Origin of the sequence: [Zimmermannella] bifida NBRC 103089, assembly GCF_001570925.1 — a bacterium.
GTDB lineage: Bacteria > Actinomycetota > Actinomycetes > Actinomycetales > Microbacteriaceae > Gulosibacter > Gulosibacter bifidus.
This window is the reverse complement of sequence record NZ_BCSP01000002.1, coordinates 173,015-229,231: the sequence shown is the minus strand read 5'-3', so window position 1 is coordinate 229,231 and position 56,217 is coordinate 173,015. Positions and strand designations below refer to the sequence as shown.

56 protein-coding genes, 5 tRNA genes, 1 pseudogene and 1 riboswitch (2 of these 63 only partly in view) are annotated in these 56,217 nt (G+C 60.8%); of the genes and pseudogenes, 17 read left to right on the top strand and 45 right to left on the bottom strand.

The features are described from left to right. From ZBI01S_RS03175 to ZBI01S_RS03165, 3 genes are all read right to left on the bottom strand, one after another. On the bottom strand, positions 1-1,014 hold the 5' portion of the coding sequence (locus ZBI01S_RS03175) for a FecCD family ABC transporter permease (RefSeq protein ID WP_066056225.1). Its footprint begins 117 nt before the window's first position; 1,014 of the gene's 1,131 nt are visible here — the first part of the coding sequence; it begins with the start codon at positions 1,012-1,014; the stop codon falls past the left edge of the window. Then, a complete protein-coding gene (locus ZBI01S_RS03170) occupies positions 1,011-2,135 on the bottom strand; it encodes a heme/hemin ABC transporter substrate-binding protein (protein WP_066056223.1) in 1,125 nt (374 codons plus the stop codon). Before ZBI01S_RS03170 ends, ZBI01S_RS03175 begins: the two co-directional genes overlap by 4 nt. 176 nt (positions 2,136-2,311) lie before the next feature. Then, a complete protein-coding gene (locus ZBI01S_RS03165; protein ID WP_066056220.1) occupies positions 2,312-3,922 on the bottom strand; it encodes an HtaA domain-containing protein in 1,611 nt (536 codons plus the stop codon). 165 nt (positions 3,923-4,087) lie between these two features. Here ZBI01S_RS03165 and ZBI01S_RS03160 point away from each other — a divergent pair, with 165 nt between their 5' ends. Beyond that, positions 4,088-4,753 carry a biliverdin-producing heme oxygenase gene (locus ZBI01S_RS03160; protein ID WP_066056217.1) on the top strand — a complete coding sequence of 222 codons (666 nt, stop codon included), beginning with the start codon at positions 4,088-4,090 and terminating at the stop codon, positions 4,751-4,753. A gap of 212 nt (positions 4,754-4,965) precedes the next feature. Here the strand turns inward: ZBI01S_RS03160 and ZBI01S_RS03155 are convergent, their stop codons facing one another. The 8 genes from ZBI01S_RS03155 to ZBI01S_RS03120 all read right to left on the bottom strand — a co-directional run bounded on the left by ZBI01S_RS03155 (position 4,966) and on the right by ZBI01S_RS03120 (position 13,064). Then, complete coding sequence (locus ZBI01S_RS03155) at positions 4,966-5,631, bottom strand: ATP-dependent Clp protease proteolytic subunit (protein WP_066056214.1); 666 nt, start codon at positions 5,629-5,631, stop codon at positions 4,966-4,968. A gap of 36 nt (positions 5,632-5,667) precedes the next feature. Next, the gene (locus ZBI01S_RS03150; protein WP_110477032.1) at positions 5,668-6,282 is read right to left on the bottom strand and encodes an ATP-dependent Clp protease proteolytic subunit; all 615 of its coding nucleotides are present in this window, start codon (positions 6,280-6,282) and stop codon (positions 5,668-5,670) included. Between the two features lie 211 nt (positions 6,283-6,493). Next, the gene (gene tig / locus ZBI01S_RS03145; RefSeq protein ID WP_066056206.1) at positions 6,494-7,999 is read right to left on the bottom strand and encodes a trigger factor; all 1,506 of its coding nucleotides are present in this window, start codon (positions 7,997-7,999) and stop codon (positions 6,494-6,496) included. A 304-nt stretch (positions 8,000-8,303) separates the two neighbouring features. Continuing rightward, positions 8,304-9,194, bottom strand: coding sequence for a glycine betaine ABC transporter substrate-binding protein (locus tag ZBI01S_RS03140; protein WP_245610520.1), 891 nt, complete (start codon positions 9,192-9,194; stop codon positions 8,304-8,306). Between the two features lie 99 nt (positions 9,195-9,293). Then, positions 9,294-10,250 (bottom strand): ABC transporter permease, encoded by a 957-nt coding sequence (locus tag ZBI01S_RS03135; protein WP_066056200.1) that lies wholly within the window; start codon positions 10,248-10,250, stop codon positions 9,294-9,296. Next, positions 10,250-11,557: a quaternary amine ABC transporter ATP-binding protein gene (locus tag ZBI01S_RS03130; RefSeq protein ID WP_066056416.1), complete on the bottom strand. Its 1,308-nt coding sequence runs from the start codon at positions 11,555-11,557 to the stop codon at positions 10,250-10,252. Before ZBI01S_RS03130 ends, ZBI01S_RS03135 begins: the two co-directional genes overlap by 1 nt. 903 nt (positions 11,558-12,460) lie before the next feature. Further along, positions 12,461-12,534: transfer RNA gene (locus ZBI01S_RS03125), tRNA-Pro, on the bottom strand. A gap of 456 nt (positions 12,535-12,990) precedes the next feature. Then, a tRNA-Gly gene (locus ZBI01S_RS03120) sits at positions 12,991-13,064 on the bottom strand. 181 nt (positions 13,065-13,245) lie between these two features. Here ZBI01S_RS03120 and ZBI01S_RS03115 point away from each other — a divergent pair. Beyond that, positions 13,246-18,594: an SCO7613 C-terminal domain-containing membrane protein gene (locus ZBI01S_RS03115; RefSeq protein ID WP_159421367.1), complete on the top strand. Its 5,349-nt coding sequence runs from the start codon at positions 13,246-13,248 to the stop codon at positions 18,592-18,594. Positions 18,595-18,673: 79 nt separating this feature from the next. On the opposite strand, the gene ZBI01S_RS03110 is transcribed toward ZBI01S_RS03115, so the two are convergent. The 3 genes from ZBI01S_RS03110 to ZBI01S_RS03100 are packed head-to-tail and all read right to left on the bottom strand — an operon-like array spanning position 18,674 to position 20,823. After that, the gene (locus ZBI01S_RS03110; protein WP_066056195.1) at positions 18,674-19,678 is read right to left on the bottom strand and encodes an Fpg/Nei family DNA glycosylase; all 1,005 of its coding nucleotides are present in this window, start codon (positions 19,676-19,678) and stop codon (positions 18,674-18,676) included. Next, positions 19,679-20,215: a ribose-5-phosphate isomerase gene (locus ZBI01S_RS03105; RefSeq protein ID WP_066056192.1), complete on the bottom strand. Its 537-nt coding sequence runs from the start codon at positions 20,213-20,215 to the stop codon at positions 19,679-19,681. Beyond that, complete coding sequence (locus ZBI01S_RS03100; protein ID WP_066056189.1) at positions 20,215-20,823, bottom strand: mycothiol-dependent nitroreductase Rv2466c family protein; 609 nt, start codon at positions 20,821-20,823, stop codon at positions 20,215-20,217. The genes ZBI01S_RS03105 and ZBI01S_RS03100 overlap by 1 nt, the downstream gene beginning before the upstream one ends. A gap of 181 nt (positions 20,824-21,004) precedes the next feature. On the opposite strand from ZBI01S_RS03100, the gene pepN reads away from it, so the two are divergent. Further along, positions 21,005-23,557 (top strand): aminopeptidase N, encoded by a 2,553-nt coding sequence (gene pepN / locus ZBI01S_RS03095; protein ID WP_066056187.1) that lies wholly within the window; start codon positions 21,005-21,007, stop codon positions 23,555-23,557. A gap of 207 nt (positions 23,558-23,764) precedes the next feature. On the opposite strand, the gene ZBI01S_RS03090 is transcribed toward pepN, so the two are convergent. The 3 genes from ZBI01S_RS03090 to ZBI01S_RS03080 form a co-directional block, all read right to left on the bottom strand. Next, positions 23,765-24,721, bottom strand: a complete 957-nt coding sequence (locus ZBI01S_RS03090; protein WP_066056184.1) for a S66 peptidase family protein — start codon at positions 24,719-24,721, stop codon at positions 23,765-23,767. Positions 24,722-24,958: 237 nt separating this feature from the next. Next, positions 24,959-26,152, bottom strand: a complete 1,194-nt coding sequence (locus ZBI01S_RS03085; RefSeq protein WP_066056181.1) for a YeiH family protein — start codon at positions 26,150-26,152, stop codon at positions 24,959-24,961. Continuing rightward, positions 26,152-26,334 carry a hypothetical protein gene (locus tag ZBI01S_RS03080; RefSeq protein ID WP_066056178.1) on the bottom strand — a complete coding sequence of 61 codons (183 nt, stop codon included), beginning with the start codon at positions 26,332-26,334 and terminating at the stop codon, positions 26,152-26,154. The genes ZBI01S_RS03085 and ZBI01S_RS03080 overlap by 1 nt, the downstream gene beginning before the upstream one ends. Before the next feature lie 243 nt (positions 26,335-26,577). On the opposite strand from ZBI01S_RS03080, the gene ZBI01S_RS03075 reads away from it, so the two are divergent. Both ZBI01S_RS03075 and ZBI01S_RS03070 read left to right on the top strand, forming a co-directional pair. Then, positions 26,578-27,564 carry a mechanosensitive ion channel family protein gene (locus tag ZBI01S_RS03075; RefSeq protein ID WP_066056175.1) on the top strand — a complete coding sequence of 329 codons (987 nt, stop codon included), beginning with the start codon at positions 26,578-26,580 and terminating at the stop codon, positions 27,562-27,564. A 9-nt stretch (positions 27,565-27,573) separates the two neighbouring features. Continuing rightward, complete coding sequence (locus ZBI01S_RS03070) at positions 27,574-28,029, top strand: globin (RefSeq protein WP_066056172.1); 456 nt, start codon at positions 27,574-27,576, stop codon at positions 28,027-28,029. Between the two features lie 18 nt (positions 28,030-28,047). Here ZBI01S_RS03070 and ZBI01S_RS03065 read toward each other — a convergent pair whose 3' ends face one another. From ZBI01S_RS03065 to msrA, 9 genes are all read right to left on the bottom strand, one after another. Further along, the gene (locus ZBI01S_RS03065) at positions 28,048-28,749 is read right to left on the bottom strand and encodes an ABC transporter ATP-binding protein (protein ID WP_066056169.1); all 702 of its coding nucleotides are present in this window, start codon (positions 28,747-28,749) and stop codon (positions 28,048-28,050) included. After that, positions 28,736-30,556, bottom strand: coding sequence for an ABC transporter permease (locus tag ZBI01S_RS03060; RefSeq protein WP_083524454.1), 1,821 nt, complete (start codon positions 30,554-30,556; stop codon positions 28,736-28,738). Before ZBI01S_RS03060 ends, ZBI01S_RS03065 begins: the two co-directional genes overlap by 14 nt. Before the next feature lie 161 nt (positions 30,557-30,717). Further along, on the bottom strand, positions 30,718-31,770 hold the full coding sequence (locus tag ZBI01S_RS03055; protein WP_066056414.1) for a thiamine ABC transporter substrate-binding protein: 1,053 nt from the start codon (positions 31,768-31,770) through the stop codon (positions 30,718-30,720). 59 nt (positions 31,771-31,829) lie between these two features. Next, positions 31,830-31,933: riboswitch (TPP riboswitch) on the bottom strand. A gap of 92 nt (positions 31,934-32,025) precedes the next feature. Continuing rightward, a complete protein-coding gene (locus tag ZBI01S_RS03050) occupies positions 32,026-32,754 on the bottom strand; it encodes a DUF8185 domain-containing protein (RefSeq protein WP_066056167.1) in 729 nt (242 codons plus the stop codon). Beyond that, a complete protein-coding gene (locus tag ZBI01S_RS03045; protein ID WP_083524453.1) occupies positions 32,754-33,377 on the bottom strand; it encodes an acyl-CoA thioesterase in 624 nt (207 codons plus the stop codon). The genes ZBI01S_RS03050 and ZBI01S_RS03045 overlap by 1 nt, the downstream gene beginning before the upstream one ends. 2 nt (positions 33,378-33,379) lie before the next feature. Next, positions 33,380-35,062, bottom strand: coding sequence for an energy-dependent translational throttle protein EttA (gene ettA / locus ZBI01S_RS03040; protein ID WP_066056164.1), 1,683 nt, complete (start codon positions 35,060-35,062; stop codon positions 33,380-33,382). A 230-nt stretch (positions 35,063-35,292) separates the two neighbouring features. Beyond that, positions 35,293-35,751 (bottom strand): DUF6993 domain-containing protein, encoded by a 459-nt coding sequence (locus ZBI01S_RS03035; protein ID WP_159421366.1) that lies wholly within the window; start codon positions 35,749-35,751, stop codon positions 35,293-35,295. Positions 35,752-35,837: 86 nt separating this feature from the next. After that, positions 35,838-36,350 (bottom strand): single-stranded DNA-binding protein, encoded by a 513-nt coding sequence (locus tag ZBI01S_RS03030; protein WP_066056156.1) that lies wholly within the window; start codon positions 36,348-36,350, stop codon positions 35,838-35,840. A 218-nt stretch (positions 36,351-36,568) separates the two neighbouring features. Beyond that, positions 36,569-37,093 (bottom strand): peptide-methionine (S)-S-oxide reductase MsrA, encoded by a 525-nt coding sequence (gene msrA, locus ZBI01S_RS03025; RefSeq protein WP_066056153.1) that lies wholly within the window; start codon positions 37,091-37,093, stop codon positions 36,569-36,571. Positions 37,094-37,205: 112 nt separating this feature from the next. On the opposite strand from msrA, the gene ZBI01S_RS03020 reads away from it, so the two are divergent. Next, positions 37,206-37,454: a hypothetical protein gene (locus ZBI01S_RS03020; RefSeq protein WP_066056152.1), complete on the top strand. Its 249-nt coding sequence runs from the start codon at positions 37,206-37,208 to the stop codon at positions 37,452-37,454. A 21-nt stretch (positions 37,455-37,475) separates the two neighbouring features. Here the strand turns inward: ZBI01S_RS03020 and nadE are convergent, their stop codons facing one another. Both nadE and ZBI01S_RS09815 read right to left on the bottom strand, forming a co-directional pair. Then, positions 37,476-38,297, bottom strand: a complete 822-nt coding sequence (gene nadE, locus ZBI01S_RS03015; protein WP_066056149.1) for an NAD(+) synthase — start codon at positions 38,295-38,297, stop codon at positions 37,476-37,478. A 1-nt stretch (position 38,298) separates the two neighbouring features. Beyond that, positions 38,299-38,358 (bottom strand) — tRNA-Ser (locus ZBI01S_RS09815). A 586-nt stretch (positions 38,359-38,944) separates the two neighbouring features. Here ZBI01S_RS09815 and ZBI01S_RS03010 point away from each other — a divergent pair. Continuing rightward, positions 38,945-39,604, top strand: a complete 660-nt coding sequence (locus ZBI01S_RS03010; RefSeq protein WP_066056146.1) for a DUF8453 domain-containing protein — start codon at positions 38,945-38,947, stop codon at positions 39,602-39,604. 361 nt (positions 39,605-39,965) lie between these two features. Here the strand turns inward: ZBI01S_RS03010 and ZBI01S_RS03005 are convergent, their stop codons facing one another. The 10 genes from ZBI01S_RS03005 to ZBI01S_RS02970 all read right to left on the bottom strand — a co-directional run bounded on the left by ZBI01S_RS03005 (position 39,966) and on the right by ZBI01S_RS02970 (position 44,782). Beyond that, the gene (locus ZBI01S_RS03005) at positions 39,966-40,298 is read right to left on the bottom strand and encodes a P27 family phage terminase small subunit (protein ID WP_159421365.1); all 333 of its coding nucleotides are present in this window, start codon (positions 40,296-40,298) and stop codon (positions 39,966-39,968) included. 186 nt (positions 40,299-40,484) lie between these two features. Then, positions 40,485-41,312 (bottom strand): hypothetical protein, encoded by an 828-nt coding sequence (locus tag ZBI01S_RS03000; protein ID WP_159421364.1) that lies wholly within the window; start codon positions 41,310-41,312, stop codon positions 40,485-40,487. Between the two features lie 28 nt (positions 41,313-41,340). Further along, on the bottom strand, positions 41,341-41,748 hold the full coding sequence (locus ZBI01S_RS02995) for a hypothetical protein (RefSeq protein ID WP_066056138.1): 408 nt from the start codon (positions 41,746-41,748) through the stop codon (positions 41,341-41,343). After that, positions 41,745-41,939, bottom strand: a complete 195-nt coding sequence (locus ZBI01S_RS10200) for a WhiB family transcriptional regulator (protein ID WP_370664364.1) — start codon at positions 41,937-41,939, stop codon at positions 41,745-41,747. Before ZBI01S_RS10200 ends, ZBI01S_RS02995 begins: the two co-directional genes overlap by 4 nt. A 52-nt stretch (positions 41,940-41,991) precedes the next feature. Further along, positions 41,992-43,095 (bottom strand): AAA family ATPase, encoded by a 1,104-nt coding sequence (locus ZBI01S_RS02990; protein WP_066056135.1) that lies wholly within the window; start codon positions 43,093-43,095, stop codon positions 41,992-41,994. A 20-nt stretch (positions 43,096-43,115) separates the two neighbouring features. Then, the gene (locus tag ZBI01S_RS02985) at positions 43,116-43,448 is read right to left on the bottom strand and encodes a hypothetical protein (protein WP_066056132.1); all 333 of its coding nucleotides are present in this window, start codon (positions 43,446-43,448) and stop codon (positions 43,116-43,118) included. Further along, complete coding sequence (locus ZBI01S_RS09810) at positions 43,448-43,657, bottom strand: hypothetical protein (protein WP_159421363.1); 210 nt, start codon at positions 43,655-43,657, stop codon at positions 43,448-43,450. The genes ZBI01S_RS02985 and ZBI01S_RS09810 overlap by 1 nt, the downstream gene beginning before the upstream one ends. Then, positions 43,654-43,854, bottom strand: a complete 201-nt coding sequence (locus ZBI01S_RS02980) for a hypothetical protein (RefSeq protein WP_066056128.1) — start codon at positions 43,852-43,854, stop codon at positions 43,654-43,656. The genes ZBI01S_RS09810 and ZBI01S_RS02980 overlap by 4 nt, the downstream gene beginning before the upstream one ends. Continuing rightward, positions 43,854-44,510 carry a hypothetical protein gene (locus ZBI01S_RS02975; protein WP_066056125.1) on the bottom strand — a complete coding sequence of 219 codons (657 nt, stop codon included), beginning with the start codon at positions 44,508-44,510 and terminating at the stop codon, positions 43,854-43,856. The genes ZBI01S_RS02980 and ZBI01S_RS02975 overlap by 1 nt, the downstream gene beginning before the upstream one ends. Positions 44,511-44,578: 68 nt before the next feature. Next, positions 44,579-44,782 carry a helix-turn-helix transcriptional regulator gene (locus ZBI01S_RS02970; protein WP_066056122.1) on the bottom strand — a complete coding sequence of 68 codons (204 nt, stop codon included), beginning with the start codon at positions 44,780-44,782 and terminating at the stop codon, positions 44,579-44,581. A gap of 100 nt (positions 44,783-44,882) precedes the next feature. On the opposite strand from ZBI01S_RS02970, the gene ZBI01S_RS02965 reads away from it, so the two are divergent. Next, positions 44,883-45,452 (top strand): helix-turn-helix domain-containing protein, encoded by a 570-nt coding sequence (locus ZBI01S_RS02965; protein ID WP_066056120.1) that lies wholly within the window; start codon positions 44,883-44,885, stop codon positions 45,450-45,452. Positions 45,453-45,516: 64 nt separating this feature from the next. Beyond that, the gene (locus ZBI01S_RS02960; RefSeq protein WP_159421362.1) at positions 45,517-46,575 is read left to right on the top strand and encodes a tyrosine-type recombinase/integrase; all 1,059 of its coding nucleotides are present in this window, start codon (positions 45,517-45,519) and stop codon (positions 46,573-46,575) included. Positions 46,576-46,622: 47 nt separating this feature from the next. Here the strand turns inward: ZBI01S_RS02960 and ZBI01S_RS02955 are convergent. Further along, positions 46,623-46,695, bottom strand: a tRNA-Arg gene (locus ZBI01S_RS02955). Positions 46,696-46,741: 46 nt separating this feature from the next. Here ZBI01S_RS02955 and orn point away from each other — a divergent pair. The 7 genes from orn to ZBI01S_RS02915 all read left to right on the top strand — a co-directional run bounded on the left by orn (position 46,742) and on the right by ZBI01S_RS02915 (position 51,870). Further along, positions 46,742-47,386, top strand: a complete 645-nt coding sequence (gene orn / locus ZBI01S_RS02950; RefSeq protein WP_066056411.1) for an oligoribonuclease — start codon at positions 46,742-46,744, stop codon at positions 47,384-47,386. 166 nt (positions 47,387-47,552) lie between these two features. Continuing rightward, a tRNA-His gene (locus tag ZBI01S_RS02945) sits at positions 47,553-47,628 on the top strand. Between the two features lie 90 nt (positions 47,629-47,718). Then, positions 47,719-48,537, top strand: coding sequence for an alpha/beta hydrolase family protein (locus ZBI01S_RS09675; protein WP_306301610.1), 819 nt, complete (start codon positions 47,719-47,721; stop codon positions 48,535-48,537). A 161-nt stretch (positions 48,538-48,698) separates the two neighbouring features. Next, positions 48,699-48,887, top strand: a complete 189-nt coding sequence (locus ZBI01S_RS02930) for a helix-turn-helix domain-containing protein (protein ID WP_066056105.1) — start codon at positions 48,699-48,701, stop codon at positions 48,885-48,887. 118 nt (positions 48,888-49,005) lie between these two features. After that, positions 49,006-49,365: a hypothetical protein gene (locus ZBI01S_RS02925; RefSeq protein WP_066056101.1), complete on the top strand. Its 360-nt coding sequence runs from the start codon at positions 49,006-49,008 to the stop codon at positions 49,363-49,365. Positions 49,366-49,717: 352 nt separating this feature from the next. Beyond that, positions 49,718-51,028: an Abi family protein gene (locus ZBI01S_RS02920; RefSeq protein WP_281173217.1), complete on the top strand. Its 1,311-nt coding sequence runs from the start codon at positions 49,718-49,720 to the stop codon at positions 51,026-51,028. Positions 51,029-51,210: 182 nt separating this feature from the next. Beyond that, positions 51,211-51,870 carry a hypothetical protein gene (locus tag ZBI01S_RS02915; RefSeq protein ID WP_066056098.1) on the top strand — a complete coding sequence of 220 codons (660 nt, stop codon included), beginning with the start codon at positions 51,211-51,213 and terminating at the stop codon, positions 51,868-51,870. Here ZBI01S_RS02915 and ZBI01S_RS10060 read toward each other — a convergent pair. The 4 genes and pseudogenes from ZBI01S_RS10060 to ZBI01S_RS02905 all read right to left on the bottom strand — a co-directional run bounded on the left by ZBI01S_RS10060 (position 51,867) and on the right by ZBI01S_RS02905 (position 53,257). After that, entirely contained in the window at positions 51,867-52,451 is a 585-nt protein-coding gene (locus tag ZBI01S_RS10060; protein ID WP_370664362.1) for a DNA-processing protein DprA, read from the bottom strand. The genes ZBI01S_RS02915 and ZBI01S_RS10060 overlap by 4 nt on opposite strands. Next, positions 52,363-52,650, bottom strand: a pseudogene (locus ZBI01S_RS10195) (DNA-processing protein DprA); the annotation flags it as partial. The gene ZBI01S_RS10060 and the pseudogene ZBI01S_RS10195, both read right to left, overlap by 89 nt. A gap of 44 nt (positions 52,651-52,694) precedes the next feature. Beyond that, positions 52,695-52,856 carry a hypothetical protein gene (locus ZBI01S_RS09805; RefSeq protein WP_159421361.1) on the bottom strand — a complete coding sequence of 54 codons (162 nt, stop codon included), beginning with the start codon at positions 52,854-52,856 and terminating at the stop codon, positions 52,695-52,697. A 71-nt stretch (positions 52,857-52,927) separates the two neighbouring features. Beyond that, entirely contained in the window at positions 52,928-53,257 is a 330-nt protein-coding gene (locus tag ZBI01S_RS02905) for a sulfate permease (RefSeq protein WP_066056092.1), read from the bottom strand. Positions 53,258-53,424: 167 nt separating this feature from the next. Here ZBI01S_RS02905 and ZBI01S_RS02900 point away from each other — a divergent pair, with 167 nt between their 5' ends. Beyond that, positions 53,425-54,537: a hypothetical protein gene (locus tag ZBI01S_RS02900; RefSeq protein WP_066056089.1), complete on the top strand. Its 1,113-nt coding sequence runs from the start codon at positions 53,425-53,427 to the stop codon at positions 54,535-54,537. Between the two features lie 27 nt (positions 54,538-54,564). On the opposite strand, the gene ZBI01S_RS02895 is transcribed toward ZBI01S_RS02900, so the two are convergent. Together ZBI01S_RS02895 and ZBI01S_RS02890 are read right to left on the bottom strand one after the other, a co-directional pair. Next, positions 54,565-55,449: an AbiTii domain-containing protein gene (locus ZBI01S_RS02895; protein ID WP_066056085.1), complete on the bottom strand. Its 885-nt coding sequence runs from the start codon at positions 55,447-55,449 to the stop codon at positions 54,565-54,567. A gap of 645 nt (positions 55,450-56,094) precedes the next feature. Further along, positions 56,095-56,217: the final stretch of an antibiotic biosynthesis monooxygenase family protein gene (locus ZBI01S_RS02890; RefSeq protein ID WP_083524448.1), read on the bottom strand. It continues 219 nt past the right edge of the window; the window shows 123 of its 342 coding nt (coding positions 220-342); the start codon falls outside the window, past its right edge; its stop codon occupies positions 56,095-56,097.

The following is a 56,217-nucleotide window of genomic DNA, read 5'->3' as shown; positions in this document are numbered from 1 at the left end:
TCGTGCGAGCAGGTCGGCAACGGCAATCAACAGCGCACCACCGACCATCGACAACGGCACGAGCCGTCGATGTGCAGGGCCCACCATGAGCCGCAGCGCATGCGGCACGACGAGACCCACGAACCCGATAATGCCGGCGAACGAGACAGCGGCACCTGTGATGAGCGCGATCCCGATCATGAGCGCCACGCGCAACCGCCGCACATTACAGCCGAGGTGACCGGCGGCGCGATCACCAAGCGCGAGCAGGTCGAGCTTCCGAAGGAGCGGCAGCATCGCAACAGTCGCAACGGCCAGCGGAATCGCGGTCTGGATGACGGCGTTCCAGGTGGCGCCATTGACCGAACCCAATTGCCAAAACACCACGGCATCGCGTGCCGTCGATGACGACACCACAAAGATGAACGCGGTCGCTGCTCCTGCGATCGCATTGATCGCGATGCCCACGAGCAATAGTGACAGCGAGCGCTGGGCCGTAATTTGGCGAGCGACGAGCCAAACGGTAAACGCGGTCGCAAGCCCGAATGCGAAGGCAAATACCGGCGTCGTGACGAGACCGAACCAGGAAATGCCAAGACCGATACTCAAGGCCGCGCCGAGTGAAGCACCGGCGGTAATGCCAATGACTCCTGGCTCGGCCAGTGGATTTCCAAATAGCGACTGCGCCAGTGCCCCGGCGATACCGAGGGCGGCGCCTACGAGCAGCCCGAGCAGGAGACGTGGCACCCGCACCTGCCAGAGCGCCGCATCCGTCAGGGCCGCGGAGCTACCAATCTCCGCCGGTGGCGCAAATCCAAAGTGACGCGCGGCCGATTGCCAGAGCGCATCCGGTGCAATAACGAACTGCCCCGAACCAAGCGACACGACGACCGTGATGGCAAGCCCGATGCCGAGCGCCGCCCAAAGCACCCCGGTCGCATATCGACCGGTCGTGTTGTGTGGTTTGCGGCGCAGTTTGCTGTGCAGTTTGCCAAGGCGAGCCGACACCGGCCGCGATGCGGTGACCCCGGTCATCCGAGGTACACCGCATCGGCAATCGCCTTGAGCGCCTGCGGATAGTTCGGGCCGAACGAAATGAGCTGGCTATCTGGAACCGAAATAATTCGTTCGTTCGCACCAGCTGTGGTCTGCGCCATACCCGGTCGTGCGAGCAGCCCCTCGCTACCACCACCAGATTCGAGGCCGTCACGCATCACAATTACGGTTTCTGGATCGATCGAAATGAGCGATTCTGCGTTCGCAGGCGCAGTTTCTGGCAGTCCGTGCGTTTCGGCCACGGCGTCACCGCCCAGGTCGTTGATGAGCTGGGTTGCGGCGCTCCCCTTACCGAACACGAAGAATACGCCGCCACTGCCGCGCACGTAGAGCACCGCCATACGCAGCGGCTGTTGTCCGGATGCGGCTTGCAGTTTCGACACGTAGTCCTGCACGTTGGCGAGCTCGGCCTCGGTGCGCTCGACCAGTTTCTTGCCAGCGTCGGGAACGCCCGTGGCCTGCGCGATCATGGTGATCTGTTCGGCAATGAGGTCAGCACCCCGATCGGGTGACAACACGACCACGTCAACGCCGCTATTGCGCAGCAATTCAATGGTGGATGCGGGACCGAGCGTCGTGTCTGCCAGCACCAGTGTTGGGTTCTGTGCGAGCACTTGCTCAACATCGACCGAGTGGCCTTGACCGCTCACAACGGGCACATCGCGGATGCGCTCGTCGATGTCCGACACCGTGCGGCCAGCGATATTGTCCTCAAGACCCAGCCCAATCAATGTCTGGCTGGTGGTGCCGTAGATGTCGAGCGTGACGATGCGGTCGATCGATTCGACTTCAACGTTGACGCCATCGTCGCCGGTCACGGTCGCGGGCAACTGCGGTGCCGCATCCGTATCAATGGGCGCGACACCGGGAATCGCTTTAGCTTCGGTCAGTCCCGTGAGCGTGCGCGGATCGGGCACCTTGTCGGGCACGGTATAGGCATCGCTCACCGCTGCGCTGCTAGTTGCGGATGCATCGGGGGAGGTTGCGGTGACAATTTCTGTTCCGCCGGTGGCACAGCCTGCGGTCGCGAGGGCAGTGCACAGTGCGGCAATGATGGCGATTGAGCGAAGGGTGCGAGTGGATGTGGTTAGCCAGTTCATGACGTGTTGCAATCGGTTGGTGACGGAGTGGAGCTTGGGTTGGGGCGGCTAATCTGCGTGCGGGTGAGCTTGAATCGGCTGGCTGCGAATCGGATACAGATGGCCGGGTCAGTTCGGACCCGCACAACGCTCGCGCGCTTGGACGGCCGTGACCACCGCCCAAGCGCGCAGCTGTATTACTTCAGGTGTGCGGAACCTGCGACCGAGCGGTCGAGTCGGCGGTTCGCCAGGGCGAGCACGCCACCTGCGAGCAGCAGCACACCAGAGGCAACGCCCAGCGGTGCGAACGACTCGGCACCGGTTTCGGCCAGCGAGTTCTTGCCGCCCTTGCCGTTACCGTTCGCACCTGCCGCCGCAGTGCCGTTCGCTGCGGTGGCGTCGTTGCAAGCAACATCTCCGCCGAGCGAAGCGCTGACCGTGACCGGGTCAAGCTCGGTGCCAGCTTCGTAGAAGCCTGCGAATGCGGCAGCACCGTCAGCCGTCAGCGTGGTCGTTGCACTGTCGATATTGAGGTTGCCGTCGGCGGTGTTGATGGCAGCAAACGAAAGGTCAGCAAAACGCACATTGGCCTCGTTGAACTTCTTGCCTTCCATGTTGGAGTAGTTCACGTCAGCAACGAGTGCACCGGTGGTCGCGCTTTCGATCGCGATGCGAACGTTCGAGATCTGGAAGTCGAGGACACCTTCGTGTCCGGTGAAGTGCACGACGCCGGGGTACGCGATTTCGCCGCGCATTGCTTCGGTGTTGATTTCACCCGAGCCTTCGCCCCAGGTGAAGCCACGGGCAGTTTCGCCAGCGCCACCGCTGAGCTCCCACTTGCCCTTAGCAATTCCGCCCGAAATGTAGTTGCGGAATGACGTGCGTACGCCCCATTCGAGCGAACCGGTTGCCGAGCGTGCGGTGCACGTTTCGACTGCTGGCTTGGCGTCGGCCGCGGCGGGCGCCTGTGCCGATTCGAGTTCAGCGTCTTCGGCAGGTGCAGCCGGCTTGGCGGGCGCATTGGATGCGGCGGGTGCAGCAGGGGCGGCAGGTGCCGGCTTCGCGGGTGCCGGTTCGGCAGGTGCCGGCTTTGCTGGTTCAACTGTATCGGCCGGTGCTGGTGCTGCTGGTGCGCCAGGTTCAGCAGGGGCTTCAGATTCGGTTGGTTCCGATGGAGCTGTGTCGGCAGCCACGGGCAGCGTCATCGAGAATGCGTCGACTGCCTGGCCAACTCGGTACTGGCTACCCAGAGTGGTGACTGCAGCCTGTGCCAGTGCCGTGTCGGCATGCACGTTATCGCCGTCCCAGGTGACGTTCGAGAGTGTGGCGAATTCAACGCCGTCGGCGTCGATAACCAAGTTTCCGCGCGCATCGTTCGACATCGCATCGAGGTACAGCGTGCCTGCACCGTTACCGTCGAGCACAACGCGCAGGTTCTCGAGCTTGGTGTCGAGGATGCCGTGGTGTCCGGTGAAGTGCACCATGCCGGCGAACTGCACGTCCGCGGTCTTCGCAGCGGTGTCTACCGCGCCGGTGCCTTCAGTCCAAGTGAATGGCGCAGGTGACTGGCTCACGTTGCCCAAGGTTTCGATTGCACCGTCAGCGATTGGGCCAGTGATGTAGTTGCGGAACGACTCCTTCACGCCCCACACTGCGCTTGCGCTCGAGGTTTCTGCCGCACCGGCAGACTCAGCAGCGCCAGCAGAAGTGTTGCCCTGCAGTGCGCCGAAACCAACGAGGCCAGCAGTAGCCAGCGCCGAGGCTGCAGCCACCGCACCAATGCGCCTCAATCGGGTAATGCCAATCATGATGTCCTTTCGAGATGGATGGTCGCGGCAGTGTCGTGTGTCGAAGACCCACGACACAACCAAGTAAATTAGGTAAGGCTTACCTAAGCAGAAACATAGCCCGATCACAAAAGTTAGGCAAGCCTTACCTAACATGTATGCTTAGGGTCATCGATTGGAGGCCAAGTGACCATTACCGAAACTGCAACCGCAACCCCATTGGCAACTCGGCTGCGCGAAGAAACGAGCGCCGCACACGAAAATGCCGAACGCGCGGACTTTCTCGAAGCATTACTCGGCGGCAACCTCTCGCTGAACGCGTGGTTCGGGCTGCTCGAGCAGTACCAGTACATTTACGGCGCACTCGAAGCTGCAGTCGCCGCCGCACCAGAAAACCCCGCCATGGTTGAGCTGTTTGATCTTCGGCTCGATCGCAGCAGCACCATTGCCGCTGATCTGCACGCGCTTGAAATGGCCCACCACGTAACCAGCATCGGGCCGCAGCCATCAACGCTTGCCTACGTGGAACGCATCCGGAGCTGCCGATTCGACGAATATCGAATCCTTGCGCATCACTACACGCGTTACCTTGGCGACCTCTCTGGTGGTCAGGTCATGCGCACACTCTTGACCCGGCATTACGGACTCACCAGCGAGGAATCCACGTTCTTCGCGTTCGATATTGGAGCGCTGCCGCCATACAAGAAGCGCTACCGGGAATGCATGAATGCGCTGCCGCTGACGCGCGCTGAAGCGGACCGAGTCGTCGATGAGGCCAACATCAGCTTCACCTACAATCAGCAGATCTTCGCCGAGCTCGCCGAGATTTACACACCGGCAACCGCCGCGTGAACTGAACCACGCGCATCCGGTCGCACGGCAAACAATGTCCGTGCCCGACCGAGCGCGTACTCATTGTTCGTTTGGTCGACGAACATTCGGCACGGTGCGATCCCCCTCAATGTCGCACCTGCCACCCTCCTAAGAGCAGCAAGAGCCGCGTGGAACACCACGCGGCTCTTGTGTTTGACACCGAGCAAGCAATTGCTCGCACGGCCAGCAAACTAGTCGAGTACGACCGACTGGGCGCCCTTGCGGCTCGTGAGCACCTGGTCGATCAGACCGTATTCGAGAGCTTCCTGCGCCGAGAGAATCTTGTCGCGCTCGATGTCTTCCGAGATCTGTGCCTGGTCGCGACCGCTGTGCTTAGCGAGGGCTTCTTCAAGCCATTCGCGCATGCGCAGCACCTCACGCGCCTGAATTTCGATGTCCGAAGCCTGGCCCTGGCCACCGCCGCTGGATGCGGGCTGGTGGATGAGTACGCGCGCGTTCGGGAGTGCCAAGCGCTTGCCAGGCTGGCCTGCAGCCAGCAGCACCGAGGCTGCCGAAGCGGCCTGACCGAGGCAAACGGTCTGAACTTCTGGGCGAATGTACTGCATGGTGTCGTAGATCGCCGTCATCGCAGTGAACGAACCACCCGGCGAGTTGATGTACATGGTGATGTCGCGGTCTGGGTCTTGCGACTCGAGTACGAGCAACTGCGCCATAACGTCGTCAGCCGAAGCGTCGTCGATCTGCACGCCGAGGAAGACGATGCGGTCTTCGAACAGCTTGGCGTAGGGGTCCTGGCGCTTGAAACCGTACGCGGTGCGCTCTTCGAAGCTCGGCAGAATGTAGCGCGACTGTGGCATGGATGCACCGTGGGTGCCGTAGTTAGGCAAGTTCAGCATGTTGTTGCGTCCTTCAGAATTCGTTGTCGCGGTGACTTAGTTGTCGTCCGACTTTGCGGCTTCGGTTGGGTCGTTCGAGATGCGACGGTCAGTTCCGCCGCCACCAACGACCGAGGTGGCCGATTCGGAGATGTGGTCAACAAAGCCGTACTCGAGGGCTTCTTCGGCCGTGAACCACTTATCACGGTCACCATCGGCGTGAACCTGTTCAACGGTCTTGCCGGTGCGCGAAGCAGTGATTTCTGCCAGTCGCTGTTTCATGTCGAGGATGAGCTGAGCCTGACGCTGGATGTCAGACGACGTACCGCCAAAGCCACCGAGCGGCTGGTGCAGCAGCACGCGCGTGTTTGGCGTGATGTACCGCTTACCCGGGGCACCCGAGGTGAGCAGCAGCTGCCCCATCGATGCGGCCATGCCGATACCTACGGTGACCACGTCGTTCGGGATGAGCTGCATGGTGTCGTAGATCGCCATACCTGCCGTGACCGAGCCACCGGGCGAGTTGATGTACAAGTAGATGTCGCGCTCGGGGTCTTCTGCCGAGAGCAGCAGCATCTTCGCGCAAATCTCGTTCGAGTTATCATCGCGAACGTCTTCGCCAAGCCAGATGATGCGGTCCTTCAACAGGCGGTCAAAGACGCTGTTCGGCATTTGCTGTTCAGCCACGAGTGTGCTCCTTCTAACGGGTTCTCTTGACGAAACTAGTCGACGACGGCCGCGAATCCGGTGTCTGTTCGCCCTTGGCGTGAGGATGCCGACGAGAACGCACGAGGGCCGCACCGATACGGATGCGGTGCATCCGATTGGTACGACCCTCGCGGTGCCGTCAAGCGAGCAATTGCGCGCCTAACGGGCGGCCATGCTACTCAGCGTCGTCAGCCTTCTTGGCTGCGGTCTTCTTGGCTGGTGCCTTCTTGGCAGCAGGCTTCTTCTCGGCCTCAGCGTCGTCAGCCTTCTTTGCCGCGGCCTTCTTCGCCGGAGCCTTCTTGGCTGGTGCCTTCTTGGCAGCAGGCTTCTTCTCGGCAGGTGCCTCAGCTTCGTCAGCTGCGTCTTCTGCCTTGTCAGCTTCAGCCTGTGCTTCACGTGCCTGGCGAACTACTGCGGTGAATTCCGAGAGGTCAACAGCCTTGCCGTTGGTGTCGGTAACCGTAGCGTCTTCGAGAACGTAGAGGATTGCCTTCGAACGAGCAACCTCACCGATGACCTGTGGCAGGCCGTTGTTCTGCTGCAGCATTTCGATGTACTGCTGCGGAGCAATGCCGTACTGCGACGCCTGCTGGAACAGGAATTCGGTGAACTCATTTTGCTCGACCTGAACCTGCTCAGCCTTGATGATCTCGTCAAGGATGACCTGCTGACGGAACGACTTGCGCGATTCTTCACGAACCTCTTCGGCGTGTGGGTCGTCGCCAGTCTTACCTTCGCCCTCCAGGTGGCGGGCAACTTCGTCTTCGATGAGCTGCTCAGGAACCGGAACTTCGGTGTTCTCGAGCAGTGCGTCGATTGCCTTGCCGCGGGCTTCGTCAACCTGGCCGAAAGTCTTCTTCTTGGCAGCCTGGTTGCGCAGGTCTTCGCGGAGTTCTTCAACGGTGTCGAACTCGCTCGCGAGCTGAGCGAACTCGTCGTCAACCTCAGGGAGTTCGCGTTCCTTGACCGAAACAACCTTGACGGTGATCTCGGCTTCTTCACCGGCACGCTCGCCACCGAGCAGCGTCGAGGTGAAGGTGGTCTCTTCGTCAGCGGTCAGCGTGAGCAGTGCCTCGTCGGTGCCGTCGAGCAGTTCGCCCGAACCAACTTCGTGCGAGATGCCATTCGCTTCGTCAACGATGTCGTCGCCAATCTTGGCAACGAGGTCGATGGTGGCGAAGTCGCCGTTTTCGATCGGACGCTCAACCGTCTTGAGGGTGCCGAAGCGCTTGCGCAGGGTTTCGAGCTCGGCCTCGACGTCGGCGTCGGTAACCTCAGCAGCTTCAACCTCGATCTTGAGGCCCTTGTAGTCGCCGAGTTCGATTTCGGGACGAACGTCAACGTCAACGGTGACAACGAGGTCGCCCGAGAGGTCCATGACGTCAGGGGTCTGGGTAACGTCTGCTTCTGGACGTCCGAGCGGGGTCAGGCCCGACTCGGCGAGGCCCTGCTGGTACCAGGTGTCAAGACCGTCGTTGATGGCTTGGTCGATCACAACTTCACGACCAACACGGGCGTCGATGAGCTGCGAAGGGACGTTGCCCTTGCGGAAACCTGGAATCTGAATCTGGTTCGCGATCGTGCGGTACGCACGGTCCATGAACGGCTTGAAGTCTTCCGGGGTCACGTTGATAGTGAGCTTGGCGTGGGTCGGGTTGACCTTGTCGACCGTGGTCTTCACGTTCGGTATCTCCTGAGTGTCGGTTCGCTGCTTGCTCAGCAGCCGTTAGCAAACGCTGGCGTATTTGACGCGCAAACAGAGCAATACTACTTGTCTTGCCCCAAAGCGCCCTAATGTTGTCTGTTTTCGGTATGGATGCATCCGGTTCTGTCGCGACGATCGCCGCGTCTTGCGCGTGCCCGCGTTACGTGCCGAAGTGCATCCGGTTGGAAATCGCGGTGATGCCGTAGAACGACGTTCGGGGCGACCGAAGCCGCCCCGAACGGGTGCATGGTGGCGACGGAACCCGCCGCATCCGCCATTGCTACTTGGTCAGACCGTCGACATACTCCTGGTTTTCAGCAATCCAGTCCTTGACGACCGGAGCGTAGTCTTCGCTCTCGTTCTCGTTGAACATCACGTTCTCGAGCGAGTACAGCGTCTCGGAATCCATCTTGAAGCCCTTGAGCCAGCCAGCGAGCTGCGGGTGGGTGGTCTCGAAGTCACCAGCTGCGTACGAGTGGATCGACTCAGCGCCGCCGAGCGCACCCTTCGGGTCCTCGAGGTCCTTAATCGGGAATTCGTCGTAGGCCCAGTGCGGACGCCACAGCGTCACGACAACGTTCTCGCCGGCCTTCGTCTTGGCCTTGAGCTCCGTCAGCATTGCTGGGGTACTCGAGATCGCGTATTCCATCTTGTCGAGACCGTACTGCGGGATGACTTCTTCTTCGGTCACCTTCGTCAGACCAGCACCGGCTTCGATGCCGTAAATCTTGTTGCCGAACTTGTCGGCGTTCGCAGCGAGTTCTTCGAGCGAGTCGATCGGCGCATCCTCGTTCACGGCAATGGTGAGCTTGGCTTCGTCGTTCCACGCACCGAGGTCGATGATCTTGTCGCCGTACTTCTCAATGTACGAAGCGTGGGTGATCGGCAGCCAGGTGTCGAGCACGACGTCGTAGTCGCCGTTAGCGAGGCCGGTGTAGACGGCGGCTGGGTCAGCCTCGTGGAGGTTAACGGTGTAGCCCTTTTCTTCGAGCACGGTCTTCCAGAGGTGGCTTGCAGCGACACCTTCGTCCCAACCTGCAAACACCGCAACGTCTACGACCTTTTCGTCGCCGTTGTCGAGCTTCTCGCTGCTTTCACCGACGGTGCAACCGGTGAGTGCCAGTGCTGCAACTGCTGCCGCAGCAAGTGATTTCAACCAAGGGAATTTCATGTTCATCTCGTTTCGTATCGCAATGAGTAAGTGAGTAATTGAGTACGCAACACGTGCGCATTAGGGGATGAGCTTGATTTGAGCGGATGCGCGTGGCGCCTACGGCTGGGCTTGCTCAGCCTTCGCGACCTCGTCGGCGACCGGCGTAGCTGATTTGTCTTCGGTGCTATCAGCAGCCACAACGGTGCGGCGTCGACGCTGGCGCGTTGAGGCGAAAGAACCCGACAGCCGGTCGAGCAGCATCGCGAGAATAACGACAGCAATACCAGCTTCGAATCCGCGCGCGACATCACCGTTACCGAGGGCAAGGTAGACCTCGCGACCGAGTCCCTCGGCGCCGACCATACCGGCGATAACGACCATCGAAAGCGCGAGCATGATGACCTGGTTAACGCCCGCCATGATCGATGGCATTGCCAGTGGCAGTTCAACCTGGCGGAGCGTTCGGCGCGGAGTCGCACCGAACGCGCGGGACGCTTCCACCACTTCCTTGTCGACACCGTGAATACCAAGCGTTGTCATACGTACACCCGGCGGCATCGAGAAGATCACGGTCGCCACGATGCCCGGCACGGTACCGACGCTGAAGAAAATGATCGCCGGGATCAGGTACACCATGGCCGGCATTGTCTGGAAGAAATCCATGATCGGGCGGATGATTGCCGCGGCAGTTGGCGATTTTGCCGCCCAGATACCGAGCGGAATCGCCATCACGAGCGCGATGAGGCTTGCAACTAGCACCAACGAAAGCGACTTCATGGCGTCGTCCCATTGGTCCAGCGCGATGATCAGTGTCAGTCCGACAGCAGCGCCCAGTGCGAACTTCCAGCCGGAAACCAACTTGCCGTTAGCACGACCGCGCACGACGAAGCAGCACAGCACGATCAGCAGGGCCGTCGCCCAGTTCGGCAGCGCGGTGAACGCAATGACCAGCCACTCGTAGAGTTGCTCTAGGCCCAGGCTGACAAGCTTCAGCACCGAGTTGAGCGAGGACTTAATGACGTCAACGCCTTCTTCGATCCATTGGCCCAGTGGCAAACGAAATTCGAGATCCATTACTGCGCACCGCCTTCCGTAGTCGTTGCCGGAACCCCGGTCGTGGCACCGTGCTCATTAATGACCACCGCATCGACGACGGGGATCTGCGGGTCGTGCTCGCCCGCATCCTCGGGCACATCAATGGCGCCGGTGGTCGTGGTCATCGAGCTCAAGAGCGCAACGCGTGGCACCACGCCCAAGATGCGGCGGTTCTCGTCGACCACGGGCAGCGGCAGGCTCGAATCCACAGCGGGTTCAAACAACTCGCTGAGGACGGTATCGGTGCTTACGGTTTCGATATCGCGGTCGATGATCTCGGCCAGCGAAACGTTGCCGTGTCGAGCAGCACGAGCAACCTGAATCTCTGTGACCGCGCCAACGAGACGGTTGCGGTCGGTGAGGAACACACCAGAGACCTGCATTTCGCGCATGATCTTGGCAACACCGTTAATGCCGACCGAGATTGGCGCGACCGCACGGGCAGGCTGCATGACAGCGGATGCGGTGAGCACGCGAGAGCGGTCAACGTCTTGCACGAACTGCTCGACGTAGTCATCGGCCGGGTTCGTGAGGATGTCTTCTGGCGTGCCGATCTGGACGATGCGGCCGTCGCGCATTACCGCGATTCGATCGCCGAGGAACATCGCTTCGTTGAGGTCGTGAGTAATAAAGACGATGGTCTTGCCGAGGCTGCTCTGGAGTTCGACGAGTTCCTCTTGCATCTCGCGACGGATGAGCGGGTCCAGCGCACTGAACGCTTCGTCCATGAGCAGCACATCAGTTTCGGCACAGAGGGCGCGAGCGATACCCACGCGCTGCTGCATACCGCCGGAAAGCTCGTCAGGGTACGCATTTGCCCACTCGGCAAGCCCCACCGTCTGCAGAATTTCATAAGCAAGCTTCTCGCGCTTCTCGCGCGCGACCTCTTGCACTTCGAGGCCGTAGGCAACGTTCTCGAGCACAGTGCGATGTGGGAAGAGTGCGAAGTGCTGGAAGACCATCGAAATGTTGTTGCGACGGATAGCGCGCAGAGTGGCTGGACTCGCATCCACGAGTTCTTCATCGCCGATTTTGATCGAGCCAGCGGTCGGCTCGTTCAGCCCATTCAAGGTACGAATCAGCGTGGATTTACCCGAACCCGAGAGTCCCATGACGACGAAAATTTCGCCCTTTTCGACCTCGAATGACGCATCGATCACTGCTGCCGTCGTCGCGGGCAGCAGTTCATCACGCGTAGCTCCGCGCTTGAGACGTTCCACGGCCTCGCGGGGATGCTTGCCAAACACCTTGTAGAGATGTTTGACGGAGATGGCAATGTTTGGCACGAACGCTCCTTTTGGGGTCGTTTGCCGCGCACGGTCTTTTCGCACACGAAGGTGAGTGATCACCAGCAATCCTGGGATCGCGCACACATGCGGCCGCAATCGTTCGCAGCCGCGGGCACAATCACCGTTGCGCAACATCCAGTCACACAACGCGCCAAGGAACCCGGTTTCCCGCTCCTCAAAGCGCCAAATTGCTTAACTAGCGTAATTGCCATAGGTGTCGAGTTACCGAGAAAACAGCCCCTGATCGAGCCTTTTCCGTTGAAAATTAGGGTCGTTCATTAGCGCGACTCCCCCGTGGACATGCGGATCCATCGGGAAAATCCCAGACGTTACCAACCTGTTATCCAGGGGTGTGATCTATGCACTGTTTTCGTACATTCTTGGGACCGACGGGAGCTATTCGCATCTAGTCGGGACGCGTCCCTTCACGCGCTCCACTCGATGCAGAAACACAAGCACGTCACGCAACAAGAGCAGGCATCGATCCGAGACTCCACGCGCGAAAGGGGCCCTACTGTAGCACCGCGATAAACGAAACAGACCCCACCAAGAGGCGGGGCCTGTTTCGTCTAGTCGGGACGCGTCCCTTCGGCGCGCTCGCCTCACTGCACGTTATCGACGCAAGTCACGTAAACCTACAAGCAGTGACCCGAGACTCTCCGCACCGAAGGGGCCCTACTGTAGCCCCGCGATAAACGAAACAGACCCCACCAAGAGGTGGGGCCTGTTTCGTCTAGTCGGGACGCTTCCCACTGGCGCGCTCCACTCGATGCAGAAATACACGCACGTCACGAAACAAGAACAGCATCGAGCGGAGCCACTCCGCGCCAGCGGGGCCCTACTGTAGTCCCGCGATAAACGAAACAGACCCCACCAAGAGGTGGGGCCTGTTTCGTCTAGTCGGGACGACAGGATTTGAACCTGCGACATCCTGCTCCCAAAGCAGGCGCGCTACCAAACTGCGCCACGTCCCGTTGGTACTTGCGTACCGACCGCCGCATTTACGCGACTGCCCTAGCTTACACGGAAAATCGAAGTACGTTGCACCAAACACAAAAATCGCACGACTAATCCAACTGAACCGACCGCATCCACCCGCATCTAAGCAGACGCGCAGACTGCAAAATCGGCCTAAAGTTCCCAAACACACAATCGCTGAGGCCGACTTTGCACGCTATCAACGCTTAGAACCGTGCAATCTAGGCCACAACTTCATCGAGAGCGGCGGCGGCGACAGCCGCGCCAGGGTTCACAAGGCAACCAAAAGAGGCGCCTACTGAGTAGACGCCTCTTAAATGGAGGGGATGACGGGAATCGAACCCCGCAGGTCGAAACAGCGAAGCACCGCTTCGCAGACCTGCGGCGGCGACAGCCGCACCAGGGTTCAAAGGCAACCAAAAGAGGCGCCTACCGAGTAGACGCCTCTTAGATGGAGGGGATGACGGGAATCGAACCCGCGTGACCAGTTTGGAAGACTGGGGCTCTACCATTGAGCTACATCCCCGCGCTTGCATCAGCAAGACTACGCAAGTCTAGCCTAATTTTTTCTGCTTCGCTGCTTTGCCGCCGCTATAGGCCCCATCCGCCCAAAGTTGGCTTTTGGTTGCAGTTGTGGATAAGTCGCCTTCGCGCCGCTGCCTCCCTCCTATGCTCATGGAACATCACCACATTCGAGGGAGACGAAGATGAGCGACGTTCACAGCGGCCAATCGCCGGTATTCCCCACGTCCGCCAATCAGCTGCGCGATACGTCGCTGTGTCCCCTGTGCTTTGTGCCGAGTCACGGTGCGGTTCGATGTGCAAACTGTGACCTTGCGCTCGACGATCCGGCACTTGCGACGATTTACAACGCTTCGTTGCAGGCCGCATCCGCGATTGAAGATCGCTCGGTGGGGTTGTCGGAGTTGTGGCAGTCCCAGCAGGCAGAAGCCCGCGCTGCCGAGGCCGCCCGCGCCGAACGACTGGTCAACGAAGAAGTCGAGGCTGCCAAGCATTCATCGACTGAGGCTCCACAACTCACACCAGAGTTCACTGGCGCAGCACCCGTTCCGGTTACAACTGACCAGTCCTTGTTCGGGCAGCCGGCACCGCTCCCCCAGGCACAGCCTTTTCCTGGCGTTCCCCTTCCTCCGCCTGCTCCTGCTCAGGTTCAACAACCAGTACCGCCGCAAGAGCAACTATCGACACCGTCGAAACCTCGTCGTTCCAGCGTCCAGCTCACCCTGCTCGGTACCGGTATCGCGTTCCTGGCGATTGCCGCCGCCGTGTTCCTCACGGTTGCCTTCATCATGTTCAGCCTCGAGGTCAAGGCACTCATCATCGCTGGTGTTACTGCTGGCGTGATTTTGCTCGCCAGCTACCTGCGCAAGCGCAAGCTTGGAGCCACGGCCGAGGGTATCGCCGTGCTCGGCATCGCTTTCTTAGGCCTGGATGCGTGGGCGTGCCACGCCCTGAATTTATTCGGGTTGAACGGTGTACCAACGGTGCTCTATTGGGGTGTGGGCACACTTTCGCTCGCCGCATTCTGCATCTTCTGGAGCCGACTCTCGAAACTCCGCGCTCCCACCTTGGTTGCGGCGGCCGCAATTCCGCCCGGGCTAACGCTGCTGATGGCTGGTTTAGTGCCTGCCAGCGCGCTGACTTCGTCGCTCACCGGGGTCGCCTGTGCCGCAGGCGCGATGAGCCTCCTTGCCGCGAACCGACTCTGGCGTAAACCACGGTCAGCGAGCAACCCGTCTACCGACCAAGTCGAGCCGTCTGCAGGCGCGCATCCTGCCGCGAACGGTGTCGACCGAGAACCTGCGTTACTCACCGTCCTCGCCTCGCAAGTGTTGGCCGGTGTCGGCGCCGTACTACTCATGCAGCAGCTCGTCGTGGGCTGGTCGCCAGATGCTTCATCGCGAGCGGCACTAACCGGACTCAAGGTACTTGCAAGTGTCGTGCTCGTCGCCGCCGGCGCTGCGTTGATGTCGAGTGGTCGCATCATCGACCGCGCCATGCAGGTACCGAGGTTGTTTACCCCGCATCAGTGGAGCTGGCTGCGTACGAGTGGCTGGATTCTCGGGGCGTTCATGTGGTCGCGAGCAAGCCTCATCCTGACCGCATTCCTCTTGCCAAAGGCGAAATCGAACCTGTTCGATGGCCTCATTACGAGCGTGATTCTGACGTCGCTCGGTTTCGCATTCCCGCTGTTCCTGCTGGTGACCTACACGTGGAGTCGGTCACTACGCGCACCGACGGTCCCGCTGTTGCCACCATCTCAACCTGTCGTTCCCCAACCGATGGTGACTGTCTCGTCGCTGCCCGGCAGCACCGGTTTAGCCCCGCAGGTCTATGCCGCACCCTCGATGATGTCGGGTATCGGACCGCACGCTTCGCCGAGGCGTCTCGTGCCGCTGCGCGCCGAAGTGGCGTGGCTGGTGCTTGGACTCGCCGTGTCGATCGTACCAGCCCTCTGGTTCTCAGTCTTGGAAGCCGTGCAACGATTCGCGTCACCGTTCGAGGGTATGCCTGACGCAGAGATGTACGACTGGAATTCAAATCTCGTCGCGTTCGTGTCGACAGCTGTGCTCGTTATTGGCGGTTGCTTGGTTTGGCTGCGGTATTCGCTGCGTGATGCGAACCTTCCACAGCCGGGATATCGATGCCGCCTCGAACGCGCGGTAGCTCCTTGGCAGCTCGCGCTTGCGTTCCTGGTGCCGCTTGCCGCGCTCATGTTCCCTTTCGGCCCTTCAATTGCGGTGTCCGTGAGCATTTGGGCGTTGAGCGCTACTTACCTCTTGCTCGCACGAGTTGGCCGGTTCCCATTGCCGGTCGCAGCAACCGGATTCACGGTCTCGACGCTGGTCTTTGCCGCGCATATTGGTGCGTTCACATTGCCCGCAAGCGCAGTGCTGCTGGCCGCGGCGGCAGTCTGTCTTACCGCACGCCACATCCGCACCGAGACACCGCACCGAAATTTTGCGGTGGCGGCTGGACTCGCTGTTATTTCCGCGGCATTTATCGGCAACGTTAACAACACGCTGTACCCCCACAGCACTGCTGTGGATGCGGGTACGGCCCCGATGTTCCAGTGGGTCGTGCTGGTCACAATCGTGGCGCCGCTGGCGTTCGCGCTGAGTGCGTTCATCCATATCCCGAAGCTGCACGATTCGGTTGCCGGGCTCTGGTGCGCCGCGACCGGCATCGCGCTCACCCTGATCGGTGTGGTGCGGGTCTACCTTTCGCGCAGCCATTTCACCGATTTCACCAAGTTCGTGCTCAGCGCGGTCGCGGTGATTGCCATCGTTGCGGTGGCGGTGCTCGTGATCCGCCGCACGCGGAATCCGGAAACTCGCAGCATGAGCATTGGCACGGCAAGAGTGCTCAATCTGGCATTGGTACCAACATCGCCGTTGCTAGCGCTGCCGTTCGTCACCGATGAGCGATCCTGCTGGTTCGCGCTGGCACTGACCCCGCTCGCCGGTGCCTTTGGGCTGGCCGCGGAACGATTCGCCGTCGTTCGTGAACGAACCGCTCAGGCGTTCGTTACCCCACCAACCGAAATCGCGCTGGCAGTTCTCGGCATCTACGGTGCCAGCAACCTCGTCATCGTACTGAATCTGACAAATTTTCCGGGCGCCGGTGAAATCTGGATGGCCGTGGTTGGCTGCACTGCAGCGGTGCTGCTGTGTCTGGCTCCCGGATTTGGCGCCCTCTCCCCTCGCCACCCGGTCCATGCCGCATCGCCTTGGGCGGCTGGCGCGATCTTCGCCGTACTGAGCGGTGCGGTGGTAGAAGCAACCGTGCCATCACCCATGGTGATTGCCATTCTGGGCGGATGCATTCTGGTACTCGTCATCGCCGCTGTTACGCAGTTCGCGCATCCCGTTCGTCGACGTCGATTCGTGCATGTGACCACCGGCAGCGTCGTGTTGGCGACGGTCGTCACCATGTCGGCATTGCTAATTGACCGAGAACAATGGGTTCCCGGCCCACTCGTAGCGATCGCCGTTGGCATTGCGGTCCTCGTAGCCGTCGCTTGGGTTTGCCGCGCCGACTACACCCGCCTCACGCGCGTCATCACTACGCTCGTTGTCGCACCGATGACCGCATTTGCCGCGATTGTTGCGCACCAAACGACCTGGCTGTCCGTGAAATCCGACGTCGTATCGATTATTGGTGCGGGCGGCCTGGGCGAGACTGTCCACCAATTGTTTGGATTCCTTGTTGTCGCGGTCCTGCTCGCTGGGCTCCTGTACGCGATTCTCAGCTGCGATCGCGCAACGCTGCTCGATACGACCAGCAATGACACATCTCCTCCAGCAGCACCTGCACAAACAAGCGGGCAACATCGAGCCCTGGCCGAAAACGCTGCGAGACTGCCACGCACCCCACTCGTTGCGGCCGTCATGCTGGTGTCAATTGGCACCATTGTGCTGACCTGGTTCGCGATCGTGCCCCAATCCGGATCTGTGCCGGGCTTCGATGGCATTCCGCCACTGTCGCTGTGGGGAATTGGCTACCTGGTTGGCTCGCTGATGCTCTCGCTCGCGATGCTCATCGCCATGCGAATTGCCTGGCCAATCGTCGCTGCAACCAAGCTCACGCTCCTCTATGTCTTGGCCATTGTTGCCATCAACGGTGTGGGCGGCTTCGCGCTGCCAGCAGTAACCGCATCCGATCTGCCGATGCGGATTATCGCGATGTGCATTGCCGCGATCGGCATTGCGCTGTGTCTCACACCTGGCGGCCAGCGCGGACTTCGCGACCTTCGCATCGGCGCCACCGCACCGTTCGTGACCGCGTTCTTACTCGCCGCACCGATTGCTTGGCCGTTGTGGAACGTGACCGTCACCGGCCTTGCCGGTGTTGGTATGGCCGCAGGACTTGCAGCACGACGACGCACCGTCAACCCGAATGTTGTGTTCTGGGGCAGCGCTGCAGCCACTTGCTACCCGACATATGCCGCGCTCGTGCACGAGTCTTCGGCCAATTGGCAGACTGCGGGTGGTGGCTTCGACACACCAATATCCCCGCTCGCTGTCGGGGTGTGCGCCAGCGGTCTCGCACTGATCATCGCCGCGTTCGCGATGCACCCCACGCTGTCTCGCTACGCGGCCGAAGCTGCGCCTGCATCGCCCGGCGCAGCATCCGCGGCACGCGTGCAGCCGCTGCAATTGCTCGTACCAATACTGCGAGCACTCGGCGCGATCTTGGCAATCGTCAGCTTCGCGAACATCGTGTTCACGCCGGGCACGCTCAACTCACAATTGCAGTCGATGCTGTGGGCCGCACTCATCGCCATCGCGCTGGTCGCACTCGCCCTCACTGTCACCTTCGATCGCTTCAACAGCCCGTACGAAGGCGCCGTCTACGCGGCCGCAGCACCGTGGCCAATTGTCGCCGTGCTCTTCGGCGCACCCGCGTTCGCTGGTGCCATGCCAGCAGTCTGGCCGGTTTCGTTCGCGTGGATTGCGGTTGTCGGGCTGGCGGTTGCCGGCGCAAACGCGACGCGCACCTCGCTACGCAGGCTCCGCATCCCGCTCTATGGTGCCGTCGTATCAACAACGCTCATCGCCGCAGTACTGCTACTCGCCGCTGCCGGCGATCCCGGAAACGACCCTGCCGATCTCACGCTGTACGTACCGGTGTTCCTTGCGGTGTTCGCTGCCGGATGGATGCTGTTGCGACGCATCCCAGCTGCCACGAGCTGGTCAACGCTCGGTGCCGGTTCGCTGCTGCTGGCGATAACCGTGCTCGCTGCCGAAGGCCTCGAATCGACCGCCATTCGCATCGCCGTTGCGACCGTACTTGTGGCCGCACTGCTCGTATTGGGATCTGTCGGGAAGCTCCAAGCACCGTTCCTCGTAGGAGCGATCGCCGCGGTCGTACACTTGGTTATCCTTTGGCGCACGTTCATCCCCGAACTCGCCGTTCCCTGGTGGGTGTGGCTGGCGCTCGCGGGCACCGCGCTGATCGTGATTGCCGCAACCTACGAGGCACGACTGCGCGACGCGAAACGCATCGCACACCACATCAAGAATCTGCGATAGGTCGCACGCAACCGGGCAGCCACGCAACCAATCGACACCACAACCGACCGATCAGGCTCGCACCATCAGCTACGTTTACCTACGCCGCTGTCGGCGCGACCTGGCAGCTTGGGCACCAATAGAGCTTGCGGTTCTGCATTTCTGTGAGCGCAATATTCGTGCCACAGGTGCGGCACGGTTCCCCGGCCCGGCCATAGACCCAGTGACGGTGACGAACATCGTTGAGCGCAAGTTGATAGTCAGCACCGGTCAAGCCGGGAATCGTCATCATGCGCCCAACCTCAACGCCAATGTTCAACAGATCAACCCAGTCGTGCCACAGCGAACGCAACACCGACTCGGGTACTTCATTGCCCGGAACAAACGGGTCAAGTCGCGCCCGATACAGCATTTCCGCACGATAAATATTGCCAATACCGGCAACTACCGATTGATCCATCAACAGTTGGCCGATCGGTGCACGGCGGCGCCGCACCGCAGCGACAAACTTCGCTTCACCCGCAGCCAAGTCACCCACGAGCGGGTCCGGACCCAATCGATCGAGCACCGCATCCACACCCGCTTCATCGAGCAACTCGCACACCGTCGGGCCGCGCAGATCAGCCAGCGTCGTTTCGGTCATCAACCGCAACCGCACCGCACCAACCGGCTCGGGCGGCCAAGCGTCGGCAACTACCGAAGCCCCGGCCGCATCCGTCTTTTCGGACTCGGCCATCCGCATCCGTGCCCGACGTGGCGCACCAATGGACGACATCGAGTCTTCAGCATCGGCATCGCGAGCGGTACCGTCCCAGACGCCACGGGCAGCGCGACCGTACTCACCCGTTTGCCCGAGCGTGGTGTAAATCTCACCAGCGAAGTCCCAGGCACCATAGATCCCCAGGTGCACGCGCAGCCACAGCCCGCCGTCAAACTCCGCAAACATTTGCTTGCCAACGGCGAAGCAGCGCAGCATGGTGCGCCCGGTCAGCTGCTCAGCGCCCTGCGCGAACCGCCCCTGCGGGCTGGATGCGTTACAAACCTGACCAACAAAGTTGGCCGTCATCTGCCGCGCAATTCGATGAACGGAATGCCCCTCGGGCAATTACGACTCCTGTGCCATGCCAACAACGGCCGGCACATCAGCGCCGTCCGCCGCGAGCACGGACTTACCCGCGATCGTGCCGGTGCGTTCGTACTCCCGCATCTGCGAGATACGGCGCACGTGACGCTCGTCGCCGGGGAACGGTTCGGCAATGAAGCAGTCAATCAGCGCGATGGCCTCGGCGAGCTCGTGCTGACGCGCACCAATGGCGATGACGTTCGCATTGTTGTGTTCGCGAGCAAGCTTCGCAGTCGCTTCGTTCCAGGCGAGCGCGGCGCGCACACCGGCAACCTTGTTGGCGGCGATCTGTTCGCCGTTGCCGGAGCCGCCGAACACGACACCGAGCGATTGCACGCCCTGCGCCCAGTCGTTCGCCACGGCCTGCGCTGCGTTAATGCAGAACGATGGGTAGTCGTCTACCGCGTCGTACTCGACCGGACCGTGGTCGTGAACTTCGTGTCCCTGGTCGCGCAGGTGCTGCTGCAGCTGCTGCGAGAATTCGAGGCCAGCGTGATCGGTTGCAATATGGATGCGCATTAGTTGAACTCCGGTCCGCGCGTTCGCGAGCGCTTGAGTTCGAAGAAGCCGTCATAACCGGCCGCGGCGACCACACCGTCAAAGAGCTGCAGTGCCATGTCACCCTTCGGCGCGGGCGAAATTACCGGACCGAAGAACGCGACACCGTTGACCGCAATGATCGGGGTACCCACGTCGTCACCAACCCGAGTGAGCGCTTCGTTGTGCGTTGCCATGAGGGCATCGTCAAATTCGCCGGCGGCGCGTGCTGCGAAGTCGGCCGAGATGCCTGCTTCGTCGAGCGCTTCGGTGACCAGTGCGTCGTCAGTGCGGCCCTGGTGGTGGATGCGTTCACCAAGCGCGTCGTAGAACGCCTTGACGGTTTCGTTGCCCAGCTCAGCAGCGGCGCCAGCGGCGATCTTGCACAGCGGCAGCGTACGGCGGTGCGCATCGGAGTGCGGCCCGTTTTCGCGGCCTTCGTTAAGAATTGCCAGCGACATGGGCTTCCACGTCACCTGGATCTGCGGGCGCAGGCGCTGCACTTCGCTCATCCAGCGCGAGGTCATCCATGCCCAAGGGCATGCGGGGTCGAACCAAAACTCTACGGTTGCTGCATCGTTTGCCGTCATAGCCAACAGGATACGCGGGCGTCCCGCGAAGCCACCAGGCCGCGCCCATTAAGCTATGCACGTTGAACATGGCGTAAACCCACGCCAACGCCCGGTGCTCGACAATCAGCTAGCGCATCCGTGCCACAAGCACTTCGCCACCGCTGCCCGTCCCGCGCCCCATCAAACGAAAGGATGCGCATTGCCAGGACTCAACCTCACTCGCATCGAAGCCGACGAACGTGCCGAGCTCGTTTCGGTCAAGCACTATGACATCGCGCTTGACCTGACGACTTCCGAGACGACCTTCCGTACCGTGACCCGCGTCACCTTTGACGCGCAGGCCGGCGCTTCGACCTTCATCGACGCAATCACCGACAAGGTCTACGCCGTAACTCTCAACGGCACCGAACTCGACCCAAACGAGGTCGCTGACGGTATCCGCATCCAGCTGCCAAATCTTGCCGAACACAACGAAGTCGTCATCGACGCCGACATGCGTTACATGAACACCGGCGAGGGCCTGCACCGCTTCGTTGACCCTGCTGACGGCGAGGTCTACCTCTACTCGCAGTTCGAGGTACCGGATGCCCGCCGCATGTACCCCTGCTTCGAGCAGCCAAACCTCAAGGCCACCTTTGCCTTCACCGTCACCGCGCCTGACCACTGGCAGGTTGTCTCGAACCAGCCGACCCCCGAAGCCGAGCCGCTCGGCGAGGGCAAGGCACGCTGGGCGTTCGAAGCAACGCCACGCATGTCAACCTACATCACCGCGCTGGTTGCCGGCCCGTACCAGGTTTGGCGCGACGAACTCACCTCGACCGATGGCCGCACCATTCCGCTGGGTGTCTTTGCGCGCGCATCGCTCGCCGAGTTCATGGACCCAGAGAACGTATTCACCACCACGAAGCAGGGCTTCGACTTCTTCGAGAACAGCTTCGGTGTGCCGTACCCGTTCGACAAGTACGACCAACTCTTCGTGCCCGAATACAACATGGGCGCCATGGAGAACGCGGGCTGTGTCACCTTCACCGAGTCGTACGTATTCCGTTCGCGCGTATCAGATGCGATTCGCGAACGTCGCGTGATCACCATCCTGCACGAGCTCGCCCACATGTGGTTCGGCGACCTCGTCACCATGAACTGGTGGAACGATCTCTGGCTCAACGAGTCGTTCGCCGAGTTCATCTCGACGCTCGCAACTGTTGAAGCAACCGAGTGGACGAACGACTGGGTTTCGTTCCTCGCTTCGGAGAAGACCTGGGCGTACCGCCAGGACCAGCTCCCTTCGACTCACCCGATCGTTGCCGAGATCCGTGACCTCGACGACGTGCAGGTGAACTTCGACGGCATCACCTACGCCAAGGGCGCATCGGTACTCAAGCAGCTGTTCTTCTGGGTGGGCCGCGAAGCCTTCTTCAAGGGCATCAACAGCTACTTCACCAAGCATGCTTGGGGCAACACCGTGCTCGACGACCTGCTCGTCGAGCTCGAAGCCGCCTCGGGCCGCGACCTCAAGGACTGGTCGAAGAAGTGGCTCGAGACTGCACAGGTCAACACCCTGCGTCCGCAGCTGGAAGTCGACGCTGAGGGCATCATCACCAAGTTCTCGGTGCTGCAGACGGCACCGGCCGAGTACCCGACCCTGCGCCCTCACCGCCTGGGCATCGGTATCTACTCGAAGAACGCTGACGGCAAGCTCGTGCAGTCGTTCAACGTCGAGGTCGACATCGACGGCGCCGAGACCGAGCTGCCGCAGCTCGTCGGCCAGCACCGCGGCGATCTGGTGCTCATCAACGACGGTGACCTCGCCTACGCCAAGATTCGTCTCGACGAGCAGTCGCTGCGGACCGCACTGTCGAGCGTCTCGGACATCGAGGACCCGCTGGCGCGCGCACTCGTGCTCGCCAGCCTGTGGGATGCAACTCGTGACGCCGAGATTCGCCCGCGCGAATACACGCGCCACGTGCTCGAGGACATCGCAACCGAAACCGAATCGACCACGCGTCGTCAGGTGCTGGGCCAGCTCGCCACCGCAGCGCGCCGCTTCACCACTGCTGAAGACCGCGATGAGGTCCTCGCCGTTGTTGCCGAAGACATGCTGCAGCTTTCGCAGCAGGCGGCAGCCGGTTCGGATGCGCAGTTCGCGTTCGTGCGTTCGTTCGCGGCATTCGCGTCCAGCGACGCGCACCTGGATGCGGTTCAGGCACTCCTCGATGGCTCGTTGCAGCTCGAGGGTCTGACGGTCGACACCGACCTCGGCTGGGAGCTGCTGCAGGCGCTCGTTGCTGGTGGTCGCGCCGGTGAGGCCGAGATCGCAGCGCGTCACGAAACCGACCGCACCGCCGACGGTAACCGTTCGGCTGCCCACGCTCGCGCGGCCATCCCGACCGCTGCGGGCAAGCGCGCCGCTTGGGACTCGACGTGGACGAACGACGGTGCCACCAACGACGTCGTGCGCGCCACGATCGCCGGTTTCTGGCACACCAACGACGACGCCCTCGTGGAACCGTTTGTTGACGAGTACTTCGACGGCATTCTCAACATCTGGAACTCACGCAGCTACCACATTGCCGAGTTCCTGATTGAGGGCTACTTCCCAACGCCACTGGCGTCGGACACCATCGTGTCGAAGGCCACCGCTTGGCTCGACGCCAACACCGACGCACCGGCGGCGCTGCGCCGCATGCTGCTCGAAGGCCTGGATGACGTCAAGCGCGCGCTCAAGGCACAGGAACGCGACGCACAGGACTAGTCGCTAGCGCACGGCAACCGCACCGTGCATCCCAATACCGGGCGGAGTTGGTAGTTGCCAGCTCCGCCCGGCATTGTTTTCCAACGAATTCACATGCACCAATGCCCCGGGCGGCTCACTATCGCCGGTCAGTGGTGAGCTGCCTCGCCTCGCGTCCCGAGTCGTCATGCGTGCCCGTCGCGCCCCTCCCTGCAGAGTCCAGTGTCGTTACAGAATCTCGATGCGCGGATCATGTGCATCGGCCACAATCCGAGCCCGAACACCGAGCGGCACCGTGTCTACCGGTTGCGCGTGGCCAAACGGCACACCCCAAATCAGCGGCACGCCCAGCGGCGCCAAGCGATCGTAAAGCACCGCTTTCACTTCGCGTTCAATGCCACATTTGCTCCACGTGCCGAGCGCAATACCCGCAACGCCGTCAAAGTATCCCGAGCGCAGCAGCGTCGTCAGCGACCCGTCAAGACGCCAGGTTTCTTCATCGACGTCTTCGATCAGCACAATCTTGCCGGCGGCACCCGCACCATCCGCATACAGGTTCATGCCGCGAGCCATGCGAATCAGCGTGAGATTGCCGCCAGTGAGCGTGCCCTCGGCGGTACCGGGCACCATCGTTTCGGCGTGGGCACCGCGCAACGACCGTTTCGATACCGGCGAAAACAGCGCCCGCTTGAGGTGATCGAGGTTGTACCGCGAGTGCAACAGGTCGTTGGTGGCAAACATCGGCGCGAACCACGTGGCCACGCCCAGGTGCTGTTCCCAGAACTCGTGCAAGCCGGTGATGTCGCTCGAACCGACTAAGGCTTTTGGCTTCGCGCGACGCAAGCGATCGATGTCGAGCAGGTCAACGATTCGCATCGAGCCGTAGCCACCGCGAAGACAGAACACGGCGGCCAGGCTGTCGTCGCACCAGGCATCCATCAGGTCGGATGCGCGCTGTTCGTCGGTACCCGCAAGGTACGGCAGCTGTGCATTGGCTGCACGCACATGCTTGCCAAACACTGGTTCGAGACACCACTCACGGATGATGTCGATCGACCGCTCGTAGTTTTCGATGCCGGGGCGCGATGATGGCGTAATGATGCCGACACGGTCGCCCGGTTTCAGCGGCGCGAGCTCTGGGTACGGCAAATCAGCACTTACAGGGTCGGTGGTGCGCGAGATCAACGCAGTTCCTTCGTTGGTTCCGTAGTCGGTACAACGGCGAGGAGCCGCTGCGTGTAATCGTGCTGCGGGTTCAGCAGCACCTCTTCGACGGTACCGTGTTCGACGATCTCGCCGGCAAGGACAAGCGCCAGTAATCAACACGGCGCTGGCAATACAACACCGGATGCGGTGACTTCTGCAGTCGCCGCATCCGGTTTCGTTTTGGTTGCGTTGGTTCGATTTATCGAGCGTGCCCGACTAGGCGAACAACCCGCCGAAGATCCAACCGAACAGCAACTGGGCCAGGAGCAAACCGGCAATGAGGTTCATGATGGTGCCGGCAAAAAACACCAGCACGGGCTTCCAGCCGGCTTCGCGCAGGGCACCGATCCGGAACTCCAAACCAATGGCGACGAACGCCATCGTGAAGAACACCGTCTGCAACGCCTTCGCCGACGAAATACCGTTGTCGATCCAACCACCATCAGCTGCCGCATCCGGCATCATCGCGGCGAGCACCGAGACGGCTACCGAGGCCAGGATGAAGCCAAGGACAAACTTCGGGAACCGATCCCAAACTTCATGCCAGCCAGGTTGGGCCGTCGTGGCCGCATCCGTGCCATCAGTAGCCGTGCCGTCGACCTTGAGCGTGAAGTACACCGAGAGCGCAACCGCAACGAACCCGATGAGCGCGTTCTGAATCATCTTGACCACGGCCGCGTATTCGAGCACGGCTTCACCGGCAACGGTGCCCGCAGCCGTGACCGCGGCGGTGGTGTCGATGTTGCCGCCGATCCAAGCACCAGTCACGACGGGCGAAAGCCCCATGACCTGTGCGAGCCAGGGCAGCAAGAAGATTGCCGGCAGCGCGAACACGATGACCAGCCCGGCGACATACGCGAGCTGCTCCTTCTTGGCGTGTACGGCACCGGCAGCCGCAACGGCTGCCGAGACACCGCAAATGGACAGGGCGGATGCGAGCAGCGCACGCAGGTGCGGTTCCAGGCCGATAATGCCGGCAAACCACCAGGTGAAGAAGAACACGATCGCGATCAGCAAGATCGCCTGCACCACGGCCGGGAGACCCATGTCGAGGATGACGCCGATATTGACCGTCGCACCCAGCAGCACCAGGCCGGTCTTAATGAAGAACTCCGTGCGGAATCCGCCAGACATCTTGTCGCGCACGCCGAGGGTGGCGAGCAGGCCGTTCGCGAGGAACCCGAGCGCAATGGCGTAAACCGGGAATTCCACCGACTTGGCGATCGAGCCGAACCAGGTGCCTTCAGTCCATACCGGCATATTTGAGGTCAGGATGTCGACAACGATCGCGAGCCCAAGCACGATCGCGAATCCCGCGATCGACCAGACCAGGCTGCCCTGCGTAGACGCCTGTGAGTTCTCGTTCTCGGCAACCTCAACCTGTGGTGCATCTGTAACGGTTTGCGACACTAGAACCACCCTTTGATGTTCGGGATGAGACCGGCGAGGCACCCCGCAAGCAACAGCAACCCGAACCCCGCCGCGGCCCAGTCTTCATTCAGTGAAAACTTGCCATGTGTGTTCGGCGCTTCAACGGGCGTATCAGGAATGTCGACATAGTCCGTGGTCGGACGCTCGTTCGATTTCGTCATGATGCTCCTGCACGTGTATGCGTGCGGTGTCGTGCTGCTGGTTTCAACGCGGGTTCACCACCCAATCGATACAAGCAACTCATGTAACTCAACAAAAATGCATTGTAACCACGGTTCGTGACGCAAACGTTAACGCAAGGCACCGCATCCGTTGCCACTGAACAAACCCGATTCGCGCTCACTCGGTAGGCCAACCGGAGTATCCAGAAACCACCAGCCACCCACCCTAGGATTCGAAATGCTATGCAAGAATTTTTCAACGACATCGGGGCCAAGATCGGCCCGTTCATGCCGATCATCGAAGTCATCTGCATCCTGCTAGGTGCCTGGCTACTGCACTGGGTGGTACAACGCATCATCAACCGCTCGGTGCTCGAGATTGTCGCCGGCGCCAAGCGCAAACGCGGCGTTGACTCGACCCAAGCCATCCAAGTGCAGTCACCGCTGCAATCAGTCCGCACCGTGCAGCGAGCACGCACCATCGGTCAAGTGCTCTCCAACGTCGTCACCACGATCATCCTCATCGTGGCCACGCTGTGGGTCATCGGTGTCATTAGCCCGAAGTTCTTGTCGTCACTCACGCTGCTTTCGGCCGCGCTCGGCGCCGGTCTCGGTTTTGGTGCGCAGAAGATTGTCGGCGATGTGCTAAACGGCATGTTCATGGTCATTGAAGACCAGATCGGCGTCGGTGACGAGGTCGACCTCGACTTCGCCGTCGGTATCGTCGAGGCGGTTGGCATTCGCGTCACGCAGGTTCGCGACATCCACGGCCAGCTGTGGTACGTGCGTAACGGTGAAATTCAGCGCGTCGGTAATAATTCGCAGGGCTGGAACCGCGCGATTATCGACGTCGCGATTCCGTTCGGCGCAGATCGCGAACGTGCGCAGAAGGCCATGCTTAAGGCCGGTCGCGAAATGTTTGCCGACGTTGACTGGATGACGCACATGCTCGAAGAACCAACGATCTGGGGCCTGCAGACGCTTTCGGCCGAATCGGTTGTTGTGCGCATGGTCGCCAAGACCATGCCCGGCGAGCGCTGGGGTGTTGAACGCGAACTGCGCGCCCGACTGCAGGACGCGTTCAAGGAGGCCGACATCAAGCTGCCACCGATCAACCTCGTGGCGTTCGACGGCCCGAACGGCATTGAACCCGGCGCAAACGAGAACGCATCCTTCGATGCCAAACTCGGTGCCGCGGGCGCTACCCCGCCGAAGCAACCGAACGCCTAAGCTGAGTGTATGAGCGATCTGCCCGTCCACCTGCGTACCAGCGAACACGGCGAAGCCACCGGCAACACCGTGTATGCCCAGGTCGGCGGCATGCAGACCTTCGAAACGCTGTGCACCAAGTTCTATGACCGGGTACAGCAAGACGAAGTCATGTGGCCGATGTACCCGCAGGATGACCTCGAGGGTGCAATCTGGCGACTGAGCCGATTTCTCGGGCAGTACTTCGGCGGCCCGGCAACGTATTCGTCGGTGCGCGGACACCCACGGCTGCGGATGCGCCACGTCGCGTTCCACATCAATCCCGATGCGCGCGATCGCTGGCTTCGCCACATGACCGAAGCCGTCGACGAGATGGACTTCGCACCTGCAATTCGCGCCACTATGCTCGACTACTTTGACCGAGCGGCAACGGCCATGGTCAATACCTTCGAACCCACGCCCAACGCATCCGATAACTCGCGCTAACGGCTACTTGCCGCGCGGTTACTCGGCCACAGGTGCCAGTTGGCGATTGCGGATGCGCAGGGTACGGTCGGCTACGCGGCTCGCTTCTTCGGCATCGTGCGTAACGAATAGCGCGGTGGTGTTCGTGGCTTGCAGAACCTCGCGCAATTGACCCGCGAGCTGCTCGCGCAAGTCTCGGTCTAGCGCCGAAAGCGGCTCGTCGAGCAGCAGCACCTGCGGCCGTGGCGCGAGCGATCGTGCCAAGGCGATGCGCTGCGCCTGCCCGCCCGACAGTGTCTGTACCGACCGATCGGCATAGCCCGACAGACCGACCAGTTCGAGCAGTTCGGTGACGCGTGCGTCACGCTCGGCAGCCGTCAGCCGCTGTGATTCGAGTCCGTAGGCGATATTGCGACCGACAGACCGGAACGGGAACAGCTGCCCGTCCTGGAACACCATGCCGCAGCTACGCTGATGCACCGGCTGCTGATCGATACGGGTGCCGCGCATCCAGATTTCGCCAGCTGCCAAGGGCTCGAGCCCCGCGATGGCACGCAACAGCGTCGACTTTCCCGAACCCGAAGCGCCCAAGAGTGCCACGATCTCGCCTGGTTCGAGGCAGAGGTTGACCTCGTGTAGCGGTGCGTGCCCGTCGGGATACATGACGCTCACATTGCGCAGTTCGAGTGCCGCGGCGCCAGCGGTGAGTTGGCCGCTGCGGTCGGAATCATTGGCGAGCATGCGGCTCCTTAACGGTGGTGTTGAGTGCATTGGTGTTAGTTGCGGCGGATTCGGCCGTTGTGGGTACGGCTGACTTGGCTGCGCGACCGGATGCGCTTGTGCCGCTTGGGGTCAACGGTGCTGGATCTGCCGGCGCGCGATGCCGCAATTGTCGCGGACGCATCTGCTCAAAGCACACCATGGCGAGCGTCGTAATCGCTGCCAGAATGACCGCTCCGGCAAGTGCCATGCCGTAGTTGTCGCCACCCGGTCGCCCGAGCAGTCGTGCGATCAGCACCGGCAGCGTCACACGATCAGGTGCCGCAAGGAACGTGGTCGCACCAAATTCCCCGAGCGAAATCGCGAACGCGAATCCTGCAGCAAGTCCAACCGCGCGCAAGAGCACCGGGCCGTCTACCGTGCGAAGTACCCGCATCGGCGAAGCGCCGAGCGTGGCTGCCGCCTCGCGCAAGCGCGGATCGATCGCGCGCAGCACCGGCACGATCGATCGCACCATCATTGGCAGCGCAATTACGGCCTGCGCGAGCGGCACGAGTGCGCCAGAGTGCGCCAGATTTGGCGCGGCTACCTGCCAGGTAATCAAGAAGCCGAAACCAACAACCACAGCAGAGACACCAAGCGGTAGCGTGCTTGCCGCATCCAGGATGCGTTGGGTCACGGTCACCGCGCGGTGTCCGGGTGCCGTGGGCGCGGGCCGCCGCGAAAGCACAACCCCGAGCGGAATCCCCAGACACAGGGCGATGATCGTCGCGTCGGTCGCCGTGGCGAGTGAGTGTTGCAGGGCCTGCGTCACGGTGACGCCGCCACCGAATCCGGTACCGCTGGTGCTGAGCAGTTCATAATTGCGCAGCGACCACTCCCCCTTGGATTGCAGCGAACGCACTAGCAGCGTCACGAGCGGCGCCAAGACGAGTGCCGCTGCCATGGCTGTCACGATGCCGGCGAACAGATCTGACCGGCCGGGCGTACGGAGCTGATCGTCCCGCATCCGCAGCGCCGTTTCGTTGCCGGTCCGCAGTCGACTGCTGACCCACATGGCGAGTAGCACGATCACCACTTGCACGCATGAGAGGGATGCGGCCGCTTGCAGGTCGCCGTACACCACTGTTTGCGTGTAGATCTCGGTTTCGATGGTGCCGGCGCCCGGGGCTCCGAGGGTTTGCACGATGCCGAACGAGGTGGTGCAAAAGAGAAACACGAGCCCGGCTGAGGCAGCGATGGCGGGCGCGAGCTGCGGCAGCGTTACCGTGCGAAATGCGCGGATGGGGCCGGCCCCGAGGGTGCGTGCGGCTTCGGTGAGCTTTGGGTCGATCGTTGCCCACATGGTGCCGACCTGGCGCACCACGACTGAGACGTTAAAGAACACCATCGCCGCGATTACGGCAGTCGTGGTGTTGTCGAGCTGCAGGAATCCGAGCGGCCCGTTGCCGGTGAGCAGCGCCCGAAACGCGACACCGACCACGACGGTGGGGAGCACGAACGGCACGGTGATGCATCCACGCAACAGGTTGCGGCCAATGAACCGCCGCCGGTACAGCAGATGCGCGGCGGGGATCCCCAGCGCGCATGAGACAACCGTGGCAACAACCGCCATGAAGCAGGTCGTGGCGATGATTCGCCAGGTGCGTGCTTCGCCGAGCACCCCGAACAGCGTGCCCGCGGCGTCGTCGCCCGCATCCGCAACCGCGCCGAATCCGCGCAGCAGCATGGTCGTGACCGGCCAATAGAACAGCGCGATGAGCACCGCAGCGACAATGGCCGCGACGACGAAAAACACCGCGAGTTGAGTGGTTCGCCGTGCGGCCATTGTCGTGGCCGCACCAGCTCGGCTTCGTGGCGTCGCTGGTGCGGTTTGTTTGGGTGCGTTGTACGGCTGGATGCGGGTTCCGTTCAGTTCGCGAGATTGCGGCCCGGTGGATGGGCCGGGCCCGCTGACTCGTGCAGCAAGTCAGCCCTGAGTGTGGTGACCTAGGCGTTCGCCTCGTAGATCTTGGTCCACTCCTTGAGCCAGGTTTCGCGCTTGGTCTTGAGCTGGTCGAGGTCCACTTCAACCGGGGCGTCAACCAGCGTGGCCTTCTTTGCCCAGTCCTCGGGCAGCTCGATGGCGTCGTTGATCGGGTACATGTACATGGCCTCTGGCAGGCCCTGCTGGAATTCGTCTTCGAGCATGAACTCGATGAATGCCTGTGCGCCCTCTGGGTTTGCGGCGTTCTTCAGAACACCGGCGTACTCAACCTGCTCGGTGCAGGTCGATTCGATGACGCCGGTGCTGCGTTCGGTTGCCGCTGGCGACGACGAGTAGCTGAGGACGAGCGGGTATTCACCCGCGCCTTCGGCACCCGAGAAGTCGGTGAAGTAGGCGTCCGACCAGCTCTCGTTGACCTTGGCACCGCCCTTGATCAGGTCGGTCCAGTAGGTCTGCCACTGGTCTTCACCGAGCGCGTTGATCGAGGCAACGGCGAAGGCGAGACCCGGCGACGAGGTGGTCGGGTTCGTCAGCGTGAGCAGTTCTGCGTATTCGGGCTTGGCGAGGTCTTCGAAGCCGGTCGGTTCGGTCTTGCCGTTTTCCTTGAACCAGTCGTGGTCGACGTTGATGCAAACCTGACCGCGGTCGATCGGCGTGAGCTTTGGCGAGAGCACGTAGTCGGATGCGGATTCGGGCAGGTTCTGCGGGGTGAAGTCGGCGAGAGCGTCCGTTTCGCTGATTGCGAGCGCCGAGTAGTTTTCGATGCCGAATACGCCGTCGACGCCAGATGCGCCACCTTCCATCTGCAGCTGCGAGGTGACGACGCCGGCGTCACCGGGTGCGGTGGTGACCAGGTCGTAGCCAGTTTCCTTCTCAAATGCGGCGATCTGTTCGTCGCTGATGACGAACGAGTCGTGGGTCAGGATGGTGACTTTGCCGCCACCGGATTCGCCCGGGTTGTCGCCCTGTCCGGCGAGGCTGCAGCCGGTGAGCGTGGCTGCCGCGAAGGCCGTGATGGCAGCGGTGGCAATACCGCGTGCTGCGGCAGTGGTCATCTTGGGCATGTTGTGTGGTCCTCCAAATTGAGTTGGAGGGCTTGTGCGCATTTTTGGCACAAGGAGAGAACTCGACTTCCTTCGTCGGTGCTAACCGCATCAGGTTCGAGGGTCTGCCAGCGTGGCACTCTCAGCGCCGCCCGGCGCTCCCCTGTCGTTCGTTCACCACACTAATCGAATTGTGCACAAATGCTGAACTCGACTGATTTACCGCGCGGATTGGCAGCAGCCGGGCTGCGGATGCGTTTGCGGCGCTTACTTGCGCCGTACGAGCACCTGACCGGCAGGGAATGCGATCCGCCACCATCCGGGAGCGATGGCTACGTGTACGCTGGCGTTCGTGTTCGGCGTGATCGGCAGGAAGCCAAGCGCGTGTGCGGCGAATGCGGCACCTGCCGGCGGCAGTGGCTGTTCGTCGGCGTACCAGGTGCGCACGGATGCGGACGGCAGGGTTTGCGTCCACGTTTCGGTACGTACGCGTTCCGCGCGAATCTGGCCGAGCATCCCGCCGTACTGCGTACCGACCGCTTCGATGCCGGATTCCGCGACTGCGGTGAGCTGTTCGGCATCGAGTGCAGCGATGCGTTCCCATCCGGTGACGGGCGGACGCTGGCCGGTCCACGATTCGTTGAGCCGGTCGGGTGGCAGTGGGATGCTCGTGGCTTGGTCGGGTGAGCCGGGTTCGCGAGCGAGGCGGTCGAGCATGCCGCGCAGCGGAACTACCGCGTCGAAGCGCCCCTCGTGCCGGTCAGCGTCGTCAACATTGCTGATGCTGGCGTTAATGGCGCGAACGGCGATGACGAGTGGCGAGTCGTCGAGGATGCCTGCGGGTCGCAAAATGGGCACCCACAGTGCCACCACTCGTTCATTGATGGCACTGATTCGCAGGGCACCGTCTTCAACTCGTGCGGCGCGGCCGAAGTACGTGGCGAGGTCGTCGCGTAGCTTCGGGTGCGCTAGGTGCAGGACACCGTTCGTTGCCACTAGCGCTTGCCCTGTGGTGCACCGGTTGGTGCAGCCGATTCGGGCAGGTTGAGTGCCTGAGTGATCGGTTCGCTCGGTTGTGCGTCCGCAAAGCGTTCTACCGTTTTGCGGTCGCTGCGAAGTATGACGGGGGCGTCCATGTACGGCGTCCAGGCCTGGCGTTCTTCGTCGGTGACTCGACGCGGACGCAGGGTTTCCGCGTCGATGAACACGAGCGTGGTGCGGGCTTGCACGTGCAGGATGCGTTCGCCTTCGAGTGCGCTATTCCAGACCTCGTAGGAAAGCTCCGCCGAAGCGCTGCCGAGGTGGCTGATCCACAGCACAACCTCGATGGGATGGTCCGAATGCGAGATCGGTGCCTTGTATTCGATGACGTGGCTCGCGACGAGCGAGTGGGTGCGCGCTCCCCCGGTGCTTGTCGTCGACAGCGGGTGCTGATCGGCGTCGGCGGATTCGGCGGGCTTCCAAAACGCTTGGATGCGCGCTTCTTCGAGCAGCGTGAAGACGGTCGCGTTGTTAACGTGACCGTAGGCATCCTGATCGCGCCACCGAACGACAACGGGAACGTGGAATCTACGCGTTCCCGTTGCCGTTTCGGTGGTCCAGCAGCGAAGCTCGTTCACGATTAGTCGCGGGTGAGCTTGCGGTAGGTGACGCGCGAAGGCTTAGCGGCCTCTGGACCGAGACGCTCAACCTTGTTCGCTTCGTAGCCTTCGAAGTTACCTTCGTACCAGTACCAGTTCGACGGGTTCTCGTTGGTGCCTTCGTAGGCAAGGATGTGGGTGGCAACGCGGTCGAGGAACCAGCGGTCGTGCGTGATGACCACGGCGCAACCGGGGAACTCGAGGAGTGCGTTCTCGAGGCTCGACAGGGTTTCGACGTCGAGGTCGTTAGTCGGTTCGTCGAGCAGCAGGAGGTTTCCACCCTGCTTAAGGGTCAGCGCGAGGTTGAGGCGGTTGCGCTCACCACCGGAGAGCACGCCCGACTTCTTCTGCTGGTCTGGTCCCTTGAACCCGAACGACGAGACGTAGGCACGCGATGGGATTTCGACCTGGCCGACCTGGATGTAGTCGAGGCCGTCGGACACAACTTCCCATACGGTCTGCTCGGGGTCGATACCGGCACGGTTCTGGTCAACGTACGAGAGCTTGACCGTCTCACCGATCTTCAGGTTGCCCGAGTCGAGCGGTTCCATACCGACGATCGTCTTGAACAACGTCGACTTACCGACACCGTTGGGGCCGATGATGCCGACGATGCCGTTTCGTGGCAGTGAGAACGAAAGGTTGTCGAAGAGGACGCGGTCGCCGAAGCCCTTCTTGAGGTCGGTTGCTTCGAGCACGATGTTGCCCAGGCGTGGTCCCGGTGGAATCTGGATCTCTTCGAAGTCGAGCTTCCGTGTGCGCTCTGCCTCGGCAGCCATCTCTTCGTAGCGAGCCAGACGCGCCTTCGACTTGGCCTGGCGTCCCTTCGAGTTCGAACGAACCCATTCGAGTTCGTCAGCAAGACGCTTCGCGAGCTTGGCGTCCTTCTTGCCCTGAATCTGCAGGCGTTCCTTCTTCTTCTCGAGGTAGGTCGAGTAGTTGCCTTCGTATGGGTAGAGGCGACCGCGGTCAACTTCGGCGATCCAGCCGGCGACGTGGTCGAGGAAGTATCGGTCGTGCGTTACGGCAATAACAGCGCCGGGGTACTTCTGCAGGTGCTGCTCAAGCCACAGCACGCTTTCGGCGTCAAGGTGGTTCGTAGGCTCGTCGAGGAGCAGCAGGTCAGGCTTTTCAAGCAGCAGCTTGCAAAGTGCCACGCGGCGGCGCTCACCACCGGAAAGCTTGGTTACCGGCTCGTCGGCTGGCGGGCAGCGCAGGGCATCCATGGCCTGCTCCAGCTGCGAGTCGAGGTCCCAGGCGTCAGCGGCGTCGATCTCGCCCTGCAGCACGCCCATTTCTTCCATGAGCGCGTCGAAGTCTGCATCCGGGTTGGCCATCTCGGCCGAGATTTCGTTGAAGCGGTCGATCTTGCCCTTGATTTCGGCGACGCCTTCTTCAACGTTTTCGCGAACGGTCTTTTCTTCGTTCAGCGGTGGTTCCTGCAGCAGGATGCCCACGGTGAATCCCGGGGTGAGCTTGGCGTCACCGTTCGATGGCTGGTCGAGGCCTGCCATGATCTTCAGAATGGTGGACTTACCGGCACCGTTCGGGCCGACCATACCGATCTTTGCTCCGGGGAAGAACGACATCGTAACGTCGTCGAGAATGAGCTTGTCGCCCACCTTCTTGCGAGCGCGAACCATTTGATAGATGTACTCGGCCATATCGTCCAGTCTGTGAATGCCCGTTGGGCAAGGTGTTTTAGGTCTGTTCGGATGCGGCGATCCGGCAAGCGGCAGATTATCAGGTAGCGCAGGCGCGTACGTTGACGCCACCTTGACGCGACTGCCAAGACGGCGAAACCAGATTCATCCGCTGATTGGTCGTTGGGCTTGCCGAGGTGCCACTCAATGGTGGCCTGTGCAGGATGGTGGCGTGCGCAGGTTTCCGAGCGCTACCAGTCGATCGGTTGCGTTTCACCGATCATGCACTTGCCGGTCTTCATCGGCTCAGCAACCATCGACGAGTAACCGCGGGTACCTCGATGCCCCAGGAGACAGTTACCGTCTGGCATCTTTACCGACACCATGACGTAGTCGACTTCAAGGTCGATCGAGGTGCGGTCGTAGGTGACTTCCATTTGCGACTTGTCGAAGCCGGCGTCCACGAGGGCTTGCACCATCGCCTTCGAGTCGGCCTTCTCGTTCGAAGCGAGGAGGTCCTGCAGGGTCTGATCGAAGTAGGCCTTGTTGTCACCGGCGACGCCATTGGGATTGAACGTTGCCCGCGGCTTCGGCGTAGCCGAAGCTCCCTGCGTCTGCTGCGTTTGCGAATCGCCCTGCGCACATCCGGAAAGTGCCAGGGCAGCCGCTACGGCGAGCGAGCCGAAGATTCGCATTCGAGACGTGACCACATTCATCCTTTCGAGGGGGCGGCGCGATCGTGCACGCCACCCCCAAGTGTGCCAGGTTTGGTTCGCACAGACCGTCATGAACCCCGTTAGAACGCCGGTTCACACGCTGCATCGCGGATATCTGCAGGGAACGAGATGGTTTCCGGCTGGTCGGACGGGTTCGATAGCGGCATCGCGGTGGTGTCCTGCAGGTGGGCAGATTCCGGCATCCTCGACGGCTCCGGAGCCGAGGCGGGTGTGTTATTTGCCGGAGGTGCGCTGCTGGCCACCTGATTCACGAGGTCTGGGCCCAAGTTGTTCGCGAGGATTTCCACCCGAGTACCGCTGGTGCCGTCTTCGCGATCGAACTGCTGCACGCGAAGCTTGCCAGCAACCAGCACGCGCTGACCCTTTCGCAGGCTGGCGTGCGCGTTTTCGGCGAGTTTGCCGAACGCCGTCACGGTGTACCAATTGGTGTGCGCGTTTCGCCAGTTGCCATCACTATCTCGCTTTCGTTCGCTGCTCGCCACGCGCATGGTCATTCGCTGCAGATTCTGTCCCACTGTGCGCAGCTCTGGGTCGGTTCCGATAGCGCCGGTAATGGTGAGGAGGTCGGTCATGTCGTTGCCCTTCGTGAGAATAGGTCGTGAGTTCGAACCGCGTCACTTGCTGGTGCGTCGGTCGAGATGGACGCGACCCGGCACCTGTACCGTGCCCTGTGCGGTACCGGGTCGCGCAGGTAGTTTCGCGAGTTTCCGCATCCATATGGGCACGAAAACAACGGCCTGTGGACAACTCACTATCCACAGGCCGAAATCGACAGAACCGCGTTACCGCGTTAGCGCATCCACTCCGCAAAGCTCGCGCGGACTTTGTTGACCTTCGGCAGTGCGACCGCCAGGCAGTACCCCTGATTCGGGTTCTTCGCAAAGAAGTCTTGGTGTTGTGCTTCGGCCGGGTAGAACGTGTCGAGCGGCTCGATAGTGGTGACTACCCCGCCTTCCCAATACTCATTGGCCCGAGCCCGCGCGGTCTCGAATAGCGACAGCTGCTCAGCATCGGCCGGGAACATTGCCGACCGGTACTGCGTACCGATGTCGTTGCCCTGCCGGTTGAGTTGGCGTGGGTCGTGCAGCGTGAAGAACATGTCGAGAATGACGGATGCGGGCACCACCGTCTCGTCGAACACCACGTTGACGGCCTCGGCGTGACCGGTCGCACCGGTGCACACCTGTTCGTAGCTCGGGTCAGGCATCGTGCCGCCGGTGTATCCAGACACCACATCGCTGACGCCACGAACACGGCGATACACCGCATCCAGGCACCAGAAGCAACCGCCTGCGAGCACGAACTGAGTAGTCATGCCGTCAATGCTATTGCCCGTTCAAATCATGCGCAGCATTTGATGTCGCAGGCTCGTCATACGGTGAAACACAGATCACCCCACACGACCACAGCTGGACTAGGAGAAGCAGATGCCCGCACCAACGCTGTTGCCCCGCACCGACGCGCTTGTTCAGGAACGCGCAGGGTTCCGCATCCGCCAACTCACCGAAACCAGGTGGCGCATCACGCTGCCAAACGGCGCGATTGTCGCGTATCTCGACCAGGCCGGTGACACCTGCTGGACGCTTTCGCGCATGTCGGCGAATCGCCGCACGTTCGCGCAACTCGGTATGTTCTCGAGCTTCGATGAGGCGGTGGATGCGCTCCGCTACCTCTAGTCTGTTGGGCTTGGCGCTCTGTTAGTTCGCGCGGCGCCACCACGACTCGTACGGATTGACCGGAGTGTGGCGCTTGTGTGCTGAGCGAGCGTAGTAGCCTTCGATAATTTCGGCCACAGCGTCATCGACATCGCCGCCGGTGAGATAGGTGTCGATGTCGGTGTAGCGCACACCGAGTTCGTCCTCATCGGTTCGTCCGGGGTTGCCATCGAGCAGGTCGGCCGTGGGCACCTTTTCGTAGAGGCGCGCGGGCGAGCCGAGTTCGCGCATGAGTTCGCGTCCCTGTTCCTTGGTGAGCCCGCCGAGCGGCGTGAGGTCGAAGGCACCGTCACCAAACTTCGTGAAAAAGCCGGTGACGGCTTCGGCTGCGTGATCGGTGCCCAGCACGAGCAGACCTCGATCTGCAGCGAGGGCGTATTGCGCGACCATGCGCATCCTTGCCTTGACGTTGCCACGGTTGAAATCGGACAAGTCTTCGTCACGAAGCTCGGAAACCAGGCCGTCAACGGCTCCCTTGATGTTGACGGTAACGGTCTCGTCGGGAGCAATGAATGCGAGCGCCGCCTGTGCGTCGGCTTCATCGTGTTGTACGCCGTGCGGCAGACGCATCGCGACGAAATGGGCGTCGTGGCCCTCATCGCGCAGCTGCTCGCAAGCAAGCTGTGCGAGTCGGCCACCGAGCGAAGAGTCTTGTCCGCCCGAGATACCGAGCACGAACCCCTTTGCACGAGTGTGCCGCAGGTAATCCTTGCAAAATTGAATGCGCGACTCGATTTCTTCGCGCGCGTTGATCTGCGGCTTCACGCCGAGGGCACGGATGATGTCTCGTTGTGTTTCTCGCATGCGCCCCCGACAGGACTCGAACCTGTAACCTACGGATTCTTACCTGGTGAATCCCACGGGCTAGCAATTCTTACTACTTGCTAGTAATTACCTTAGATGCAGGGCGGTCGACACTCTCAGGGAATCGCATCAATTGGCGTTATTTGCCATCGTTTCGCCTGAGTTTCGCCTGACTTTTCGACAGACCCACATTCCATACCCAAGGGATTGCGTACTCTGCAGCCCCTTGGGTATGGAACGGTGGCAAGTAGCGCGGGCAACATGGGTAAGCCGAACTTCCGACACGAGTTCAATATGCTCCCCACGAAGTGACGAGTCCCCGCCCCGAAGGGTGTCGCGTAACACGATGCCCTTAGCCGGTGACCTGACTCAGAATCAACCCATCACCTTTGACGAGCTGCACACGGTCACGAATCTAGGAGCACTCATTTCAAATGGGGGGGCCGGTGAATCAACGCCCTTCACACCAATACATGCAGCAGACACTCAGGACACGCAAAATGGCCCGTCGCCTCATCCTCGACAAGGAGCACGTGACATTGAGGGCATTTCAGCACTGGAACCAAGACTTCGTCCACGACTGAAATCAAACACTGCCTACTAGGGTTGAGCCACCACACCGGACTAACTTGCCCAAGGAAAACGACATGCTCGACTGGCTTAACGACTACGGTTCCGCAATCACTGCCCTCGCGGCAGTAGTAGGTGTCTTTATCGCCGCCTGGCAACTTCATTCCGCAAGCAAGGAAGTACGCTCCGCCGCGGAGCAACGACAAAGTGAATCATTTGATCGAAACCGTCCCTACGTCACTCTCGATGTCATACCAGGGCTTGCAGGAAAGGGCACTTGGGACCTCCGAATAGAAAACATCGGCGGCTCATACGCGAGGAACGTCAAACTCGCCTTCGTAGAGGGCGGCCTCAACGCACCGGATGATGGAGACGGTGCAGAGTTCGTGAAAGCGCTGCAAGAGTTCCTCAACTCGACTTGGAGCATGGCCCCCGGTTCAAGTCGACGACTCCTTTGGCACTATTCCCGTGGCGAAGACCTAACGGAAGAACCCAAAGCAGCGTTCACCACTTGGGAGGCAACGTTGCAGGTCACCTACGAATGGCAACGAACGAATGAACAACCCGTCAAGTTTGCAGAGACATACTCATACAACACAAGAATTTTTGGGCGCATTTCACCTGTCGCAGGTTTAGGCACCACGGTTTCCGGAAGTGCACCGGCCGAGAAGCAACTTTCGTCAATCGACCGGAAGCTTCAACGACTCGTTTTCAATCTGGCTGAGCTCCGGCGCTAACTCTGTCCGCTGGGTGACTACGCGACTCCAGCAAGCCGCTCAACCAACACTTTGCGCAAATACCAACCGCTCAGTCCACACCGCAGCACCACCACACGACACACCAGCAGCACGCAATTCCTCAAACGGCACACCATCAGCACGACGCCACGCATCCAACGCTGCAGCATGACGCGACAACCGGCCCGCGCCCAAATACCAACGACTAGCAACCGGCACATCCAAACCACGAACCAATAACCACTCCGTAGTCGCATCAAATGATGCCCAACACTCAGCCTCAGTATCAAGAAACTCAGCCGGCACACGACCCAACACAGGCGCTCCCGCCTCCGAACGCAACGGCACCTTACGCCTCAACCTAGGCATCACGAACCGCCTTAGAACGCGACCAACGAGCCTCTGCAGCACGACGAGCCTGCTGCGAAATCAACGACACCGAAGCCACACCAGCATCCGGATGCAGATCAATATTCAACAGCGTCATAATCCGCGCCAAAGTCGCCTGCTGCTGCCGCTGCTCCAACACAGCAGGATTCACTACCAACTGACCAGTAGACCCCGGCACCATCACACCGTGCTCATTCACGGCATTCTCGAGCTGCTCAATACGCGACACCACGCGGCACGCCTCCACAAGCAACTCAGTCTCATGCGGATCAAACTCGAGAACATCCTGCAGCTCACGCCACAACTTCCCACCCCGGCCCTTAACACCCTTAGGTGCTCTAACAGTCATCATTCCTCCTAAAAACGGGCCCCAGCATGCAAGAAGATAAAAATCACCTCTCCGGCGGTTCCCGGTCTATAGACAAGTCGGGGTCTCTCCCCCCCCAGGAGGTGTCTCCGAGGTTGTGTTGCTCGGAGACACCGGGTTGGGTTAGGCGACGCGGGTTGGTTCTCCGTTGGCGTCGAGTAGTTCGGGGTCGAAGGTTGCGTCTTCGTATCGATACAGCATGTTTCCGATGCTGCCGTATCCGTCAGGGATTCGGAGCTGTCGGTATTCGAGTGGTTTGGGTTCTCGGTATGGTTCGTGTTTGTCTAGTTCTGGTGCTTCGATGATTGCGCCGGTGTTGAGGATTGCTGTCCAGTGTTGGTCGGCTGTCCATGCTTGCCAGATGTCTCGGCGCTTGGCCTGTTGTGGATTGATTGCGAGGCCGAGGTAGTGTTCGCCGGTGTCGGTGATCTTGCCAGTTGCTGCTGCTGCGAGGCGGAGTTGTGTCCAGGCTTTGTCGAGTTCGTTGGGCAGTGCTTGGGTGTCGATCCATGCGGCTCGTTGTTCTGCTGTGCCGGTGGCGATGTCGTTTGCTGTGGTGCCTGCAGGGGCTATGGTGGTCGCCTTCTTGAACCGTTTACCGATGTTGTTGAAGTGTTGGCGTGCGGTTTCGTAGTTCTTGGTTGCGGAGTTGGTTAGGTATTCAGTTTCGAGGGTTTCGAAGATGATCTCTCGGGCTTGGGCGAGTGCCTGTGGGTTGTTGGTGACTTCGGTGTTCGCGTTGGCGATGAATGGGATTAGGTCGGTGCCGGTGGTTCCTGCCATGACGGCATCAGCCAGTTGTTGAACGGCTCCGGTGATCTTGTCCTGTACGAGGTTATCTAGCCGTTGACTGATTTGTTCGTAGCGTTTGGTGACGGTGCCGCCGTACTCCTTGAGTTTGTTGACGAGGAGGTGGTGGTTGCGGGTGTCGTTGTATCGGGTACGGAGCATGATCATGTCCTTTCGGTTGTTGGGTTGGTTAGATGGTTTCTAGGTGGTGGAAGGATGGGATCTCGATTACTGGGACGAGTCTTCCGTCAGTTGCGGAGATGGTGAGGGCGAGGATTTCGCCGGTGTCGGTGTGTCCCCAGAATGGGATTGGCATTACGAACTGCTTGCCTCCGGACTGCATGATGGCTTGCATGTTGCTGACTGGCAGTAGTTCGGTGATTCGAGTGTTGGCTGCCAGGGTTGGTTGACTTGGGTTCGTTTGTGCGGCGTCTGCAGCGTCGTGGAGTTGGTCTGCGAGCGTGCGGGCTTGGTCGTAGCCGATTGCGGCGAGGAATCTGGTGTTGTCGCCGTGGACTCGCTTAAGGCGAATGCAGGGCGTTTCTTCGCCGTCGACTGTCCAGGTTGACGGGACGGCTTGGATTGGGTCGAATTTCATGGGGTTCCTTTCGTGGTGTGGTGTCGTTGGCCTGCCCATATGCCTCCGGTTGGTGTTGCTTTGCGGGCGTATTGGCAGCATTCGGGTTGGACTGGGCAGGTTTCGCAGATTGGTTTGAGCTCGTTGACGTGGGTGCCGTCGGCGGTGAACCTGGGGTCTCCGGTGCAGTTCGCGCCGTGGCGTTCGATCATTCGCGTGAGGTGTTGGTAGGGGCCGGGTGCTGGGTTCGGTTGGCCCGTGTAGTTATCGACTTTCATCGGCCATCTCCACGGTTTCGACGTATGCGGGTTTCACTAACCGTTCCGGTTCCCGACATGGGGGTTGGGAACTGGGAACGGGGCGTTCCGTGGTTCCCGGAACGTTCCCGGAACTGATGAGTCGGTAGGCTTCGAAGATGTCTTGACGGCGGCCTTGGATACGTCGAGCAGCATCCGAACCACTCGTTGCAGGCGGGTCTAGGGCTTCGATCTGCTTAACCAACTGACCAAGGCGGTCATCGTTCGCGCGCTGGTTCGCTTCGGCACGCTCCCCCGGTGCAGGTGCAATGAGTTTCCAACTGAGGTTGTCCGGGAACGCCCCGGGAACCGACAACTCGAACTTCGCTGCAAGCGGTTCTTTGTCGCTACCGTCACGCGCGGCGCGCAACCCGCCGTGGCGGTCTTTGGTGATGGTGAGCTCGGCGCGACCACCACGACCCGGCGCGAACGCATCCACAACGCGACAACGGAGGTAGGCACCGTCAATTGCTCGTTTCTTCGCCATAGTGCCGCCTGCACCGTATTCACGTGATGCCGCGTTCTTGGCTTCGTGGTCAACGACGATTACGCATGAACCGATCTGCGCGAACGGTTTGATCGCGGCTTTATGGACGCGCGTGTAGTCATCTGCAGAGTTGGATGATGCACCGTAGACGGGCAGCAGCTCCCCTAGTGAGTCGATCGCCACAAGTGTTGGTTGCCAGTAGGTCGCGTCCTGAATGAGGGTGCGGATGTCTACGGCATCCTCTGGTTCGCTGTACCGGAACAGGCTTGCGTCACTCAGGGTGTCAGTCGGCACACCAAGGGCATGCAAGCGTGACACGATCGCTGCAGCGCCGTTGTGATCGAGGTCGATGAACAGGACTGATTGGCCGGCAAGTAACTGTTCAGTCATGGCAACCAACACGATCCATGTCTTGCCTGATTCGGGGTCACCGAACACTGAGTTGACGGCGGCACTGTAGAACAGTCCAACACCGTCGCTGCAGCGCATGATTTCCGGTGCTGGTGGTGTTGCGAGCCCGTTGGCGAGCAGGTCGCGGATGTTCTCGTAAACCTTCGGGGTGTAGCCGGGCAGGTTACTTGTCACGGCTAGTTGCTCGTTCGCTGTCATGCGGCCCTCCTGGGGCTTGTCGCGGCGTCGATTACCGCGCTGTAGAACTTGATCGGGCTTGGTTCGTCCTGGTGCTGAATGGCGGCCTGGTCGATTCGGCGCTGCACCATTTCCGAGAACTGTTTGCCCGGGTTGTGGAGTTGCTCGTAGTAGCGGTCACGGTCGTACTCGGCCGCGTGAAGCTGCGGGGCGAGTTTCGCGAGCGCTTCGTTGTAGCCGGCGAAGTACCACGCCCGGAGGCAGGGGGCGACCTGGTGCAGGCCAATTCCCCCTGCCATGACTTGATCGAGTAGTTCCTCGATCTGTTCAATATCCGAGCGGGTAGGCATTAGGCGACTTCCAACTTGAACGCTGGTGCTACTTCCCCAACCGTGTTGAGTTCCACCAGCAGGACGGTGGCGCTATGCCCTGCGTCGCGCGCACGTCGTGCTGCGTTCTCGGCGGCTTTAAGGCTGAGGTACAGGCGGCGGCGCACGCGGCCGTGTGGGGTTTCAACGACCACGGCTAGGGCACCGTTGATGAAGTCCTCGGGATTCACTGCTGGTCACCGCCGTCACGGTCACTCTTGGCTTGGGCTGCGAATAGTTCGGCCATGTTGGTCGCGCCGTGCTTGTCCATTTGGGCAAGGAGCTTGTCGACGTTGGTCGAGAACTGTTTCAAGTCCTCGAGGGCTTCTTCGGGATTCATGCCGGCGTAGGGGTTGTCTTCGTCGAAGTAGAGGTCGTCGTAGTGCATTAGAGGCCACCACCAATGCCGTCGAGAGAGGGCTCAGCACAATGGTCGATTGGCCGGCGAACCATGCGGCCGTTAAGCGCTTCCATCTCATCTACTGCAGCCGTTAACGCTTGGATGTAGGAGCGGGCTTCGGCTACCGTCAACGGGCCTTTGTCTTCGCGTTCGAAGTAGTGATCTACTCTCCATCCGTCGGCTTCTTCCATCCACAGGGGGAACGACAGGCCGGCAACTTCGTGGCTGGCCTTGTGGTGCATGTGGTCGCCAACGAAGAACGACTCATTAAATTCGTCGCATGCGTTGAGCTCACATTTTTCAATGGCGTCGAACTCGATGACGTAGCCGATCAGGTGCCCGGATTTGGTGCGCTTCCAGCCGTATGGTGGTGTCCAGTCGCCACGGCAAAGTGCTTCACCTAGATAGATGAGGGTCGAAGGCCGGTCAACTGGCCGGTTGGCTGGGTACACGACCACACGGTGTTTGGCTTCGTCGATCACGATCGCTGCCGTGTAGCGCTCCTGGAAACCGTTTCGTTCTACAGGTGCCGGTGCATCGAACGGGCTGTTGACGATTGGGCAAACTTCGTATCGCGACAGATTCACTGGAAGTTTCGGGGTGTTGGTTTCGGTGGTTTGGTTTGGGATAATGGCGTGAGTCACGGTTCTTCCTTTCTGCTAGTTAGTGACTTTTCGAGGCCCTGCCAATTGCCCTGGTAGGGCCTCAGTTCTTAGGCGGCTACTTCTACGTTCTTGTCGGCAATCCACTGCGCTACATCGGATTCGCGCCAACGGATCGACTTGCCAATGCGAATGCTCGGCGGCAGCGGGGTGCCCTCGCTTCGCCATCGGTACAGCGTTGAGGTGCTCACCTGCATCCGCTGGGCCAGATCTTGAATGGTTAGCAACCGCTCACCATTACGAAAGATGTCCACAATTCCCTCTTTTCGCTAATCGTGATTTTCGATCTGCGATGAACGTTAGCATCAACATTAGGGAATCGCAATTTTCGTTTTTCGTTGCTATTCTCAACGCATGACAACACAGGAAGCACAGTCAGCAGATGACACATTTGGCCCCGCATTCGCAGCAGCCCGAAAGGCGGTAGGTGTCAACCAACAAGAAGTCACGGCTGCCGTCGCAAACATGGGTATCAACCTGCCCGTTTCAGCCCTAAGCAAGATCGAGAAAGGCCAGCGGCGCGTGACCGTTGGTGAAGCCGCGGCACTGGCCGAGGCGGTCGGCGTTGATCTTGGATCACTGGTTGGCAGGTACGACACACTCGCGACCACATACGGGTGGCAAGTACAGAAGTGGCACTCACTAAAGGCAGCCGTTACGGATTACACCGAAACCATGGTCGAACTGTTTGAGCGCGCGTCCTATGACATGTTCCTGAAGCGGAAGGACAGAGACACCCTCACACATATTCGAGAAGAACAGACTCCAATTAATGTCGCTGCAGTGGCCCACGAGGCCGCCTTGCGGTACATCAAGGAACAGGGGTATTCCGCGCCGCCTACCTCACGACTCGGCAAGCTCATTGACCAACTTGAGACCGACTCGAGACTGGCACAGGGACCACGGTCAACCAACGATGTCTAGGCCTGGCCTCCCCCTCGGCTCTCACGGTGATGTTTGGGTTGTCCCACTCGAGGATGGGCGCTTCATGGCGCGCGTCATGCTGCGCACATTCAGCGGCAAAAGGCGGCAGCTGCAGCGAATAGGGGCAACGGAAACGAAAGCAAAGACCGCCGTACTCACAGCGGCACGCGACTACACCGAGAACGCACCGAACGCGACGATCACCAGCAAGACCACACTCAAAGCCCTCGGCGCTCACTACCTGCAAGACCTAGGGCAACACGAGTTGGCAACGGCAACGGTCGCGGAATACACGCGGCTGATCGATGTTCATGTGAAACGCATCGGCAGCCTACGCATCAGGGAATGCAGTGCTGGCACCGTGTGGGATTTCCTCGAGGGCATGCGACGCGACCACGGTTACAGCGTCGCTAAGACCATGAAGACCGTGCTATCTGGCATGTTCGACATTGCCGTTCGTGCCGGTGCTCTCGATAGCAACCCAGCGCGGCAAGTCAAGTTTGCGAACAGGCCAGGCCGTGGCCCTCGAGGGGCACAAGCTATCCCACAGGCCGATCTACCGAACGTTGAAGCTTCGATCCGCAGCAATGCAGTGTTTGCATCGTATGACCTGACAGATTTGTTCATCGTCCTGCTCGGCTGCGGCCTCCGCATCGGTGAAGCGTGCGCGCTTCGGTGGCAAGACTGGGACGCCAACGACAATGCCCTAACAGTTGCGGGGACCAACATTCGGGTTAAGGGTGAGGGCATCCAACGGCAAGGGTTCACGAAGTCGGATGCCGGCGACCGGAAACTTGTTGTGCCTGACTTTGTTGCCAGCACACTGAATAAGCGCGAACGACGTGGCGAGATGGTGTTCTGCAGTGTTGCCGGTGGACTGCTCGACCCGGTGTTCGTTGAGGGCAAACTGCGAGACCAACGCGAGGCTATGGGCTGGCCTAAGCTCACTACACATGCGTTCAGAAAGACCGTTGCGACGCTATTGGATGATGCAGGGCTGTCGGCGCGCCAAATTGCCGATTATTTGGGCCATTCGAAACCTTCGATGACTACTGATGTCTATATGGCGAGGAAGCGAGAAACTGGCAAAGCTGCGGAGGCTCTCACGAATCGTTTCGCCTGAGTTTCGCCTGAGTTAGCATCACGGGTGGCGCTACTTCCGCTTGTTTGCGCCCCCGACAGGACTCGAACCTGTAACCTACGGATTAGAAGGCCGTTGCTCTATCCATTGAGCTACGGGGGCAGTGTTGCCGTCAAGCCTAGCGTCCGACATCACTACGATGGTGCGCATGAGTGCTGCAGCAACCCCGAATGACAAAGATCGCCTGGTTTGGATCGACTGCGAGATGACCGGCCTCGATCCTGAGATCGACGAGCTGTGCGAAATTGCGGTGTACGTCACCGATTCCAACTTGAACCTTATTGACGAAGCCGGGCTCGACCTTGTCATCAAGCCATCGCAGCGCGCGCTCGACAACATGAACGAGTTTGTGACCAACATGCACCAGACCTCGGGACTGGCCGAAGCCATCCCGAACGGCATTTCGGTTGAGGATGCGCAACAGCAGGTACTCGAGTACGTCAAGCAGTACGTGCCAAACGAGCGCACAGCTCCTCTCGCTGGCAACACCATCGGCACCGACCGCATGTTCCTTGCTCGCTACATGCCCGAACTCGACCAGTACCTGCACTACCGCAACATCGACGTGTCGACGTTCAAGGAATTGTCGCGCCGCTGGTTCCCACGCGTGTACTTCCACTCCCCCGAAAAGCACGGTGGCCACCGCGCCAGCGCCGACATCCTCGAGTCGATTCGCGAACTGCGGTACTTCCGCAAGGCCTTCGTGGTTGCCGAACCCGGCCCCACGAGCGACGAGGTCAAGAAGGTCGCGACCGAGGTCGTCGATGACTTCGCCAAGTATCTCGAGCAGTAGGTGCTCGAGCAGTAGCGAGACCCCCGCGGCCTCGCCTGCGTGATGCGAGGCACCGCATCCACATCCTCATCCACTGACGAGACGAGCGCCCGGGCACGACTTACCGCAAAGTCAAAACATGATGTAAGATCGTGTGGTTGCCGCACGGATTCGTGGCGTCAGCATGGTGGGTATAGCTCAGCTGGTAGAGCGCTTGGTTGTGGTCCAGGAGGTCGCGGGTTCAAGCCCCGTTACTCACCCCAGATGGACGAGGTTCAAACCTTCGGCAAGAGTCTCCACTCTTGAGAAAGTTTGTACCTCGTCCTTTTCTTTTGCCCGCTCAGCCCAGTTCAGTGCATTGCCCTGTGTCTCGATGTCAGAGAGTGCTTCATAGGACGGCTGGCACTCGACCCGCACTTCCCGCTCCTCATCAATGCAGATCTTCCGAAAGAACGCCTCCTGGTTACAGGGTCTCCGGTTCTGGTTGCCGCACTTGCCCTGCGTGGAAGGTCGACGGCTCATCGACCTGGGCGATCCACATCCACGGACTCGGAGGCACCCGCGCAGGAACCCTGCGTGGCGTCCAAGTCACCACCGAGCACGGATGCACGTCACTCGCCGTCAGCTACCGCAACGACGGAGAAGGCCCCACCGTCGGCACAGGCCGTTCAACGCTTGGCTGGGCTGAGGCCGACGACATCGAAGCAGCGATCCACTACGCGCTCCAACGCGGTACTGAGCGGGTCATGCTCTTCGGCTGTTCGATGGGCGGGGCGATCGCCATCAGGCTCGCGATGCGCCCGCACCTCGCACCGTTCATGGCTGGGCTGGTTCTCGACTCTCCAGTGCTCGACTGGCGAAGCGTTATCCGCTCGAACTGCACACGAGCAGGACTACCCGCATGCGCCGGTGATCTCGCAACACCGTGGCTCAACCGAGGACATCTCGCTCGGGTACTCGGTCTACCGGGACCCATTTCGCTGCACGCAATGAGCTACACGAGTTGGGCACCGCAGCTCGCCATGCCAACGTTGATTCTGCAAGGCACGACTGACGACTCGGTGCCGGATAAAACATCACTGGCCTTGGCAGCGCGGCGTCCGGGCCTCGTTCAGGTGCATCAGTTTTCTGCGGACAACACCCTGAGCTGGAACAGCGATTCTGTCTCCTGACGCACCACAGCGACGCTCGGGCCCCAGCACATGATCACTGATCGATGACGCTCGGCCGGTCGGCGTCGGGACCAATTGAGGACCGGAAAGACCCGGCTCAACAGGGTCTGCACCGATATGATCAATGCGTAGCCATAGGTGGCCCACAAGGAGGAACGCGCATGACCGAGCCCTGGCTGTCAGCTGACGACATTGCCGCGCACCTCGGCGTCACCAAAGACACCGTCTACACGTGGATCGCCGAGAAGAACATGCCCGCCCACAAGGTTGGCAGGCTTTGGAAGTTCCAGGCCACTGAGATCGATTATTGGGTCCGCAGCGGCGGCGCGGCAGTTCGACGATGCCGATGACATCGCTGCTGTCCTGCGCTACCGCCTCGCCGCTGTGACCAGTCGGTACACGAGTTCCGGACGCACCCGCACCGCGCCCCGCCTGATCGCAGGGCTCATTCCCGAAGCAGCCGGACCCATGGCTGACGACATGCGGCGAGCGCTTACGGAGCGTCGTGAGCTGGTCGAGGCACGTGCTGACGCGGTGCTCGACCGCGGCATCAACGAAGGTGAGAGCTGGGTTGTTGGGCTCGGCGCTGTACCGTCTGATCCGAAGCAGTTGGCGGCCTGGCGTCGCTCGGCCAGGGTCGTTGCCGCGTACCGGGACCGCTACCAGGTTGGAGCCGATCCGGCGCTCGGTGCTGCAGCGGAGTCGACGTCGCAGAAGCGCGACCGGGCCGCAGCCGAGGCGGCACTGAAATCGACGCAGAGTGCGGCGCGTCGACCGCGACCAGAGGTGCCAGTGCGACAGCGTGAAGCGCGTGGTCTCAGGTTCTGACACTTCCTGAGCGTTATCTCCACTGCGCTTGACCGACCGATGGCTCTCGCCTAGAGTAGGAACTAATACGACAGGCTCGCTTCTCTAGATGAGACGCGGGTCTGTTCTCCTTTTGGCCGAGGTACTCCAACGGGGCATGCCTCGTGAGGACAGCGAGTGCATGCAGAATCTGGACAGCTCTTACGCGAAGCCCTTCTTGTCGATTCCTGCCCAGATCCGGCGGCTGCGTGCACGCGGCATGGATTGTGGTTCAGATGAGTTCGCTGCCGCGGTACTGGAACGGTATGGCTATTACAGGCTCTCTGGCTATTGACATCCCTACCGGGAGTTCCAGCCTGCTCCCGTTCCGACGCTGAACGACGAAGGTCGAGAGAACCGCCTCGATACGTTCCGCCCCGGAACCAAGCTGGAGCAAGTGGTCTCGGTCTACGACTTCGATCAGGAGTTGCGCACCAGACTCAGTGCTCTGCTGAGCCAGTTGGAGATCTCGCTGCGGTTCTTCATCGGCCACCGGCTCGGTGCCGTCGACCTGTTTGCGCATCGAAAGCCCGAAGTCCTCGGAGCACTCCGCCCCGCTGAGCCCGGTCATGCACAGGAGCCGACGACTGCGTATACCGAGTGGCTCATTGAGTACGAGAGGCACGAATCCCGCGCCCGGGATGAGTTCGTGCTGCACTTCCGTGAGAAGTACGGGCCGCATCTACCGATCTGGGTTGCGACCGAGGTGATGTCTTTCGGTGTGCTCAGTAACCTCTACACGCTGATGCCGCAGCTTGATCAGGAGATCCTCGCGGCACGATTCCAGGTGAATACGGCGGACGGTAAGGGAGATCGCGGCGCGTTCGCGAACTGGCTCAATGCGCTCCGCGTGGTTAGGAACATCTGCGCCCACTACGGCCGTGTTTGGAATCGCGTCTTTGACGTCATCATCGATGCTCCCGGTGCCGTCCGCAACGATGATCAGCATCTGCTCCAGCAGCTCGGGATGAGCACGGTGTCGAATCGTCTTTACGGTGTCCTGTCGATCCTGCGCTACCTCATTCTGAGTATCGCGCCCGATGACCGGAGCGTGCTCGATGTGGTGGAGTTCATCACAGGGCAGGCCCAGCGGGTTGGTTTCCGTCTCCAGCAACTCGGTTTCCCAGAGGGATGGGAGAACGAGGAGCTGTGGGACCCGCGCTTCAGGTTGGACTCGCAAGCGATGACCGCCGCGGGACTCCTTGACCAAGCTCGGTCGTTCACCACAGCCCAGGCCCGGGCGGCGCTTACGGCGGCGCAGGTACGTACAGACAGTTCCGCAACGTCACCGCGGAGCCTCGCCGCTGCACAACGCACCCAGCTTCGCACCTATCTGTACTACGGCTGCCTCATCGAGATCAACCTCGGCAAGGCCAAGCACTATCCCCAATTCCAGTTCCGTGACGGCAAGATGATCGACGCCGTCGGCGACATCAACCAGCAGCTCACCCACAAAGCCGACAAAGCGGAGAAGACAGCCCTGTCACAGGCGCTCATCACCTGGTGGCAGACGCCCAACCCAGACCTACCGGTATCGTCCGACGGCCAGGCCATGTCGCCTCAGCAGTTGCTTGAGCACGTCACGGAAGACGAGTTCCGGGAAGCCATCGATCGTGTGAACGCTACAGACACCTTCACTCTCTGACCGTCACCCTCGCCTCAAGCGCTGCGCGTGATCCGGGGGCGCTTCGAGGCAGCCAGCTTCCGTAGGCTGGCAGCAGTACGACAGGCTCGCTTCTCTAGGTGAGACGCGGGCCTGTTCTCCTATCTACCGCAGCCGCTCGCACCATAGGGTTGCCGCAGGCCACACTGGAAAGGAGCACCACGATGTCGACCGTGATCGAGGTGTATCCGTCGTCGTCGCACTTGCCAACGTTCAAGGAGCTCGCGGACGAGGTCCAGGCGGTGCTGATCGAACATCGTGCGAATCCTTACCTGGCTGAGATCATCGGCGACCTATCTGACGCTGATCTCCGTCCGCATATCGAACGCGTGATGGACATGCCCGGCGGGAAGCGCTGGGCCAGGTTCGACGATGAGGCCGAGACGTTGGACTTCCGTGACGGTGATTACGGGTGGCTCTCGTTCCCGGTCATTGAGTACGCGTTCGATTTCTACCTTGACGACGACGTCAACGAGTTCGAAGATGTCTCGCACGCGGCGGTGATTGCTGACCATGCCGAACGGGCGGCGAAGATCGGCACACTCGCTGGATTCCCGTTCGAGAAGGCCGCTCAGGTTGAGCACTGCTGGTTCTTGCGGATGCAGGCAGCGCAGCCGCTCCAGACGCGGATTCTCGCCGGATATGTGGCCGTCGCGCTCGCACGCCTCACGAGCGGGTTCATCTTCTCCGACGATGGCGGCGTCGACTACGACCGTGTCCCGACCGAGCCGGAGTCGTTTCTTTCCTGGTATCCGGAATGGATTACACACGACATGCTCGGACCGTCCAGCCACGGCTCGAGCATGCAAGAGGACCAGCGTTAGAGGGTTCGCATTTCCAACGGCTCCTGCGTGGCCTCGGGAGCCCGCGTAGCGAACCGAGGCGAGGTTCGGGTGATCTGCCCGTGCTGCGCAAGTTCACGGATGTCCACGGCATCAGTGACAGCATGTGCCCAACCTTGCTGAAGCAAGAGGTTCGGGCCGTAACTGGCGGCGCTCATCACCGATCCCGGCACCGCGCACAAGAACCGGTCAATATCCCGGGCCTCGTTCGCCGTGACCATCGCCCCGGCCCGGACACCTGCCTCGACGGTCACCGTCGCATCGGAGAACGCAGCCGGCACGCGGGCACGATCCAAGAATCGCTGCCGGGTCAGTGAGACACCGGTGGCGTTCTCGGAGACGAGGACGCCGTTCTGCCTGATCCGCTCGAACAGCTCCGTATGCGCCGACGGATACGCTCGGTTCACGCGCGAGGCGAGTACGGCGATCGTGCTGCCACCGCCGGAGAGCGCGCCGCGGTGGGGCTGCTCCTTGGATGCCGAGCGCTCCGCCGGAGACGTTCGTGTAGTTGCTGTGTACGGGGTCGGCGGCGAAGACCTTCGTGACTTCTTCGCCGTAGGCAGTGGCGGCGCGTGCTCCGTCGAACGTGATGGTCTTGTGTGGGGTGCCGGTGAGTTGGTCAGTATGGCCTCGAGTCCAGAGCCCGTACGGCGCACGTCCGCCCAGCTCGCTCAGCAGCACCGGCGATTCTGGATCGGTCGGCGTAATGAATCGATAAGGTTCGCCATCTTCGATGAGACGGGCGACGGTATCCGGGCTCATCCGGGTCCGCGCGGGTTCCCGCCAGACGGGCGCTTCGGCGTCGCCTATGCCGGGCTCTCGTTATCGTTCTCGATGAACGCGACGGTATCGGCCGCGCCGACTCTTGCGATGAGATTTCCGGTCGGTGCGTGGTTCGGTGTGCCGACGATGGCGAGCACCATCCGGGCGGATCGCTTATCCCGAGCGAGATCAGTGAGCGTAGACATCAGCGGGGCTCCTTCACGATCGGTCTTCGCCCCATAGGTGCGCAGCGAGTTCCGTCCGCTGTCTCACCGAGCTACGCGATACTCGCCCTTCGGATGGCGTGGCGTTCAGCCGCACGCACGCGCGCCAGAAGCACCAGCGATACCGGGCCGTAGAGGAGGAACTTGAACCCGTTCCAGACGCACACGACCATCACCGGGTAGAGCCACTTGGAAGCATCGTGCTCGACGAGCACGCTCATGAGCGCTGCGAGGTAGAAGTAGACGACGACAAGCAGCATCGCTGGGATGCCCCACTTCAAGCCGCGGCGGCTGCGGAGCTTGTCGAGCACGATGTTCGTCGGCATGAGCCGCCGCATGAACGCGCGGACGTATAGGCTGGCGATCCAAATGAAGCGAAGCATGGGAACAGTCCTCTCCTGTCAGGAGGCGACAGGTAGTAGAAGGACCGTTCGACCGGAGCCGCACGTCGTGCCATCACGACCAGTGATGGCGTAGCAGGTAGAGGTCACCTACTTCCAAGCTACGCCTGAACTTCTACCGAGGCAAGAGCCGCCGATACACTGACCGCATGGGCGAGGAAGATACTCACGACAGCGGCGCAGAAGGTAAAGGGTCGTCACAGTTGAGTGGCTTTTCGGCACACGTGTCACCCCAGCTTCAGACACAGATCAACCGCTCGATCGGCATCATCAAGGGCTCCGCACTCTCGGGCCTGAAAATGCCAAATCTAGGTCTCAACGCGTCGCTGTTCAAAGACATGGGCTCGACGGCCAAGATCTTCGAGTCGCAACAAAAGACGTTGGCCTCGATTCTCAAGACTAACTCGGATTCTCTATCGTTCATCAAGGGCACAGGCATCAAGATGCCACAAGGCGCAATGTCTGCGCTCAAGCTGAACCAGGATTTCCTCGGCTCATACACACAGTCGATCCTCAATAGCGTCGATCTTGGAGTCTCAGACACCGTTAATCGCGCCATTGCGCAGTTCGCGTCAATACAAGCTGATTGGCTCAAGCATCTTGCCCCTACGCTGGCAAACCTGAAGCGAAGTTTCTATCCTGAGAACCTTCAGCCCATCGATGGTCTTCGGTTTGAATCTGTCCAAGAGGTCGTCATGTCGGATGGAATCCCGCTGTATGGAGTTCCACGTACGTCGATTGCGCAGGCGCTCCTCGAAGCAGATGGTCGCGGCAGACGACGCGAGATACTTGGACGTCGATGGCGCTCGATCTCTGAAGACTGCCGCGTCGTGCTCAATAGTTGTCAGTCCTTGGCAACTAAGGCGTTCAGGGATTCGGCGCGTGCGGCGTTGGATGCTCTGGACGCTGGGTATTACCAAGCAGCACAGGCACTGGCCGGGTCCATCATCGACGCGATCCTCAACATGTACTTCGGTAGCGAGAGGACGAAGTACACCCCGCACCCTGCCGGCAAGCGCACAACGGCAGCCTACGAAGAATTCGGTAATCGTCAGTTCATCGCGTTCGCGCCAATCTGGACTACCTACCAGCAGTTCCACGTCAACCAGGGCGACAGCATACCGAGCACTTTTAGTCGAAACGCAACGGCCCATACCGTGAGCCCGCGTCAATACAACCGCCGCAATGCGATCCAGGGGTTGATGGTCGCATGCAGTCTGATCCTCCGCGTGCACGAGGAGCACGAGGCAAGCCGCGGCTAAGTCACACACCCGCGGAGCGTGAAAAGTTCACTGTCCCAGGAAAAGCTTGCCGATTTCGATCAATGAACCGGAAATCACTTCCGAGGAGATCGAAAGCCCGAGCGGTACGGCTCCTGTGCGCACCTTCGACAAGAATCCCCGTGTCCGTTCCGACTCGACCGACTGTTCGCTGGCCACAATTTCAACGAACTCTTCCGCGTCTTCCGCAGAGAGGCCAAGTTGCGTAACCTGGCGAAGGAACTCATCTCTATTTCCGAGCAGCTTGGCTTTCTGAGAAATGTTCGACCCTGTCGCTACGCTATTTCCACTGCCGTAGATGTTGTTTGTCGTGTTGAACACAACCGGAGCCAGGGAAGGCTCCGTAGACAACGATGGTCCACCGACAGTTCCCGCCTCAGGGAACTGAGTCTGAAGAGCAAGAGCGAACTCCATCGCCTTGTTTCGGATCGTGTCGATGATCCCCATCAAAGACTGTCGCGGGATGGAGTTCCAGGCGCTGAAGAGTCCGTAAAACTCAATTCCGAAGATCCCCGCTGCCTCGTAGCGCTTGACTTCCCACGCAGGCCAATTCAGCTGCGGGTCATCTTCACCAGAAGCAAACGCTTGTAACTCCGCCAGCGGCTGACGCATCCGAATAGTGAACTGGTCAATGAAGTCGGGATGCGGCGGGAGCGGCTGCTTGATTTGGCTCTGAAAGGGGCCGGTAAATAGACCTGTTACCGAAGTGATCGTCGAGCGATAGGCAGGAAGGTCCGTTTCATCGTCGTACCCTGCAAGCTCCCGTTTCGTCCACTCCGAAACGTCATCTGCACCAACTCGTGTAGCCGCGATCTGTACCTTTCGGAGAAGATTGACTGTGCTGACAGAGTCATCCGTAGCACCGTCAATGATCTGATCGAGAAGCGTCTGCACTGAGTCCTCCTATTGCACTGAGCGGGCTGTCCCAGCCTACTTGGCACCTACGACAATCGAGCTGGCTCCTGACGCCCCTGAGGCGCTTCCCGACAGACGCGCTTCGGAATTTCGTCGTACCGCTCGAGCGTTTTCCGCACCGAGTCTCGGCTGGCCCCGATCGAGCGGGAGATCCCTCGAAGCGATTCACCCTGTCGGAACAGTCGAACGGCCTCGGCGGCCTCCGATCCGTGGAGCCCAGCTGAACGCCGCACAACGCCGTTGTCGGTGAGGTGCCGGGAGAAGGTGGCGCGGCGCACCTCGTACTTGACTGCGAGGTCGGTGACGGTCGAGCCGCCGAGGTAATCGTCGATGAGTTGGTGAACCTGAACGGGGGGGGGAGAAAGGTTTGAACAGTTGCCTTGCCCTTCACGACCGGCCCACGTACATCGCTGATCGGGGCTTCCGCCCCCTCTGAAAGGTGTGGTAGACGCCACGCTTCCAACGCTTGATCAGGGTGTTCTGGCCGGGGGTAAGGTTTGTCAAGAGAAGCCTCAGGCACCCCAGACAAACGCCCTGACTTTCGCAGTCAGGGCGTTTTCGTTGTATAGGTCACGGCAAACCGTGGACCGCCTTGTTGATGCCCGGGTAACTTGACGCAACGAGCTACTGCGTTGGCCGATGCTCCAACCCAAGAATGGGATTACCGTAAACCGACTGAACTTCGGCAATAACGACCCGATACTCGCCGAGCCACTCGCCGTAACGACTCTTCGCAAGCTGGTGCGT

What these genes read in the sequence shown, in the direction of transcription:
- ettA (WP_066056164.1), bottom strand. Translation starts at nt 35,062, where the DNA reads ATGGCCGAGTACATCTATCAAATGGTTCGCGCTCGCAAGAAGGTGGGC.
- ZBI01S_RS02915 (WP_066056098.1), top strand. Translation starts at nt 51,211, where the DNA reads ATGTCGACCGTGATCGAGGTGTATCCGTCGTCGTCGCACTTGCCAACG.
- ZBI01S_RS02905 (WP_066056092.1), bottom strand. Translation starts at nt 53,257, where the DNA reads ATGCTTCGCTTCATTTGGATCGCCAGCCTATACGTCCGCGCGTTCATG.
- ZBI01S_RS03065 (WP_066056169.1), bottom strand. Translation starts at nt 28,749, where the DNA reads ATGCTCGCCAATGATTCCGACCGCAGCGGCCAACTCACCGCTGGCGCC.
- ZBI01S_RS03055 (WP_066056414.1), bottom strand. Translation starts at nt 31,770, where the DNA reads ATGACCACTGCCGCAGCACGCGGTATTGCCACCGCTGCCATCACGGCC.
- ZBI01S_RS02995 (WP_066056138.1), bottom strand. Translation starts at nt 41,748, where the DNA reads ATGAAATTCGACCCAATCCAAGCCGTCCCGTCAACCTGGACAGTCGAC.
- ZBI01S_RS03060 (WP_083524454.1), bottom strand. Translation starts at nt 30,556, where the DNA reads ATGGCCGCACGGCGAACCACTCAACTCGCGGTGTTTTTCGTCGTCGCG.
- ZBI01S_RS02985 (WP_066056132.1), bottom strand. Translation starts at nt 43,448, where the DNA reads ATGCCTACCCGCTCGGATATTGAACAGATCGAGGAACTACTCGATCAA.
- ZBI01S_RS03010 (WP_066056146.1), top strand. Translation starts at nt 38,945, where the DNA reads ATGCTCGACTGGCTTAACGACTACGGTTCCGCAATCACTGCCCTCGCG.
- ZBI01S_RS02930 (WP_066056105.1), top strand. Translation starts at nt 48,699, where the DNA reads ATGACCGAGCCCTGGCTGTCAGCTGACGACATTGCCGCGCACCTCGGC.
- ZBI01S_RS09805 (WP_159421361.1), bottom strand. Translation starts at nt 52,856, where the DNA reads ATGTCTACGCTCACTGATCTCGCTCGGGATAAGCGATCCGCCCGGATG.
- ZBI01S_RS03115 (WP_159421367.1), top strand. Translation starts at nt 13,246, where the DNA reads ATGAGCGACGTTCACAGCGGCCAATCGCCGGTATTCCCCACGTCCGCC.
- ZBI01S_RS03105 (WP_066056192.1), bottom strand. Translation starts at nt 20,215, where the DNA reads ATGCGCATCCATATTGCAACCGATCACGCTGGCCTCGAATTCTCGCAG.
- orn (WP_066056411.1), top strand. Translation starts at nt 46,742, where the DNA reads ATGAGTGCTGCAGCAACCCCGAATGACAAAGATCGCCTGGTTTGGATC.
- ZBI01S_RS02965 (WP_066056120.1), top strand. Translation starts at nt 44,883, where the DNA reads ATGACAACACAGGAAGCACAGTCAGCAGATGACACATTTGGCCCCGCA.
- ZBI01S_RS03075 (WP_066056175.1), top strand. Translation starts at nt 26,578, where the DNA reads ATGCAAGAATTTTTCAACGACATCGGGGCCAAGATCGGCCCGTTCATG.
- ZBI01S_RS02980 (WP_066056128.1), bottom strand. Translation starts at nt 43,854, where the DNA reads ATGCACTACGACGACCTCTACTTCGACGAAGACAACCCCTACGCCGGC.
- ZBI01S_RS03030 (WP_066056156.1), bottom strand. Translation starts at nt 36,350, where the DNA reads ATGACCGACCTCCTCACCATTACCGGCGCTATCGGAACCGACCCAGAG.
- ZBI01S_RS03165 (WP_066056220.1), bottom strand. Translation starts at nt 3,922, where the DNA reads ATGATTGGCATTACCCGATTGAGGCGCATTGGTGCGGTGGCTGCAGCC.
- ZBI01S_RS03000 (WP_159421364.1), bottom strand. Translation starts at nt 41,312, where the DNA reads ATGCTCCGTACCCGATACAACGACACCCGCAACCACCACCTCCTCGTC.
- ZBI01S_RS03070 (WP_066056172.1), top strand. Translation starts at nt 27,574, where the DNA reads ATGAGCGATCTGCCCGTCCACCTGCGTACCAGCGAACACGGCGAAGCC.
- ZBI01S_RS02960 (WP_159421362.1), top strand. Translation starts at nt 45,517, where the DNA reads ATGGCGCGCGTCATGCTGCGCACATTCAGCGGCAAAAGGCGGCAGCTG.
- ZBI01S_RS10200 (WP_370664364.1), bottom strand. Translation starts at nt 41,939, where the DNA reads ATGATCGAACGCCACGGCGCGAACTGCACCGGAGACCCCAGGTTCACC.
- ZBI01S_RS03100 (WP_066056189.1), bottom strand. Translation starts at nt 20,823, where the DNA reads ATGACGGCAAACGATGCAGCAACCGTAGAGTTTTGGTTCGACCCCGCA.
- msrA (WP_066056153.1), bottom strand. Translation starts at nt 37,093, where the DNA reads ATGACTACTCAGTTCGTGCTCGCAGGCGGTTGCTTCTGGTGCCTGGAT.
- nadE (WP_066056149.1), bottom strand. Translation starts at nt 38,297, where the DNA reads ATGCGAGAAACACAACGAGACATCATCCGTGCCCTCGGCGTGAAGCCG.
- ZBI01S_RS02925 (WP_066056101.1), top strand. Translation starts at nt 49,006, where the DNA reads ATGGCTGACGACATGCGGCGAGCGCTTACGGAGCGTCGTGAGCTGGTC.
- ZBI01S_RS03155 (WP_066056214.1), bottom strand. Translation starts at nt 5,631, where the DNA reads ATGCTGAACTTGCCTAACTACGGCACCCACGGTGCATCCATGCCACAG.
- ZBI01S_RS02900 (WP_066056089.1), top strand. Translation starts at nt 53,425, where the DNA reads ATGGGCGAGGAAGATACTCACGACAGCGGCGCAGAAGGTAAAGGGTCG.
- ZBI01S_RS03170 (WP_066056223.1), bottom strand. Translation starts at nt 2,135, where the DNA reads ATGAACTGGCTAACCACATCCACTCGCACCCTTCGCTCAATCGCCATC.
- ZBI01S_RS03020 (WP_066056152.1), top strand. Translation starts at nt 37,206, where the DNA reads ATGCCCGCACCAACGCTGTTGCCCCGCACCGACGCGCTTGTTCAGGAA.
- ZBI01S_RS03135 (WP_066056200.1), bottom strand. Translation starts at nt 10,250, where the DNA reads ATGGATCTCGAATTTCGTTTGCCACTGGGCCAATGGATCGAAGAAGGC.
- ZBI01S_RS03080 (WP_066056178.1), bottom strand. Translation starts at nt 26,334, where the DNA reads ATGACGAAATCGAACGAGCGTCCGACCACGGACTATGTCGACATTCCT.
- ZBI01S_RS03140 (WP_245610520.1), bottom strand. Translation starts at nt 9,194, where the DNA reads ATGAAATTCCCTTGGTTGAAATCACTTGCTGCGGCAGCAGTTGCAGCA.
- ZBI01S_RS03150 (WP_110477032.1), bottom strand. Translation starts at nt 6,282, where the DNA reads ATGCCGAACAGCGTCTTTGACCGCCTGTTGAAGGACCGCATCATCTGG.